Below are 56,724 nucleotides of genomic sequence, written 5' to 3'. Positions count from 1 at the left end.
ACTCATGGATTTGCTTGCCCATGGCTTGAAAACTCACGGGCTTAATAATTCATTGCGTAAATCACTGAGCTGGCTACGCAATTGCATCAGCGTCTCTTTGCTTTGCCCACTGGCGCAGAGGATTTTTTGTGGTATATCAAGGGCGGCATTGCGCAAATCCTTGCCCGCCGGTGTCAGGGTGATCCTGACCTGGCGCTCATCCGTCTCATCACGATGACGCTGCAACATGCCATTGGCTTCCAGGCGTTTCAACAAGGGGGTCAGAGTGCCTGAGTCAAGAAACAGGGCATGGCCTATGTCTTTGACCAGCACGTCATCCTGCTCCCACAAGACCAGCATGACCAGGTATTGCGGATAGGTCAGTCCAAGTGCGTCAAGCATGGGCTTGTAGGCCTTGGTGAGTGCCAGTGAGGATGAATACAGGGCAAAGCAAAACTGATTTTCCAGTGCCAGCATGTTGATGGGTGTTTCTGCGGGTGTTTTCATTTTGGCACTCTGGCAAATTCGTGAATGGATGATATGCAGGCATGATAAACAGTTTTTGCCAGCAATGCGGCACTTCTGCAAAGTCTGGGGTATCGTCTTTTGCGCAGCCGGGCAAGTCGCACAAGGTATAATGTCGGCCATTGCGCGTGCGCCGCCACGCCCCACTGTAAGAGGTAAACCGTGACTTTCATAGAAAAACTTTCCGCCGCCTGGACAGCCAATAATTCCCTGTTGTGTGTAGGCCTTGACCCTGATGTCAGCCGCTTCCCGGCAGAGCTGGCGGGCAAGCCAGATGCCATTTATGCATTCTGCAAAACCGTGATTGATGCGACCGCTGACCTGGCATGTTCCTTCAAGCCACAAATTGCTTACTTTGCTGCCCTGCGTGCTGAAGACCAGCTCGAAGAAATCTGCCGTTATATCAAGTCTGCTTATCCGCATATCCCTGTGATACTCGATGCCAAACGTGGCGACATCGGTGCAACGGCTGAGCAATATGCGCGAGAAGCTTTCGAGCGTTATGACGCTGATGCGGTGACCGTCAATCCCTACATGGGTTTTGATTCAGTCGCACCTTACCTGGAATGGAAAGACCGTGGTGCGATCGTGCTGTGCCGTACGTCCAATGAGGGTGGCTCTGATCTGCAATTCCTTGATGTTGGTGGCAAGCCCCTGTATCAGCATGTGGCGCAACTGGTGGCGGATAAATGGAATACCAATGGCCAATGTTCGCTGGTGGTTGGTGCTACCTTCCCAAAAGAGCTGGCGCAGGTGCGCGCAGTCATCGGTGACATGCCTTTGCTGGTGCCGGGCATAGGTGCCCAGGGCGGCGATATTGCCGCGACTGTACAGGCTGGTAAAACAGCAGTTGGCACAGGCATGATGATTAATTCTTCACGCGCCATTTTGTATGCCAAGCCAACTGCTGGTGAAAGTGCTGCTGGTGCCGTTCGCCGTGTGGCGCTGGAAACACGTGACGCCATCAACGCACACCGCTACTAAATGATGTTCACCGGGGTATCACGATATCCCGGTATTTCTTCAGAATCTGATCGTAGTAGCCATTTTGCTTGAGCAATCTCAAGACCTGATCCAGTTCATCCCTGAGTGCTTCAAGATGTGCTTTCCTGGCAAAACCAAAAAAGGTTTCCTGTTCCTGGACGACGGGGTAGAGCACCTTGAAATCATTCAGCAAGCCCATTTTTTTCATTTCATGAATCGCGCCAAAATGGTTGCTGATCAGTATGTCAAAGCGGTTTGCCAGCGCCATATTGATGGCATTGGTCTGATCGCTGGCCAGTTCGACATTTAACAAACCGCTCTTGCCGAGCTCATCAAACTTGCTGCCATAGCTGATACCCCTCACTGCACCAAACCTGTATTGCGAGAGACGGCTGAGGTCGCCATCAAAGCTGATATTGCTGTCATTTTTTGCCCACAGACTGATGGTTAGCAGTAAAACCGGTTCATTGGTGTAGGTGATGAATTTTTCCCGTTCAGGTGTTTTGAAAGCCGTAAAGATGCCATCGACCTCGCCGGTTTTTACCATTTCCAGACTGCGCCGCATGGGGTAGATGTTGATGACGACCTGATGCCCCATCAGACGGAAAGCTTCTTTAACGATATCGACTGCAATGCCTTTGACTTCACCTTGTTCTACGTACTCGTAGGGCGGGTAATTCAGGCTTGCCAGTTTGAAAGTGGCTGCAGTACTATCAGGAGTGAGCAGCAGGGCCAGCACGATTGCCAGCAGGGAGTGGAAAATGGTGCGCATCTTGTAACCTCTTTCAGATGCCACACTCATCAGGTGGACGTACAAAAAATGCGTTGGAAGCTCGGATGGCAATGAATTTACTCAGAAGAAGTAAATCCATTGCCTGCTGCAAAGTCAATTCATTGTGTCGCTTGATGATGTGCGCTTATTTTGCATTGTTATCTGCATTAAAAACTGTGACGTATGCCCACGTGCAGGGCACTGTCACCGGAACCGGCTTCAATGGCGCTGCCTACTGTGTAGCCAGCACCATTCTTGTTGTCTATCTTTGCGTAGGCCGCATACAAATCCGTTCGCTTGGACAATGAATAGATATAGGCCACAGCCAGTTGGCTGGCGTCCTGGTTTTTCACGGTCTTGTCGTCTTTGCGGATGTAAGAAGCCAATACCTTGCTGCTGCCAAACGGTACCGTCACGCCCAGCAGAAAATCGTTGGAATCTGTGGATGCCGTCGGTGCAATCAGGCTGCCAAAAGGATTAGCCGTATTGCGCAGGGGCGAGCTGTTCAGACCCTTGTTGACGCCATAAGCCAGATGCGCTTTGGCTACACCAAAGTCGTAGGTGGCAGCCAGTAAAGTGGTTTTGCCATCATCGGTATTTTTCAATGTGGCCGTGTCATTGTTACGATTGTGGTAGCCCAGACGTATCGCAAATGGGCCAGAAGTGTAGGCAATCGCAGCGCCGATTTGTCGGCCGGCAGAATTATCACCTGCAGTTTCACCAAAACCATAAGCCACTTCACCAGTCAGGCCATCAAAAGAAGGCGTGACGTATTTCAGTGTATTGTCCATGCGGCTGGAACCAGCACCAGAGTTAGGCATGATATTGGCTGCATCGCCAGCAAAGCCGGTAACGAAAGGGTCGGCAAACGCCAGTGTCAAATATTCTGGTGTGTACTGACGGCCAGCAGTCAGCGTACCAAAGTCACCCTTGACGCCGACATAAGCCTGGCGTCCAAACATCAGGCCACCCTGGCCCAGCGAACCTGCATCCACATTGATGCCGCTTTCCAGCAAAAAGAATGCAGACAGGCCGCCGCCCAGATCTTCTGTGCCTTTGAAACCCAGACGCGAGCCTGAACCTATGCCACTGGTCAGCTTGCTGACTGAACCAGCGCTACCGCCTCTTTCTAATGCGATGCCCGTATCCACGATACCGTAAATGGTGACAGAAGATTGGGCAGAAGCAGAACCGGCAAAAGTGCCAATAGCGCCAAATACAGCTAAAGCAAGGAAAGTCTTTTTCATTTGATTCTCTCAAAAAATAGATAAGGAAACGATGTCGCTGTTAAAAGAATCGCCTTTGCTGCGTACTTCACCGCATAGCTTCACTGCGTGCATGAATGCTGCGTGCACTCATGCTGTCTGGTGAGCGATAAGGGCGATTACCAACTGGATTTCCTGTGATTGCAGCCGGTAATTTATTATCGATGAAAAGTTGGATGTTTACATATAACTTATTTATAAAACGTTGATAAAAAATCGATGATGCGTTGTTAAAAAGTTGAAATTGCGTATGGGGAAATATTTGTGATGTGGATTTTTACCTAAAAATTTTCAGGCATATGTTTAAAAAAATAGCCAGTGACATGCCGTCACTGGCCAATTTCCTTAGCTCATGTTTTTGCCGTAAATGCAGGAATGAGAAAGCATATAAATCATATGAAAATCATGCCTTGCCAAAGCCACCACCACCAGGTGTTTCAATGACGAAGATGTCACCAGCCTGCATATCGGTGCTGGCAACAAAACCCAGCTCTTCGGTCCTGCCATCATTCCTGATGACATAGTTTTTACCGCAGGCACCATCGGCACCACCTGCTGTACCAAACGGTGCGTACACGCGATTATTCGAGAGTATCGAAGCCGTCATGTTTTCCAGGAAGCGTATCTTGCGCACGCCACCATTGCCACCATGCCAGCGGCCTGCACCACCTGAATCTGGCTTGATCTCATAGCTCTCCAGCCTGACGGGGTAGCGCCATTCCAGTATCTCCGGATCAGTCAGGCGTGAATTCGTCATATGTGTTTGTACTACGTCAGTACCATTGAAACCTTCACCCGCACCAGAGCCACCAGAGATGGTTTCGTAATATTGATAATCATCATTACCAAAGGTGAAGTTATTCATGGTGCCGGGTGAAGACGCCACCACACCCAGCGCACCGTACAGCGCATTGGTGATGCAACTCGAGGTTTCCACGTTGCCTGATACCACGGCAGCCGGATAACGCGGGTTCAGCATGGAGCCTTCAGGGATGATGACTTTCAGCGGTTTGAGACAACCTGCATTGAGTGGGATGTCGTCGTCGATCAGGGTCCTGAATACATACAGCACGGCTGCCATGCAAATCGCACTCGGTGCATTGAAATTATTATTCAATTGCGGTGAGGTGCCGGTGAAATCCACTTCTGCAGAACGTGATGCATGATCAACGCGAATGGCAACCTTGATGATGGCACCGTTGTCGAGCTTGTATTCATAGTGGCTGTCCTGCAGGGCAGTGATGACACGTCTTACCGCTTCTTCCGCATTGTCCTGTACATGGCCCATATAGGCCTGTACGACATCCAGGCCATAGTGCTGCACCATCTTCAGCAATTCATCGACGCCTTTTTGATTGGCGGCAATTTGCGCCTGAAAGTCAGCCAGGTTTTGATGGATGTTGCGGCAAGGGTATTTGCCGGAAGAGAGCAGGGCTATGGTTTCTTTTTCCAGGAACTTGCCCGCGCTGACCAGTTTGAAGTTATTGATCAGCACACCTTCTTCTTCGACCACTGTGCTGTCTGCCGGCATGGAGCCAGGTGTGATACCACCTATGTCGGCATGGTGGCCGCGTGAACCTACATAGAACAACACTTCGGTGCCTTCTGCATTGAAGGCAGGTGTGATCACAGTAACGTCAGGCAAATGTGTACCGCCATTGTAGGGGTCATTGAGCATATACACATCACCTGGCTGCATGCTGCCTGCATTGGCGCGGATGATGGTCTTGATACTGTCGCCCATAGAACCCAGATGCACTGGGATATGCGGCGCATTCGCAATCAGATTGCCTTCTGCATCAAACAGGGCGCATGAGAAATCCAGGCGCTCCTTGATATTGACCGAGAAAGCAGTATTTTGCAGGCGCAAGCCCATTTGTTCGGCGATGCTCATGAACAGATTGTTGAACACTTCCAGCATCACTGGGTCAGCCTTGGTGCCTATGGCCTGGCGTTTAGGGCGTGCTTCCAGGCGGGTGAATACCAGGTGGTCCAATGCAGTGACTTCTGCGCCCCAGCCTGGTTCTATGATGTTGGTGGCATTTTTTTCTGCAATGATGGCCGGGCCCTTGATCTGGTCACCGGGGCGCATGTCATCACGGTCATACAAGCCCGTGTCATGCCATTGTCCACCTGAGAACAACTGGACGATTTCCACTGGTTGCAAAGACTGGCCATTTTCTCTTGGCTGCAGGTAGTCCACGCTTTCATTGCCTTCGCCAGAATTACCTATGGCTTCGACAGAAATCGCTTCTATGACGAGTTGCTTGGCAGTCATCAGGAAGGAGTAACGTTTTTTGTAGGCAGATTCAAACTGATAAATCATGCTGGCAATATCCTGCATCGCCACGACGATGACAGAGTCCGTGCCTTCATAGCGCAAGTGCACACGCTGTTTGACACTCAGGTTTTCCGGCGCCACACCCTGGCTCAGCAAATCATTGCTGGCTGCATCGGACAGGCGTGCCAGTTCTTTTTCCAGCGCGGGTATGGACGTGGGGGCGAGTGGCAATTCCATCGCCAGTTCGCGCATGGCAGTCTGGTCTGCCAGGCCCATGCCATAAGCAGACAAGACACCTGAGAATGGGTGGGCAAATACCCTGGTCATGCCCAGTGCATCTGCGACCAGGCAGGCATGCTGGCCGCCTGCACCACCGAAGGTGGTCAGGGTATAGTCAGTCACATCATGGCCGCGTTGTACCGAGATGAATTTGATGGCGTTGGCCATATTGCCGACGGCAATTTCAATAAAGCCTTCAGCCACCTCTTCTGGCGATTTGCGTATGCCTGTGGCTTTTTCTATTTCTGCTGCCATGGCCGTAAATTTCTCGACGACAGCGTCTCTGTCCAGCGACATGTCAGCTTTGGGGCCAAACACTTTAGGGAAATAAGTTGGCTGTATTTTACCCAGCATGACATTGCAATCAGTCACTGCCAACTGCCCGCCGCGCCGGTAACTGGTGGGGCCGGGGTTGGCACCTGCACTGTCCGGGCCTACGCGATAACGGGTACCGTCAAAATGCAGGATGGAACCGCCACCGGCAGCAACGGTATGTATGCTCATCATCGGCGCGCGCATCCTGACACCGGCAACCTGAGTTTCAAACTCACGCTCAAACTCGCCAGCGTAATGTGAAACGTCAGTCGATGTACCGCCCATATCAAAGCCGATGATCTTATCAAAGCCTGCAGTCTGTGCAGTACGTACCATGCCGACGATGCCGCCCGCCGGGCCCGACAGTATGGAGTCCTTGCCCTGGAAGCGGTGCGCATCTGTCAAGCCGCCATTGCTTTGCATGAAGAACAGACGCACACCATCCATCTTGCTGGCAACCTGGTCAACATAACGACGCAGGATAGGAGACAGATAGGCATCCACTACGGTCGTGTCACCACGCGAGATCAGCTTCATCATGGGGCTGACCTGATTGGAAATCGAAATCTGGGTGAAGCCAGCTTCAGCAGCGAGTTTGCCTATGATGTCTTCATGCTGGGTATGTCTGTAGCCATGCATAAGCACGATGGCCAGTGCGCGGTAACCGTCTTTATATAAAGCAGCGAGTTCTTTTTTGACTGCGCCTTCATCCAGGGCTTGCAAGACATTGCCATGCGCGTCAATGCGTTCATCAACTTCCACGACTTTTTCATACAAGAGTTCTGGCAAGATGATATGGCGGTCAAACAGGCGAGGGCGGTTTTGATAAGCGATGCGTAATGCATCACGAAAACCTTTGGTAATAATGAGCGCAGTCGGATCACCCTTGCGTTCCAGCAGGGCATTGGTGGCGACAGTCGTGCCCATCTTGACGGCAGACACCAGTTCAGGCGAGATATTCTGGTCTGCTGTCAAACCCAGCAAACCTTGTATGCCAGCAACGGCAGCATCTTTATATTGTTCAGGGTTTTCTGACAGCAGTTTATGGGTGAGTAATTTCCCATCCGGGCGGCGTGCCACGATATCGGTAAACGTACCACCTCTATCTATCCAGAATTGCCAGCGTTGATCTTCAACGAAGTCATTGTGTGCCTGTTTCTGTTCGTTCATTTTGCAACCACCTTTCATAAAGAGATGTCGCCGTTTTGCCGGCAAAGTCTTATCTCGGTCTGGAGCCATTCCTGCCGGGCCTGCAAACTTTGTGTCAAAAATCAGACAAAAATATTTGTTTGCATTTTATGCCCGGAAATATCAGAAGTAATGGATACCCAATATTAAAAAAGCAAAAAAGTTCACTGTTCTTGTGCATCGCCGCCACAGCGTGGTGCAGTTCTTTTCATCTTGGTTTTCATCTTAATAACGACAAGGAAAAAAACTTTATAAACATCTTGTAGATTTTTCCTTTGATGATATTGTAGTAGTTATTGAGATTAAATGTAAGATATTTTATTGACGTTTTATCGATAAAACGTTTACGATATAAAACATAGAGGAGACAAATGATGTTGGATTCAATTCGCAATAAGCTGAGTTTTTCCTGCATATCTGCTCCTTCTCGCAAGAGATTTGCCGGTATTTATATGTTGGCGGTAGCAGTCATCACTACAAATGCACAGGCTGAGGCAGTGGATATACGTATCGCCACCGCCTATGCTGCAGATAACTTCCAGACGATGAATTTGCAACAGTTCGCCAAAGAAGTAGCAGGTGCCAGTAATGGTCAGGTGAAGATGACGGTGTTTGCTGCAGGCAGTTTATTAAAACCGGCAGAAATATTTCCTGGTGTAGTGAGTGAAAAGGCTGAAGCTGGCGAAGTCATCATGTCCAGCCTGGCAAAAGAGATACCGGTATTTGGTCTTGATTCTTTACCATTCACCGTCAGGGGTTATGAAGATGCTCATAATTTGTGGATGGCTTCCAAAGCGGAAGTGGAAAAAGCACTGGCCAAGCGTGGTTTGAAGTTACTGTATTCAGTACCGTGGCCACCGCAGAATCTGTATTCGAAAAAGCCGCTGAGTTCATTGGCAGATTTCAAGGGTATGCGCATGCGCAGTTATAACCCGGCCAGTGAACGTATTGCCGAGCTGGCAATGGCGACTGCAGTACCAGTACAAGTGATAGACCTGGAAAAGGCGATAGCCAGCGATAAACTGGACTTGATGATTACCTCAAGCTGGACCGGGGTAGAAACCAAGGCCTGGAGCAAGATGGCGTATTACTACCAGGCCAATGCATGGATACCAAAAAATATCGTCTTCATCAGCCAGAAAGTGTTTTCCAGACTGGCTGCTGATACGCAACAGAAAATGATGGAGGCAGCCCAGGCCGCAGAAAAGCGTGGCTGGAACATGAGCCGAGATAGTGATGCCGGCTTCGAAAACCAGTTACGCAACAACAAGATCAAGGTTGACCGGGTAGATGCACTATTAAGAAATAACCTCGACAGGCTAGGTGAACAGTTTGTCAGGGAGTGGTTGAAAACAGCAAGCAGTGAAGAAGTATCGATTTTATTGAAATACACGACCGAAAGGTCGATGAAGTAAATCTTTGGCTGACAAGTACCAAGGAATCTTTGATTAAGCGCCGCGCAGTAACTTAATCAGAAATTCCCTGGCGAGTGCAGGCAAAGGCAGATGTGGCAGCATAGGAAAGGGCTCTCATCAAAGTAATAGCAGAGGGCTTACATTTAATTAAATTGGAGCGTTTAATAATGTTTACAAATACCATCAAAAAAATTGCCCGCGCCGGTCTTCTGGTTAGCCTGGGTCTCAGTTTTTGCTACTCTGCCTATGCGCAGCAAGAAATCAAGATAGGTGTTATCTATCCATTGTCCGGTGCGGCTGCATCCTCAGGCAGTGAAATGAAAAACGCACTGGAACTGGCTGCCGACATCGTCAACAACGGTGCCAAAAGTGTACCCAATCTGCCATTCTCTGCTGGCGGTGGCTTGCCTAACCTGAAGGGTGCAAAAATCAAGCTGGTGTTTGCTGACCACCAGGGCAATCCGCAAATCGGTGCGACAGAAACCGAGAGACTGATCACCCAGGAAAAAGTGGTTGCCGTGGTCGGTGCCTATTTCAGTAATGTGACTGCTACCTCCAGCCAGGTGGCCGAGAAATACAAGATCCCTTATGTGAATCCTGAATCTTCTTCTTCCACTTTGACGCAGCGCGGCTTCAAATGGTTCTTCCGCACAACGGCGCATGATGATTTATTTGTCCATAATTTCTTTGAATTCTTCAAAGAGCTGGAAGCCAAAAAAGGCATCAAGGTCAAGCAGTTGGCCACCTTCAATGAAAACACTTTGTGGGGTAATGAAACCACCAAGCTGGAAACCAAGCTGGCAGCAGAAAAAGGCTACAACCTGGTGAAAACTATCGTCTATCCAGCGAAAAGTACGCAGCTGACTTCTGAAGTGCAGCAATTGAAATCATCCAGCCCGCAAGTCGTCATGCAGTCCTCTTATCTGGGCGACGCCATCATGGCAATGAAAACCTATAAGGAACTGGGTTTTTCACCTGACATGATTTTGGCGAACAATGCTGGTTTTACCGACACAGAGTTCCGCCGCACACTGGGCAAGGATGCTGATTACGTCATCACCCGCGAAGTCTGGTCGCCCGATCTGGCAAAAAATAATCCCCTGATCAAGCAAGTCAATGATTTGTATAACAGCAAATACAAGGCCGACTTTACCGGCAATTCTTCCCGCACTTTTACTGGTCTGATGACACTGGTTGATGCGATTAACCGCGCCGGTTCTACCGAGCCAGAAGCTATCCGCAAAGCCCTGACTGAAACCAATATCCCTGCCAATAAACTGATCATGCCGTGGAAGGGTGTGAAGTTTGATGAACATGGCCAGAACGTTTTGGGTTCCGGCATCCTGGTGCAGATCATTGATGGCAAATACAACACAGTATGGCCATTCGACCTGGCAACAAAAGATGTGGTCTGGCCTATGCCGAAGTGGGATCAACGCAAGTAACAAGCGCAGTAAAAAATGAAGCACGCTCACCCGGCCTTTTGGCTGGGTGAGACATAAAGATACTCAGTAAATTGTCTGACGAATACCTGACGTCGGTTTTACATGGTTTTACATAATAGGAAGTGCGAGGAGAACTTATGTCCCTTGAAATTATCATTCAAACCCTGGCGTCAGGGATCTTGATCGGATTGATCTATGCGCTGGTGGCGATAGGTTTGACGCTGATCTTTGGCGTCATGGATATCGTCAATTTTTCTCATGGTGAATTTCTGATGTTCGGCATGTATTCCAGTTTCTGGATGTACTCGCTGTTTGCATTGGACCCCATGTTTACCCTGCCATTAACGGCCTTGTTTTTATTTGCTCTGGGGGTGATGCTCTACAAACTGATCATCAAAAAGATCACCAATGCGCCGATGCTGTCGCAGATTTTTACTACCTTCGGCCTGATGATGTTGTTCCGTGGCCTGGCACAGTTTTTCTGGAAGCCAGATTTCAGGACGGTTGATCATTCCATCGTCACAGGTGCTGTACAGGTATTTGGCATACAGGTGGGTATGCCGCAGGTCACTGCAGGTGTGGGTGCCATTCTGGTGACCATGGGGATTTACCTGTTTCTGACCAAGACCCGTGCCGGTGCTGCGCTGGAAGCGACCGCAGCAGACAAGGAAGCAGCACAACTGATGGGCATAGATTCGCAAAAAATGTTTGCCATGGCCTGGGGCATAGGTGCAGCTTGCGCTGGTGTGGCGGGTGCCTTGCTGTCTACTTTTTTCCCTATCTTTCCTGAAGTGGGTGCGAACTTCATCCTGATTGCTTTTGTGGTGGTGAACCTGGGTGGTTTTGGTAGCGTGATTGGTGCCTTGTTTGCCGGGATTATTGTCGGCGTCATTGAGGTCATGGGCGGCTTCCTGATCGGGCCGCAATATAAATTGGCCTTGGTGCTTGGCTTGTTCCTGGCGGTGTTGATGTTCCGTCCGCAAGGGCTGATGGGTAAGCAATAGCGTAGAAAATAAGGTACAGATATGAACATACAAGACAAAACCGTGATCTCGGCGCATGAGTTGCTGGCGCCAGATTCACATGGCAATTCCTCGGTGAAATACATACTGCTGGCCCTGTGCGTGGTTGCCGCATTACTGGTGCCCGTGGTGGTCAAAGATCCGTCACATCAAAATCTGGCGATATTGATTTTGATGGCAGCACAACTGGGTGTGGCCTGGAACATCGTAGGTGGTTATGCGGGCCAGGTATCGCTAGGGCATGTTGCCTTTTACGGGCTGGGTGCCTACACCTCAACACTGTTGCTAACGCAATGGGGCTTCAACGCCTGGGTGGCCATGTTGTGTGGTGGCATATTGTCGGCAGCGATCAGCCTCATCATTGGCTGGTCATGCTTTCGCCTCAACGGGCATTACTTTGGCATGGCGACCATTGCGGTTGCTGAAATCATCCAGATCATTTTTACCAACTGGGAATATGCCGGTGCTGCTGTTGGCCTGACCATACCCATGGACCAGCAAGGCTGGGGCAGCATGATATTTACCGACAAGGCACCGTATTACTACATTGCCCTCGGTCTTTTACTTGTGACGCTGGCGGTGAATTACTGGATAGAACACAGCTATCTCGGTTACTACTTCCGCGCCATCAAGGATGAACCCGATGCAGCACGCAGCCTGGGTATCAACCTCAGCCGCTACAAGCAAATTGCTTTTGCCGTCAGCAGTTTTTTTACCGCCATCGGTGGCAGTCTGTATGCGCAGAAGGAATTGTACATAGACCCGGGCTCAGTCTTGCATACTGGTTTGTCGATCAAGATGGCGCTGGTATCCATCCTCGGTGGGGTAGGCACTTTGCTGGGGCCAGTCATCGGTGCCGGTGTGCTGACTTTCATTGAAGAAGGTACACGTGCCTTGTTTGGTGGCTCTGGCCGTGGTACTGACCTGGTGATTTATGCAGCATTGATCGTGGTGATTGCGGTCTACTATCCGACAGGTGTGATGGGCTGGATCAAACATTTTTTTGCACGCAGAAAAGCAGTCAAGGCACAAAAAGCACAGGACGTACAAGACACCAAGGATGCACAAGGCAGCAAGGAGGCAGCATGAGCTTATTACGAGTAGAAAGCGTCAGCAAACGCTTCGGCGGTATTACCGCCAACCAGGATGTCTCATTTGAAGTGGGGGCAGGCAAGATCGTTGGCCTGATAGGCCCGAATGGTGCAGGCAAAACGACGATGTTCAATTGTATCGCCGGTTATGCGCCACCAACTACCGGTGAGATCTGGATGAATGACATCAAGGTATCCGGCATGAGCCCTGAGCAATGCGCGCGTGCTGGCATAGGCCGCACCTTCCAGGTGGCACGCACCTTCACCAGTATGACAGCGCTGGAAAACGTCATGGTTGGCGCCTTCCTGATCAACAAGAATGTATCTGATGCCAGGCAAAGTGCCGCGAAATTGCTGAGCTTTGTCAATCTGGGCCAATTCAAGGATAAGCCCGCAGGCAGCATGACTATCAGTGAACAGCGCCGCCTGGCCGTGGCACGTGCACTGGCAGTCAGACCACGCCTTTTGCTCATGGATGAAGTCATGGCCGGCCTGAATCCGACTGAAGTAAGAGAGACTGTAGATGTGGTCTTGAAAATCCGTGAAGAAGGTATTTCCTGCCTGATCGTTGAGCATGTGCTGGAAGGCATCATGCCAATTGCTGATGCGATAGTCGTACTCGACTACGGCAAGAAGATAGCCGAAGGTAGTCCTGAACAAGTATCTAACGATCCCAAAGTGATCGCTGCTTACCTGGGAGATGAATGATGCTGCAAGTAAGAAATCTGAGAGTCAGTTATGACGGCGTGCTGGCCTTGTCCAAAGTCGATATTGATGTCGAAAAGGGCAAGATCGTTGCCCTGGTCGGTGGTAATGGCAATGGCAAGTCCACTACCTTGCGGGCAATCGCCGGCTTGAATGCGGCTGATGCAGGCCAGATCGTATTCGATGGCAAACCATTGGATAAAATCCCGGCCAGCAAACGGGTGGGGCTGGGCCTGTCGCTGGTGCCTGAAGGCCGGCGTATATTCGCCCGCCTGACAGTGGAAAGGAATCTGCAACTGGGCGCCTATACCCGCCGCGATAACGACGAAGTGGCCGAATCCATAGACACCATGTACACGCTATTCCCCATCCTCAAGGAAAGGCGCTATCAGCTCGCCGGTACCATGAGTGGTGGTGAACAGCAAATGCTGGCGATAGGGCGTGGCCTGATGGCAAAACCTAAAATGTTGTTGCTGGACGAACCGTCCTGGGGTATCGCACCCAAGTTCGTCACCAAGGTGCTCGATACCATACAACTAATCAACCAACAGGGCATGTCAATACTGTTGGTAGAACAAAACCTGCACAAGGCGCTGGCAATTGCGCACAACGGTTATGTGATACAGACAGGCCGTATCGTCATGCAGGGTACGGGGCAGGAATTGCTCAACAACGAAGATGTCAAGAAAGCGTATTTAGGCGTCTGATTGGGCATCTGATCGACATCAAGCGGTGTTAGATGGACAGCCAGCAAGTGCAGCACTTGCTGCTGGCCTGTTGCGTCCTTGATTTTGCCAGGAACAAGGTTTTACTCTTTAGGGGCTAGCCATGCTGAACAAGTACATCAGGAACTGGAAGATAGGGCACAAACTGGGTCTGGGTTTTGCGTTTGTTATCTTGCTCATGCTGGCACTGACGGTCACGGGTTACACGCAACTGGGGCGGGTGAATCAGGGGGTGAATCTGGTGGTCAAGGAAGTCTATCCAAAGACGGCAACAGTCAACCGTATTAAATCTGATCTCGATCATATTGCCCGCAGCATGCGCAATCTCTTGTTGCTGTCTACGCTGGATGAGCGAAAACTGGAGCGGGCTGCGATAGACAAATCAGCCAGACAGATAGAGCTGGATCTTGCACAGTTTGGCAAATTGGCCAGCTCTGCTGAAGAGAAAAAACTTTTGCAGGCTGTTCTGGCAGCAAAGCAGCGTTACCAGCCTGTACTCGACAAGTTTCTCAAGCTGGTGGCAGACAATGAGGTTGAGCAGGCCAAGGATCTGGTCTTGCCCGAGATCGCTCCTTTGCAGGATCAGTACTTTGCGGCACTCGATCAACTGGTGGGATTGCAAGCCAGCCAGATGGAACGCAGTGGTAGTGACGCGGCTTATGTCTCTGGTGCAGCGCAAGTGTTGATGATAATCTTGCTGGCTTTTGCCGGTGTGGTGGCGATCCTGATCGCCATCTTTACGACCAGGGCGATTACCTCTTCGCTGAAGGCCGCCATCCTGCTTGCCGAATCGGTTGCCAGCGGTGATTTGCGTGCTGATATAGAAGTCAGGAGTAATGATGAAACAGGTAAATTGCTGGCATCACTGAATCAGATGAGTCAGAGCCTGATCAGTACCGTAGGCCAGGTCAGGCAAAGCTCGGAAAAAATTGGCATAGCCTCGCGCGAAATCGCCGATGGCAATATGGATTTGTCTAACCGTACTGAGCAGCAGGCATCAGGCCTGGAAGAAACAGCCGCATCAATGGAGCAACTGACCGCCACGGTAGGCCAAAATGCAGAGAACGCTGCCCAGGCGCATGAGTTGGCGGGCAAGGCTTACCAGCATGCGGGCAAGGGCGGGAAGGTGATCGATCAGGTAGAGCTCACCATGGGCGCGATCAAAGCCAGTTCCAACAAGATAGTCGATATCATCGGTGTCATTGATGGCATCGCTTTTCAAACCAATATCCTGGCCTTGAATGCAGCAGTGGAGGCCGCACGTGCCGGTGAAAACGGGCGTGGCTTTGCAGTGGTGGCGGCAGAAGTACGCAATCTGTCGCAAAGATCAGCCAGTGCAGCGAAAGAGATCAAGACTTTGATTGCTGATTCGGTGGGACAGGTGGATGCCGGTGGCAAGCTCGTCAATGAAGCCAGCCTGACCATGCGCGATATTGTCAGCTCAGTCCAGCATGTGGCAGAAATCATCAGCGAAATCAGTGCGGCCAGCCGTGAACAAAATACCGGCATAGTGCAAGTCAACCAGGCCATCAGCATGATGGATCAGATGACGCAACAGAATGCTGCACTGGTAGAGCAGGCGGCTGCCGCGGCCAGGAGCATGCAGGATGAAGCAGAATTACTGGTGGATACGGTGGCAGTCTTCAAGCTGGAAAAAACCATACAAGCTGCGCCAGCGCAGGCCAGGGCGGTGCCGGTATTGGCGATTTCCAGGAGTAACAAGGCCGTAAATGGCTGAAGCGAGCTGGATGCCAGGCTGCGTACGCTGTGGATAAAAACATAAAATATCGATTTTTTATTGATAAATCAATGCGAAAAGACTGACTTTTTTTTCAAAGAAGATAAAATCAGGCTATGAGTTATGCCAGTCTTTTATTCAATTTATCTTTAAAGAGTCACTATGTCCACAACCAAGCCTGTCAAGAATGTCACGAAAGCCGGTCTTAGCCCGGCCGCTTCCACCGCTACACCCAGGGTGCCTATCGTCTCCTCTTCCCATTTGGCTGAGGGCAGGAGTGCAGAATTGAGTGAATTTGAGTTTGGAATGATTATTGCCAGCAATGCCTTCAACCGCTGGGCGGTCAGGTGCATGGCTGCGGTGGGCATGAAAGACATGACCATTACCGATGTTCTGGTGCTGCACCATATCAACCACCGGGCGCGTGAGAAAAAGCTGGCCGATATCGCCTTTATCCTGAATATTGAAGACACCCATATCGTCAATTATTCTCTCAAGAAACTACAAGCCCTGAAGCTGGTACAGACAGAAAAACGCGGCAAGGAAATCCTGTATTCAACCAATGAGGCAGGCCGTGATATCTGCCGCCGCTATTCTGAAGTCCGTGAGCAGGTACTGGTATCTGCCCTGACTGGTGACGGTACCGAGAGTTTTGAGTTAAGCGAGTTGGCGCGCTTCCTGCGGGTATTGTCTGGCTTGTATGAACAGGCGGCCAGGGCGGCGACGTCCTTGTAGCAACTCTCCTATCCCCACGGCAGTGTTTGTCTGCGTGGGGGATAGGCCGTTATTTTACTGGTCCTGGTGCAATTGCCTGACTTGCTTCTGGTTCTTTTTGAGATTGATGGCCAGCAAGACAACAATGAGCTTGAAGATCATGAAGGCAATGAAGATACTCAAAGCCAGCGGCAAGATCATCAGGACAACAGCGATTGCCACGCAGATTACCAGCAAATGTGGCAGTGGCAAGGCCATCATGGCCAGGAACGCCTTACGGCAAAAATAATAAAATTCATGGGCTGCCTGGCGCATCAGCACGAATAATTGTTCGGTTTGAGCAGATTTCATTTGATTTCCCTTGTTTTCTGGTTTTGTGAAGTTGCTGCGATGGTTCAGAATACGCCCAGGCTAACTGGCATGCAGCAGCTTTGCGACGAAATGCCTGAATACGGGATCAAGAGGTGGCTAAAGCTTGTCAAAGGGTTTGCCAGTACCCTCTTTGGCACAGGCTAATTGATACAATTGATAATTCATGTAAGTAGTCATTGCCAAACCTGCGTAAATTAGTTTGCCAAGGTACAATAAAAAATCGTCAGCATTCTTATTGCTATCATGACAGACCAAAAAAATACCGAATTCGCTTTCCTTGAAGCTTTCACTGCGGAACTGTCTGCCAAAAAGCTGGTATTCCCCACTTCTTTGGGGGCAACCATGAAAATCAGGAAGGCTCTGAGCCAGGCCGATATTTCTATCGACATGGTGACGCGCATCATAGGTACCGAGCCGGTTTTGTCCGCCAAAGTGCTGCACCTGAGTAATTCTGCCAGCTTTAATCCCCAGGGTAAAAAAATTACAGACTTGCGGGCCGCGACCAATTTGCTGGGGTTTTCTGCAGTACGCAATCTGGCCATTTCCATAGGCATGAAGCAACTGGCGGAGAATAAATACAATGGCAGTCTGTCTGCCCAGATGGATGGCTTGTGGCGGCGCAGCCTGCGTGTGGCAGCACTGGCCATGGTGATTGCCAGAAGCTATACCCGCCTGAGTGCCGACAAGGCCATGCTGGCTGGTTTGTTGCACGATATAGGCAAATTCTATATTTTGAACCGCGCCAATCATTATCAGGAATTGTTCAGTTCAGAACAGGTGCTATGGGATTTGATCGATCACTGGCATGCCAGCATAGGCAGCGCGATACTGGAAGACTGGGAAATTTCTGAGGATATCCGCGTCGCTGTGCTTGATCACCGTGATCACCAACCTGGCCCCACTCACAAAGCCGGGCTGATAGACGTAGTGACTGTAGCAGACTTTCTGGATGCGCATTTCGTCAATGAAAGCATAGCCGAAATGGACTGGAATACCGTACCAGCCAGTTTCAAAGTGCTGAATATCGATAAAGATAATATCGATGCCCTGATGCAGGAAACCAGGACTGAATTGGCTTTGGTGTTGAAGGCGATCAATTAAGCTACTGATTCAGCAAGGCCCTAATTTAGCAAGGCTCGTATACGTTCGTTGCCAGCCCGGCTGACTGGTACTTGCGCACCACTCTTCAGGACCGCAACCTGGCTGTCTTTGCTGGTTTTCTCCATCGCTTGCAATGCACTGATCTGTAACAGGAAAGAGCGGTGCACACGCACGAACTTACTAGCGTCCAATTGTGCTTCCAGATCAGACAGGCTCTGGGTTTTCATATACGACTTGCCTGCAGCATGGATAAGGATGTAGTCATCCTGCGCTTCAACATAGTCTATGTTTTCCAGTGGCACCACATGCACCTGGCCACGGTCACGTATCAGCAGGCGTTGCAGTTTTTCACTTTGCTGTGTCACCAGCGTTTGTATGGCTTGCGCTGACGACGGGGTTTGCTCTGTGAGCAGCTTGCGTGCCTTGTTCAGTGCTTCATCAAAGCGCTGTTGCGAAAAAGGTTTCAATAAATAATCGACCGCATGCAGATCAAACGCTTTTAATGCGTATTGATCATAGGCTGTAGTGAAGATCACGCCACTGCGCCTGCCGGTTAATTCCAGCACCTCCAGCCCGGACAATTGCGGCATCTGTATATCCAGCAAGACCAGGTCAGGATTGAGTTTGCTGATGGCATCCACAGCTTCCAAGCCTGTTTCGCATTCACCTATGACTTCGATATCAGGGTGAGAACGCAGATATTCCAGCGATAATTTTCGGGCCAGTTCTTCGTCATCGACGATCAAGACTTGTAGGCGCTTATTCATATTTATTTATACCTGCTCATGATTATTCTGCTCAAAAGGCAAAGCCATTTCCAGTGTAAATTTTTCGTCTGACCGCTGCCAGCTGACGCGTGCCTGTTCGCCATACAAGGCAAAAAAACGCTGGCGCAGATTGACGAGGCCCAGGCCATTGCCCGTGCTGTTGCCTGGGTCGGTGCTGACAGGGTTTTCTACTGCGATATGCAGCCAGCGGTCGCGTTCAAATATCGTGACCTTGATGATGCCGCCCTTGGGTAAATTGCGTATGCCATGCTTGATGGCATTTTCCAGCAAGGGTTGCAATATCATGGGCGGGATCAATGCATTTTCTGCTTCTGCTGTGACTTCAAATTCCATGCCCAGTTTTTTGCCAAAGCGGATTTTTTCCACTGCCAAAAAATTTTCGCATAAAAGTAACTCTTCCTTCAGGCTGATTTTTTCTTTCTCGGCTATCGCCAGGGTTTGCCGGAAAAAATCAGCAAGCGCTATCGTCATGGTGCGTGCGGCGACTGCATCAATGGCAGTCAGGGCACTGATAGAGTTGAGACTATTGAATAAGAAGTGAGGGTCAATTTGTGAGCGCAAGACTTGCAGTTCTGCATCCCTGGCCAGCAGGCGCGATGCAGCTTCGCGCCTTTCAGCCTCACGTATATTGTCGAAGGCGATATACACATCAAAAGCCAGTAATGCCAGCAGGTAAACAGCAAAACCGGTGATGAAGAACAGTACCGATAAATGGCTGCTCAGATGCAGCACTTCTACTTCATCTGATGCCAGTACCAAGACCTTGTTCCAGCCATAGCAAAGTCCCAGCCAGCTTATCCCGGAAATCATGGATGCACTGGCAAAGACCAGGGCGGCTATGCTGAAACTGCGGCGATTAAAGGGTAGTGAACGACAAACAAAATAAGCAGAAGAAGTCAGGAAACTGCCAAACAGAGCCAGCGGCAGCGAGAAGACCAAGGCAAACGACCAGTTGACCAGATCAGCCGCCACCAGCAATCTGGCGATCAGCACGCCTGTCATCATCCAGGCAGTGATATAGACCAGAAAGCGGCGACGATCCGACAAAATAGGGTGCATTGATTGCTATCGTCAGTTGATGATTTCAACACCGCCCATGACGGCATAGCCCTTGATGTAAAGCTTTTTCGTATTCAGCATGGGCGGGACAGTTTTATCATCGAAACCACCAAGTATGGGCGAGCCGTGTGAAACCACAGTCCAGTCATTTGGCACTTTCAAGACGATACCACCCCACATGGCAAATACATTCAAAGTCGCTTCTGATTGCATGGACGCAGTACGTAAATCCAATTCCACGCCACCCATGATGCAATTGATTTCGCCACCGCGAAATTCCTGGGAACTGTTTTGCAGCTTGTTACCACTCATGACGGCGACAATATTGCAGACAGAATCCTGGTTCGTACCATTGTTGATCAGTTTTTCCTCGTCGCCGATCTTGCCCTTGAATATCACCATCAGACCAGCAAAGATCAGGAAAACCGGCCACCAGTCACGCATGCGGAAATAGATGATGCCCATGTGATGCAGGATCAGCAAAGAGCCAAGGCCGACAAAGCCGCAGCCTATGATATAGCCAGCAGTAGTATCGCTTTTTGATATCTTCAATGCACCAACGAAAATGAAGACCATGGGCCAGAAGTGAAAGATTTCACGGGCGTTAAACAGATTCAAGTTGTCTAGCAGTGCCAGTGCACCAAAAATCAGGAGCATGGCTCCGATCAGGATACGGCCCTGGGGATTATCGTTTTTCATGATAGTGATCCAAAAATTGTGAGCGTTAATTTTTATTTCTGTGCTTCTCTGGCTGCCAGCAAACCACCTACCAGATGCTGAACGCCAAAGGCAATCAGCAGCAAAGGCCAACTGGTGCGGAAGTTCCAGCCCCACAGCTGTTCTATGGATACATACAGCCATAGTGCAAATACCAGGCTGAAGCAGCCTTTAGCGATATGCTCAGGCTTGCCGGGGCTGACAATATCAACCACGCCGCCGATGGCGATCATGGCTGGCAGTAGAAACCAATAGTCAAACGCATGAATCATGTCCATGCGATCCATCAAAAAGGCGCTACCCGCGACGATCAGGGTCAGGCCAAAAAACAAATTACCCTTGCTGTGACGCTGAGCTTCAGAATTGCCAGACATATCTTATCCTTTCATTCGCCAAAAACTTCTGTGTTTTTGTTCCGTGATTAAAGATACTGAAAACGCAGATGCTTGTCGTGCCAATTTCGGCGAATGACGGTGCTTCGTCGGTGACTGACGAAAGCCGGTGAGGACAGGGCAAAAACAGGTGGAATGGCAGCTTGAGCAAAGAGCTGTGTCAATATGGTTCTAGCTCAATAACTGTATGAAATGCTCGGCAGTACGCACTATGCGCTTGGATTCAGTGCCAAAGACATCGTGCGTCTCTTGCACGATATATTCATTGGAGCCCTTGGTGCAGTACAGCAAACCACGGAAATTCGTACCCAGGTAGGTGAACGGTGCCAGCTTGGTCTTGACGGGTACATCACTGCCTATCAGGGCACGCAGTTTGCGCTCGACATCGTAAAGGCTTTTTTCATCCAGGGTAACTGTCGTTCCCTTGGGTGTAGGGAAAGTCGATTGAAACATCGGGTTTTGCCCCATGGGGTTCCTGAACGTGATTTTAATGCCCAGTTTCAGGAACTTGGATACTGCAGTGAAGTCGTTTTCATCGTACATGGCAATGTCCCGGATTTTATGCCACCACGCGCGATGGCAGCGCTATATGATGTGGAAAGATTGCCAGAAATCAGCCATTTATACAACTTTTCTTATAGGGGCAGGTGTTAAAACAAAGCGGCCTTATATCAACCTTATATGGTATGTCCCTTGGCCATGAGCACCGCACCGGCCAAAATGAAAACGACACCGGCCAATTCCAGCTTCAAAAGCGTTTGTATGGTTTTGGCTTGCCTTTGGGGAAGTTCAGGCAACTGGTTTTGTTTGACTGCCTTGCCCCAGCGCAGGAATACCATGGTCGGGTAGACAGATAGCAAGCCCACGATGATGAAAGCCGTCATCTTAAGCATGAAGGCATGGTTGTGCAGGTAATAATCCTGACCTTTTTCAAAATACAGGACGCGCAGAACACCCAGCACAATGATGAGTATGGCGCTCATGCCATAAATACTGTCGATGAAGCGCAGGCTCCGGGCTGATGACACAGTAAGTGGCTGGCGTATCAGCACGAGCTCTGCCAGTAAAGTGCCAACCAGGGTAAAGGCTGCGATATGGTGCAGCAAGGCGACGAGTATATTCACGGTGACAGCTCCTGTAATCGTTTTAAGCAGGGAAGTGCGGAAAGTCTAAGCCATTTGCACTCTGCTTGCTTAAAAAATAAGACCAGGGCCGTGAATTTTGTCGTCAACCAGCCAAAATCCGGCGTGAACAGCAGCTTATTGCTGTAATGCCTCGCAGAAGGGCAGGCTCAGGGCTTGCAGGATATTGCCCTGCTTATCCTGGGCAAACGCCAGTACTGACAGGTTTTTACGTTTGGCATTGGCTGGTAAATTCAGTTGGGCGGCAAAGTTGGCTGCCTTGCCAGCCGTGAGTTGATAAGCGTCACCCCATTCCCTGGCGACAAAATCATGCTGCAAAGTGGCACCGCGGTTTTCACCTGCCTGCACTTTGCTGACCAGGCCTTGCTCGACCAGGGCAAAATGCAGTTTGGCGTCTTGCATGCTATTGCCTTGCAGATTGAAAAACAATTTGTTATCCGCCAGTTTTTCTATGCCCAGGCGCAAGGATGCCGTGGCAGGTTTTTGATTGATACGGCGAATGTCATCTGTCATACCATTGCGCCAGCTACGCAGTTCTTTGCCAGCGATGAAGATTTCCGGCGTATAGACAGTGCGGTTATTCGCCAGATCAGCCAAAGTCCTTTGCCTGTCGGTGTAAGTCTTTTTGGCAAATACATCTTTCCAGCCCAGATAATCCCAGTAATCGACATGCAAAGAAACGAGAATGACCTGCTCACTGTTCAGTCCGGTGCTTTGATAGAGGCGGCTGATGGTTTTATCGGCAGGCGGGCAACTGTCGCAACCCTCGGAGGTGTACAGCTCCAGCAGGGCGACGGTATGTGCGGGGCTGGATTTGCTACAGATTTCGGCGGCTTGTGCGTTGCTGGTGGCATAAGCAAACAAGCTAAGCAAGATCAGGGCTTTCATGGCTATCCTCATCGTATGGATGTCCATTAGTCGTACTTAAACTGTTTTGCTTACATCTTGATGCTTGTTTATTCACCTATCTGCTTTTTCCAGTCCGCATAGTTTTGCGGGACATTGGCATCAGGCACCATGATAGTCGCCAGACTTTGTTTGAGTGCAGTCAGTTCTTCTTCTGGATCAGTGTAATTGACAGAGAGGGGCAGGCTTAACAATCGGCCTTGTAGTTCATGGAATTGCAATGCTGGATGCTGGTCTGACAAAATCTTTATCGCATGCTCATCGGCCTGACTCAATAGCCCCTTGATGGCATACACGATGAGGTTATAGCTATCAGGCGAACGCGTCCAGCTGAGCTGGCGCGCAAACTGTAGGCGCAGGCGGCTCAACATGCCAGCCAGGGCACTGGGTTTGCCCCAGACATTGGCGACCATGACGCCGTTTTTCACCAGATTGGCATGGCAGATCGCATAAAACTCGGCTGTATTCAAGTCAGCTACCAGGCCATTTTCATCGTAGGCATCCAGCAGCAAGACATCGGCATCATAAGTGTTTGTCTGCAAATGTGTGACTGCATCGCAATGGATGACTTTCAAACGTTCATCATCTGGTGGCAACATGAACAACTCACGCATCGCGATCACGTCGGCATTGATCTCCAGCACGGTGATGCGGCAGTCTGGCAAATGGCGATAGCAGTATTTGACCAGTGAGCCACCCCCCAGACCTATCAGCAAGATATGGCGAGGCTGCGGGCGGAACATGAGCAAGCCCATGACTGTGCGTGAGTAGGCGCACACCAGTTCATCCGGCGCATCCAGCTTCATTGCACTTTGCATGCATTTGGGGTTCAGGTACATGATGCGCAGATTGCCGTCATCGAAATGAAAAGGGCGGCCCTCGTGCGTTTTTTGTATTTCTTCCAGATGGCGGATATGTTCGCGCTCAGCTGCTGGCACCTGCTTCAGGAACAGGCTGGACAGGCTTTGCCGGGGTTTCTTCATATTCGCCACCTTTAAGTTTCTGTTTAACCTGCCAGTTGGGCCTTCAGCGCCGCAATCTGGCTCAGCAATTCACTGTTCTCAGTCTGCAGATGCAAGACTTGCTGGCGCAGACTGCTGAGTTCATCGACACCGCTGCTGCTGGCGCTGTCTTGTCTACCTTCCATCAATGCAGGCGCAGCGGTTTCGGCTGCAACCGCCTTGGCCGGGGTTTTTTGTTCACGTACTTTTTCCCTGACCTGGCGGGCGGCTTGTTGCAATTCCTTGCGGCCACCGGCTACAGCGGCGACTTGATCTTCATTGGGCAGGGAGGCAATCGCTGCTGCTGCACTGATGGAGATAGTGCCATCGCGCACCGCCTGTACCAGTTCAGGTGCTGCTGCTTTCTGGATTTTTTCTATCTGTACCACGGCGTTGCTGCTGATGCCTGCCAGACGGGCGATCTCCTGGCGGCTTTGCGTGGGTTTGACGACAGGGACGGCGACTTCGCTTTCCGCATTGTCTGATGGTGCCTGTTCTTCCTGTGCCTTCATGCGGGCGAGGACGATTTCCTTTTTGCGCAAGGCCAGCATGCCGCGCTGGAAGTCGGTCACGCTGCGGCGACCCAGATGATTGTCTATCATCCACAGTTGCACGTCTTCGATATTGCTGAAGTTGTCGTTTTGAACAATATTGTAGGGCAGATTATGGCGCTGACAAATCGCATAGCGGTTATGCCCGTCTATCAGGATTTCACCCCAGCAAACCAGGGCATCACGGCAGCCTTCGGTCAGGATACTACGCTCCAGAGCAGTAAATTCGTGCTCGGTCAGGGGGTCTATATAGGCGCGCAAGGCCTCATGGATGATGATACTCATACAATAATATCCAGGCTGGAATTTTTCGGGGAAGGCGGCATTGTAGCCGAGAACAGGCGCAACACCGTTGTCAGCGGGTAGCACGTGTACAATACTGGTCTTTCGGCGTAATCTTTCAGGCGCAACCTGCCCCGTAGAGTACGCCCACTAAGTACGCTTATTTTATAGACCATATTCGTTACAAAGATTGCCATGGATGCAATGCATCTACAGCCGCAGTTTTCAAACGCACTTCATGACAGACAGGAAAAACCAGCATGATGACCTATGAAGAATATCTGGATGAAGTCACGACTTTAATGACAGAGAGATTTGACCTCAGCGATGATGAAGCCATCAAGCACGTGATGCGCGCCCAGGCCGCTGATTTCTTTACCCTGCACGATGACATTCCCGAAATGCGCACGCAAGAGCGGGCAGAGCAGGATGCCAAGACGATTTACGACATGCGTAACAAGTCGCGTGGCCATGCGCCAGTCAAGCTGGTAAAAACTGGCGGCAAGCCACGTAAAGCCTGAGCACGCTGACCGGATGAAAACACCAAAACGACTGCAGCCCCTGCAGGAAGAAGGTTTGATCGACGAAGTCATGCGCCAGCTCATGAGTGGCAAGGAAGCCACTGTGTATGTCGTGCGCTGCGGCGAAGAAATTCGTTGTGCCAAAGTCTATAAAGAAGCCAGTCAACGCAGTTTTAAAAATGCGGCGTCTTACCAGGAAGGCCGTAAAGTCAAGAACAGCCGCCAGGCCCGCGCCATGGAAAAAGGCACACGCTATGGCCGCAAGATGCAGGAAGAAGTCTGGCAAAATGCCGAGGTCGATGCCTTGTATCGCCTGGCAGCGGCTGGTGTCAAAGTCCCCAGGCCTTATATCTGCCATGAAGGTGTATTGCTGATGGATCTGGTGACAGATGCTGATGGCAATGCCGCACCCCGTCTCAACGATGTGGAATTGACGCCTGAGCTGGCGCGGAAATATCACGCCCAGTTATTGCATCAGGTTGTCCTGATGTTGTGCGCCGGGGTCATCCATGGCGATCTGTCTGAATTCAATATCCTCGTCGATGAAGAGGGACCTGTCATCATCGATTTGCCGCAGGCGATAGATGCCGCCAGCAATACCGAAGCGGGTGTCTTGCTGGAAAGAGACGTGAACAATCTGGCGACCTACTTCGGCCAGTTTGCACCAGAGCTCAACGGTACAAAGTTTGGTAAGGAAATCTGGAAGTTGTTCACAGCAGGCTTGCTGTCGCCGGAAACCGTATTGACTGGCATCGTTGCACAAGATACCCGCCCGGTTGATCTGGGGGCTGTCATGGAAGAAATCGAGTCTGCCATCTTTGAAGAAAAAGAAAGGCAAAGGCGTTTGCTGGAAACCTAGGCGTTCTTGTACATTTCTTGTGACTCCGGGGAACTCTTGCCAACAGTCTTTGTCCATCCTGAACACTGGTGTATCAGTCACACAATTGTTTAGTACAGGAGAATCTGCATGATCAAAGGAAGTTGTTTTCACCTGCGCCACGTCAGAAAAGAAGATGTACTGCCCATGCTGGAGTTAATGAATCACCCTGATGCCAAGGGTGATTTTTTATCCCAGGAATTAATGTTGCCAGGTGTGGCAGAGAAAAAATTCGAAGATGAATCACGCTCCAAAGAGCAGTTCGAGACTTTTTTGATCATCGACGAAAATGAAAAAATGATAGGGCGTGTGTTTCATTTCAAGACCGTGCCGTATTTCAATTCCCGCGAAATCGGCTATGGCATGTTTGTCAAAAACCTGCACGGCAAAGGCATCATGACCGAAGCTGTGAAATTGCTCAGGAATTACCTGTTCAATACCATGCTGATCAATCGCCTGGAAATTCACATGAACACAGATAATATCGCTTCAGAAAAAGTGGCGATCAATTGTGGCTTCCAGAAAGAAGGGGTTGCACGAGGTGCCACATTCTCGCGCGGCAAACACCGCGATATCGCCATGTATGCCCTGCTCAGGGATGAGTGGGAAAAGCTGACCTAGCCAGCCTGGTTTATTAGCACTCATTTCTTCAACGGATAAATCTTGAGCAAAGCCGTATTGATCTTGCGCATTTGCTCGGCACTGACATCCTTGCTGCAAACGATATAACGGTTCAAGCCTGCAGGCATGCCTTGCAAATCCATTTGCGTGGTCTGGCTCAGGCTTTCTTCCTTGTCCTTCAGATATTCCCAGTCTTCCCTGTCTATCAGCATATAGGACGCACGGTTGGCGGCAACCATGCGGGCCATGATCATGGGCAGGGTAGTGCTGCGCTCGACCTTGTTTTTAGTGGTCGTGAACATGGCATCCAGTTCCGGGCCATATGAAACTGCATCGACCACACCCAGCGTCAGGTTGGGATCAGACATCAAGGACTTCAGGGTACGATGTGCGGCAATCTGTTTTGTGGCAGCCGGGCTGACCAATAAGGTATGTGGCGGGTCAGTATGAAATATCTCGGAAAACTGTACCAGCGCTTCTCGCTCGGCGATTCTGTACCAGCCAAATGAACAATAATTTCTGGCACCGCCAGAAAAATTACTCCAGATACGTTTTGCCGGCTCTTCTACGAAGCGGTGAGGGATTTGGGCATTGCTAAAAACCTGCTTGGCACGTTCCAGCAATACGCCTTTCTCCACACCATTCTCGAGGTATTGATGAGGTGGCTTGATACGCCAGGCTACAGTGATGGCTTCTTGTGCATATGCACTTTGACTCAGCGCACCTTGACTTACTATTAATATGCCCGCTGTGCACACAGTGCCTGCTAACTGGTAAAGATTCATTTTATTATCGCTGAATGTTTAATTCATTCTAAGCGATCAAATGGCCTTACAAGGGAATTTCAGGCCTAAAAGACGGGGAATAAGTGTAATTTTTGCTTCAGAGATACATTTTTCATGGGGCCTGCGATACTTGCAGACCCCAGCGCTACTCATTGACGTCAGTGAGTGACTTGCTCAATGATGCGGGGACCTGTATTTCAACTCTTCTTTCAGCTCACAACAAAGATCAAAATCGACGGAATACAAGGCTGGCGTTGACGCCGCCAAAACCGAAGCCATTGGAGATGGCATAGTCCGTTGCTATTTTGCGGGCCATTCCGGTGACTATGTCTATGCCCTCCGCTGCCGGGTCGGGTTGGGCCAGGTTCAGTGTCGGAGGTGCCATCTGATCGCGCAGGGCAAGCACGGTGAAAATCGCTTCCACACCGCCAGCAGCCCCTAGCAAATGGCCTGTCGAGGATTTGGTAGCAGATACGGCAGGTCCGCGACCTGTTCCGAATATCGCCTTGATGGCAGCCAGCTCGCTGATATCGCCGACCGGTGTCGATGTCGCATGGGCGTTCAAATGCCCGATCTGTCCGGGCACTAGCCCTGCTTGCCGTATCGCCAATTCCATGGCGCGTCGCCCGCCGTCGCCGTCGGCGGGTGGGGACGTCATGTGGTACGCGTCGGCGCTGGTGCCATAGCCTAGTAGTTCAGCGATTGGCGTGGCACCGCGGCGCAAGGCATGTTCCAGCTCTTCGATGACCAACATGCCTGCTCCTTCTCCCATGACAAAGCCATCACGCTCAATATCGAAGGGGCGCGATGCCTGCGTGGGATGCTCATTGAAGCTGGTGGACATGGTTCTTGCGGCAGCGAATGCGCCAAAGCTGACACGATCAATGCAGGCCTCGGCCCCACCACACAAGGCAATATCCGCTTCGCCAGCGCGTATCAGGCGTGCTGCGTCGCCAATGGCCTGTGCACTGGCGGCGCATGCGGTGACAGGTGCACCTAGCGGGCCACGAAAGCCATGGCGAATGGAAATGTGTCCAGCTGCCATATTGGCCAGAAAACTGGGGACGGTAAATGGGGACAGTCGTTTGGGGCCGCGGCCATCAGTGGTTCTCACAGCATCGACAATAGCGCCGAACCCGCCCACGCCTGAGCCCACGATGGTTGCCGTTCTTTCGCGTTCGCCGTTGGTGCCGGGCTGCCAGCGGGCCTGGTTCAAGGCCTCCTGCGCTGCGGCCAGGGCAAACAGGCTGAACCTGTCCATTTTCTTGTGGTCCTTGGGTTCCACAGTGAGGGCAGGGTCGAATCCCCATGGGCGATCTGGCGACAAGTCGGGCACAACGCCAGCAACTTTGGCTGCTATCCCTTCAGTGACTTCTTCAGGCAGTAAAGCCAAGCCTGAATGGCCATTCAAGAGACGCTGCCATACAGCCTCGACCCCACAACCCAGGGGGGACACTATACCCATGCCAGTCACGACAATTCGTCTTGTATTCAAATCATGCTCCTCTTTTGATCAATGAAAGTGTGCAGGTAGCGATAAGCAAAATACGCCATGCAGCGGCCAAACGTACGTCACAGTCGTCGTAGAAATTATGAATAAGTATAGGGCGGCGATGAAGGAAAAATCGGCACATCACGCCAATGGATATGCAAAATGCGCCATAATGAAAGAACTATGACCTTATCCTGGCAAAGCACTCTTACTGTTTCGGCCCACTTCCTGCACGGCATGTTGCACTTCGTGCGCACCCATCATGGAGAAAAAGTGGCCGCGCAGGTACTGGCGAGTGCAGCTATCCCCCAGTCCCTGCTCCACCAGCCTGATGCACGGTTGACGCGTCAGCAATACGTCGCGCTGTACAGGACAGTTGCGGCGACACTGGATGACGAGATGCTGGGCTTGTGGTCCCGGCCTATTCGCACTGGGACCCTGAAGTACCTCATGCTCAGCCTGCTGGATGCACCAACCGTGCTGGTCGCTTTGAATCGTTTTGTCCGTTTCTGGAATCTGCTGCTGGATGATTACCGGCTGCAGATTTCAACCAAAAATAATCTGGTAAGGCTGGCTCTGGTGGAAAGAGCGCCCGGTGCACAGGTCACTCCACTCGGACATGAGTTGATGATGAAGCTGATACACGGCATTACATCCTGGTTGCTTGGCAGGGAGATCAACCTGCACCGGATCGAGTTCTGCTTTGCCAGGCCCAGGCATGTGGAGGATTATGCCTTCCTGTATCCCGGCGAGCTGTGCTTCGATGCTGGCATGACGAGTATTTATTTTTCATACCAGGATTGTGCTGAGCTGTTCAAGCGCGAGAAGCACGAGCTATGGGCATTCCTGAAACGTGCGCCGGAAGACTGGACCTTCAGTGCATTTCATCGCGCTTCGGTTGTGGCCAAAACGCGTGAGTATCTTGAGCTGCACATTGCACAACCAGTGACGATACAGGATCTCGCAAGGGCATTGCACACTTCTGTACGTACATTGAATCGTCGATTTGCAGAAGAGGGAACGCATTTCCAGGCCGTGAAAGACGGGCTGCGACGGGATATTGCCGTTCACAGGCTGACAAACTCGAACACGGCAGTAGCATCGCTGGCCTTCGATCTTGGCTTTTTCGATGCCACGGGTTTTTGCCGTGCCTTTAAACATTGGACTGGCAGCAGCCCTTCTGACTATCGAAAGGGCAGTCGTCTGGATGAGTGAAGATGGGAGAAAGGCTGCAGATGTTACAAAGCCGCAGTGCAGATCAAAGCTGATCTGCACTGCGGCTTAGGTTTTACTACCTATTGTAATTACTGACGAACAGGCTTCTTGGCACCTGTGGCGGCGCTAGATTTGGCCTTGTAGGCTGGTTTGCCGTTATTTGCAGGAAACCCAGGTGCTTTCTTCAAATTTGGTGTGGCTGGAAATGGGAATTTCACTGCAGATTTTTTCTCTGTGCTGGCAGCAGGTTTGCTGTCTGCTGCAGTTACTTCTGCACTGTCTGGAGTGACAGTTTTTGCAGCTGGCTTTTTAGCCGGAGTGGTTTTCTTTTCCAAAGTTTTTTCTATTGTAGTTATTGTTGCTGCTGGCAATGGCGCAACTGGTGTAATCACCGGCACAGGTTTAGCGGGTGCAGCAGGTGCAACTTCAACTGCCGGTGCACTGGTTTTCAAAGGTTTTTTTGCTGTTTCCGTTTTTGCGGGGGCTGGTTTGATTTCAGTCTTTGCAAGCGGGGCTTTGGCCGCAGGCTTGGCTGCGACTTTGGCTACTGGTTTTTCTGCAACTTTAGCGACTGTCTTGGTTTTTGCTGGTGCTTTTGCCGCTTTGGCTTCTGGCTCAGCCAGCAGGGTCAATTGTTTGGTCGCTGCGATTGGTTTGGCTGCGAGTTTTTTTGCAGCAGGTTTTGCGGCAGAAGCGGGAATAGCTTTAGGTGCTGGTGTTGCGACAGTAGTTGCAGCCGCTGTTACTGTTGTGGCGACAGTACCTTGTTTGCTGACGATTTGCCACAATTCTGCCCTGGTATCGCTGCTGATGTTGGCCAGTTCGCGACCATAGGACAGGATTTTTTCCAATTGGGGCTGAGCTTGCGAGCGGCTTAAGTCCAGCAATTCTTGCGCTTGTTTGACGGCAAACAATTCATGGGTCACGCTATTCGCATTTTCCAGTGATTGTTTGGCAGTATTGAAATTCAGGGCGATCAGTTTTTCCAGGCCGCCAAAGGCAAGTTGTGACCAGGCTTGAAAAACGGCAATTTGTTTTGCCAATTGATTCTGGGCAGCAGATGATAATTGTTCAGTAAGCAAAGACATGAAACTCTCCAGAGTGGGGTGAAGCATCAAGAAGATAGATAGCATTGAAGCAGCATATCGCAGTAAAAATGGCGCAATGCAGCATTATTTGTTAACAACGTATTCTATCGCTAGCCTGCCTAATTTGTAAGCATTATTTTTGCATTGCAATATTTGTTTGGAAGATATTGCTTTATTGACGAAAAATTAAGGAGGGATTGTCTATTCTAGTCTGCTTTACACACCTGTCAAATTGAAAGGCGATCAGAATAAATAACTGGCGCTGAATACCAGGTTGTTGCGGGAGTTGTTCTGGTACTTTCCTGTGTTGTAACTGTGCTGTGGCCTGGTGATTCCGTAAGCCAGTTGCAGCTTCCAGGAAGAAAAATTGCCACCCACACCTACGCGCAGGTCCACGCGATTACGGTTGATTTGACCGACTTTACCATCAGGATAAACCAGCCAGCCTATATGGGAAAACACGTCTAAGCGCTCTTGCAACTGGTAGTCTGCATTGGCTTCCAGATACAGGGTCTTGCTATTGAGCCCTATGTAATTGGGGGAATAATAAATTCTGGCGCTGAGATTGTCGAACATCAGGCCGGTAAACACTTCGCCGTAATTAAGGTCGGTAGATTTTGGGAAAATAGCAGCAGTAGCACCAGCCTCCCAGATCATGCCTGAGCGCAGCCGTTGAGAAAACCCCGAATACAGCAAGATTTGTTCACCCTCACTACTATTGCTATTGAGTTTTACTTTTGAACCGAAGGCGCCAGCATACCAGCCCTCCGGGGCGTCATATACCAGGTTTAATTGCACCACGGGCTGCTCGTTGCTCAGCGAGATGCCGCGATAGCTATAGTCTGATGCAAGCGTGATACTGCCACTGACTTGTGCATATGCCTTGCCAGTAACAGCAAAGATAGAAAAGATCAGAATCACGCAAAATTTAAGCAATACCATTCCTTAATGAGTTCGCATACACGATATGCATTTTATGTTGTTATTACTGATTTGCCGTTGCCGCCGCTTTTGCTGACGGTGCGCTCAACTGGCAAGAACAGGCGCATTTATTGGTCAGTCTGTTGAGGGTGGCGCACAGGTTGACTTGCCCGCTGGTATTGGCATCACTAAGGTTCACTGGATTAACCACCAGATCAGCCCGGATTTGCGCGAGACTGGCTGACGGCTTCAGCTCACTGAGCAAGGCCATCATGCCCGAGATATGCGCGGCTGAGTAAGACGAGCCAGAGACAAAGCTCCAGCGTGCGCCCGGCGCTGTCGTTGGTATGTCACGACCTGGTGCTACCAGTATCTCATTCGCCAGCAGCTTCGTTTTGCTGTCCGCCACTGCGAACACGCCAGGATGTGAAGCCGGGAAGCCGCCATCTGCACGGTTGGGGTCCATGGCACCAACTATCTTGATGTTGCGGGATATGGCAGCGTCCAGCAATTGCTTCAGCAAGCGGTCTGGCGGGCCAGACAAACTCATATTAATCACCTGCACACCCTGTGTCAGGGCGAAATTAAGCGCTTTGCCCAAAGTGAAGCTATTACACCGGGTTTTGTTTTCAGGCTCTTGCCAGCAGGCTCTCAGGGCCATGACATGGGTATTGGGGGCGATGCCCTCTATACCCACGCCATTGCCAGCGCGCGCAGCGATCACGCCCGCCACGCCTGTTCCATGGTTCTCACCCACATAGGGATTGCCATCGATGAAATTTTGATTAAGCGAGATTTGCCCCGCCAGATCAGGGTGCTTGATTTCTACACCACTGTCGATGACGGCGACTACCACATTGCGGCCAGTTGCAATCTTGCGTATCTCATCAAGTTGCCAGTATTTGTTCGCAGGCTGGACCGGGAATAAGGGATCACTTTTTGCCTGTGCATCAAAGGTATTGATGGTCTGCACCCACGCCACGCGGGCATCCTTGCTCAGGCTGGCGATGGTCTGCTCTTCAGAAATGGTGTCGCTTTCTTCCATGACAAAGCAATCCACATTCAGCACTGGCATGGGCCAGTCTTCCAGCAGTTTCAGTCCATGGGCGCGTGCCAGCTCTTCTGCGATGCGGCGACGGGCAGTGCGGCTGACATCATTGCTGTAACCGCCGCTATAGCTGACATCCGGGCGAAAATGCGGTGCTGGCAAATGTAGCATGACCAGTATCCGGCGTTTGGCTTCAGGTTCTTTTGCTGTGTTCTGTTCCTGATCAACGACAGTGTCAGTGTTGGCCAACGTAGAGCCTGACGCTGCCGTCAATGCGAGGAAAAGACAAAGGCTGAATTTATTGAGGCTATTGGTCCAACTTATATTCCAGCGTGGTCTCATTTTGCATCTCCCGAACCCAGAGATTCAACCAGCTCTATCCCTGCCTCAGCGCGCAACTCTTTGATGCTTTGTGTCAGCCTGGTATCGGCAACATTGAGCAGGTAGGCATTGGTGACCGTGGGGCCATCAATGATGCGGGCGTCGTTCATAGACATGATGCGCTGTATATCTTTGACTGTGGTTTCTGGTTTGAATACGACCACAATATTACCGGAAGAACGTTCACCGCTGCCGAGTACGCGATAACTGCTGTCGTCCTGTCCGGGTAGGGCCATATGCGCAAGCAGCCCAACGATGATGGCGGTTTGTGCTGCCATTACTGCCATTCCCCAGCGCATGGGAGCCTTGCCATCTGACTTGAACATGGACTGCAAGCGTGTCAGCAAATTATTATCTTTAGTCCTGATAGCTTGTATCTGCGTATCCAGCCTGGGTAACAGGCGGGCGAGGGCGCGATCCACATCTGGGACTGTGCTTGCTGCCGGTTCACTGCTCTTCAGCTTCAGCTGCCATTGCAGATCATCCTGACATGCAGTGCAGGTTTGCAAATGCGCTTGCACCAGTTGCTTTTCATCTGGCTGCAGGGTATTGACGACATACCAGGGCAGCAAGTCCTGCACTTGGCTATGGGTAGATTCATCTGATGGATGAACCTGCGTGGTTTTCGTGTTCATAATATTTCCTCCATGCTGTCGGAAAGCATGAATCTCAAACGCTGTCTGGCGTGGAACATCCTGGTCTTGACGGTATTGACCGGGCATTCCATGGTTTCAGCGATTTCCTTGTATCCCATCTCATGATAATAAGTCAGACTGACGACAACGCGTTGTTCCATGGGCAGGGCACGCAAGGCCCGGTTCAGATCAGCGTCAAGTTGCTGGGCTGACATCTGCTGCTCTGGTTCATACTGGGTTTCCGCTGCATGATGTTCAAAATTGGATTCGACTGCTTCGTCAAAATGATGTATGGCCTTTAAAGCCTGGCGATAGGCTATCGCAAATATCCAGGTGGATACGCGGGAAGTATGGTTAAAGCTGGATGCCTTTTGCCAGACTACCAACATCGTATCGTTAACTATTTCTTCTATCAAATGCGTATCACGTGTCATCTTGTCCAGAAATCTGGCCAGCCTGCCAAAGTACACGCGATACAAAGCCTCAAACGCCTGGCGATCGGCGTTTGCAATCAACGTGATCAATTCAACTTCCTGCGCTTCCGGGGTATTTGGACGTTTCTTGTCTGTTTTACCTCGCCATCCCCAATTCTCAAACATGCCTGCACTCTCCTCGATTAGCTGTTAATACCTGTTCAGGTGGAAAAGGTTCATGTGGGCGTAAAAAATATTTGGCATCAGCTTGATGAGAATTTGTTGTGTAGATTGCATTATTTATAGGTTGGCGTGACGTCTGCCAGATTTTGCCAAGTACAAGTGTTCGTAAATGATTGTAGCGCATCGCCATGATGAAATTTTTTATCTTCTCTCATCATATTTCCTCTTCAAATTTCCATTACAAAAATCCCCTGCAAGTTCACAAGCTGCCGATGCTTTTTCTCACGTCAAAAAAAATATTTAATTTTTCTTTGAACCAATTTGGATGATTGGCGCATTAACCGCTTGAAACAAACGGAGAGGTCTATTTTTTTATGTGAAGAAAAACCTCTTTTAATTCACCAGCATTGCTTATCGATGAACCTTATCTCTCCTCTTTTTGTTCAGCAAGCGATGTGTGGAAATCAGTTGTGGACAGTAGATGCGATGACTCTGCTACGGCTCTTGTTGCTGGCACCGGTTCTTGAAGAATTGGTCGTGCGTGCCGGTTTGCAGCAATACGTGATAGGCCGGTTTTATCACTCGGGTATCAGTGCGAAGTTAATGCCGGTGCTGATATCTGCAACGGCGTTCAGCGTTTTGCATATGGCATCAGGACGGAGTGTAGTACTGGCAGTTTTTTTGCCTGGGCTGCTGTTGGCGATGATGTACCAAGCTACGCGTGACTGGCGACTATGTGCGTTGACCCATGCTGTATTCAATGGAATGGCTCTTGGTGTTTGCATGCAGTAAAAAATTTTAATCATTGAAGGGAAACTATGATGAACTTGCATTTTCGTTTTACGCGCTTGCTGCAGCAGGCTGGTGTGCTGGGCGGTACATTGGTACTACTGGCTACCGGCATGTCGACAGCTCATGCCGCTGACGCCCTGAATGGCAAAAGCCTGTACCTGAATGGCCCGACTGCTGGCGGCACCAGCTGTACTGCCTGCCATGGTGCCAGCCCGGCCAATAACGTCAACGGCATTTTGCGCGGAGCGAATAATCCCACGGAAATCAGCAATGCTTTTGCACAAAACAAAGGCGGTATGGGAAACCTGTACCGGAATAAATTCACTGCAGATGAAATCGCTGACCTTGCAGCATTTATCGGCAACCCCAGTGTCGTGGCCGGGCCTATCGCCACAGTGTCGCCAGCCAGCTTGGTATTCACCGGAACGACCATAGGCCAGACCAGCACTGCCCTGAGTACAACACTCAGCAATACTGGATCGGCAGCCTTGAATATCACCTCAATTGCGTTGACAGGTGGCTCAGCCAGCGACTTTAATTTGGCTGGCGGCAGCTGTGCGGGTGGCAGCTCACTGGCACCAAGTGCCAGTTGTACCGTGCTGTCCACGTTCAAACCGACAGCACAGGGTAACCGTACTGCCAACATCAGCATCAACCACAATGCGACAGGCGGCGTTAGCCTGGTTACGCTGAGTGGCACTGGTAATGCCGCTGCCCAGGCTGGCCTGACAGTGTCAGCCAGCAGTCTGAACTTTGGTACGCTGCTGGTGAACGCTGCTTCTGCTTCGCAGACAGTTACGATCAGCAATAGCGGTCAGGCAGCATTGAATTTTAGTTCCATCGCTTTGAGTGGTGCAAATGCAGGCATCTTTGTCGTTGGCGGTACCTGTAGTACACAGACTGCAGTTGCCGCAGGTGGTCAGTGCACCATCACCTTGCAGGCAACACCGGCCACTGCTGGTGCTTTTGCGGCAGCATTGAATATCGTCAGCAATGCCTCGAACGGCAATGCCGTCATCAGCCTGGCAGGTAATGCAGCAGCAGCAACGCCAGCCATTACCGCAACACCCAGCGTGCTTGCCTTTGGTGCTCAGACAGTAGCTGGTTCACCATTGACACAACAGATCAGTTTGTCCAATACCGGCAACGTTGCCTTGACATTCACAGCGATCAAGATCAGCGGCGCATCAGCAATTACGCTGGGTGCAGGTAACACTTGCGGCAGCAACCTCGCAGTTGGCGCGAGCTGCAATGTGCCTGTGGTATTCACACCAACGGTCGAGGGTGATGTCAGTGCCAGCCTGGCCGTGACATCAAATGCCGCGCCATTGCAAGTAGCTATTACTGGCACTGCGACTAAACAGGCGGTTGCCAAACCAGTCTTGTCAGATACCAGCACTGTACAGTTCAGCGATACACAGGTTGGCACCACTTCTGCCAAGCATACGACCACGCTGAGTAATACCGGTACTGCGGCACTGAAGATCATCAGCCTGGTCTTGAATGGCAGCCAGCTCAATGACTTTATATTGGCTGGTACATGCAGCGTGAACGGCACACTGAGCCCGGCAGCCAGTTGCACCATTGATACCAGCTTCAAGCCTGGCAGCGCTGGTAGCAAGGCAGCAAATGTTCTGCTGGTGACCGATGGTGGCGCGCAACTCAGTCTGGGTCTGGCAGGCACTGGTGTAGCGATCCCTGTCAAGACTGTTACGTTGAATATCAATCCGCAATCCTTTGATTTTGGTTCGACCACGATAGGTAGTGCGAATCTGGTGAAACGCTTCACGCTGACCAACTCAGGCAATACCGCGATAGCGCTGACAAATGCTGCTTTTAGTGGTGCGTATGCAGCGGTGGTGGATAGCTCATCCTGCCCACGCTTCCCGTTCAGCCTGCAGGCAAATACCTCTTGCGAACTGGTGGTTAGTTACGCACCAACAACTGCAGGTACCAATAATGGCAGCGTCGTCATCAGTTCTTCTGACACCAGCACGACCTGGAGCATAGCCTTCTCAGGTACTGCCGTGAATGCCGTCGCCCCGTCTGTGACAGTCAATGCACCAAGAAATGAAGGTGGCGGTGGCTGTTCGGTTGCCCGTAATGGCAATGATCCCATGCTGCCTGTTCTCGTGATACTGGCTGCTGCAGTCATCATCTGGCGCAGAAAACAGGCCCGTCAGGTCAGAGCGCAGGATTAATCAGTAAAGCCGGACTGCGGTCCGGTTTTCAGGTTTCAGGATATTAAGTTACAGGATATGGGATGTGAATATGAAATTCTCTATGAATATATACAAAAAACACTTTGCGTTGGGTATTGCTGCACTAGTCATGGCATCGTCGGCAATGGCGCTGGATAAAGGCAGCAATGCTCCGGCATTTGATCTCAAGGGTGTGGAAGGTAATATCAATTTGGCCAAGTATCAGGGCAAGTTGGTGTATCTCGATTTTTGGGCTTCATGGTGTGGTCCTTGTCGCCAGTCTTTCCCGTGGATGAATGAGCTGCAATCCAGATATGGTGCCCAGGGTTTGCAAATCATTGGTGTCAACCTGGATCAGAAAAATGAAGATGCCCGCCAGTTTCTGGCGACCACGCCAGCCCGTTTTTTGGTGGCGTTTGATCCGGCTGGTGCCACTCCCCGCAGCTATGGTGTGAAAGGCATGCCCAGCAGCGTGCTGATAGGCCCGGATGGAAAAATCATCTTTGAGCATGCAGGCTTCAAGGAGGCCGACAGGGCTGCGCTGGAAGAAAAAATAAAATCTTCATTGGGAGCAATCAAATGAAGATCATAGTAAAGAAAACCACGTCCCTGTTACTGATAGCCGGTGCTGCATTTACGCTGTCTGGCTGCAGCACGATCAAATCTGTACAGCCCTGGGAAAAAGGCAATCTGGCGAAATCTGCCATGACCTTTGAAAACGACAGGCTCGAATCCCGTTACGGTGAACATATTTACACCAGCCGCGAATCAGCGTCTGGTGGTGCTGGCGTGGGTGGTGGCGGTTGTGGTTGCAATTAATCAGAGAATTTCGACATGACTAAAATTATTGAAAAAACTTCGGTCCCCCTTATTGCGTCGACCGTATCTGAAACCTTGTCTGCTTCACCTGACATGCAAACCATAGGCGCAGCACTGCTGACTGCCGCCTTGTTACTACCTGGTGTCGTCAAGGCCGAAACGCCACCCGAGCATGCCAGCCTCAGCCTCAAGTATCTGAACTATGAAGAAAAACAGGCGGGTCTGAAACGCATTACAGCAAACTCGCCTTCGCTGTCGCTGATTACGCCCCTGGGGGCAGACTGGTCACTCGATGCTACCCTGACTTCGGATGATGTATCGGGTGCTTCGCCACGCTACCATACAGCGATCTCTGGTGCATCGCGCATGAATGACCAGCGTACTGCCGGTGACGTGGCGTTCACTCGCTATTTCCCACGCGCCAGTCTGACAGTCGGTACTGCATATTCAACTGAGCATGATTACGAGTCACGTGCCTTGTCTTTAACCGGGAATTTTTCTTCAGAAGATAAAAATACTACCTGGACTGTCGGTCTGGGTGGCAGCCATGACCGCATCAATCCCACCAATCTGATCGTCAAGAACGAAACCAAGAAGACCACGAGCATCATGGCAGGCGTCACGCAGATTCTCACTGCGGAAGACATCGTCCAATTGACGCTTAGTCATAGCAGAGGTGAGGGATATTTCTCTGACCCATACAAGGCGCTGGATCGCAGACCAAGGGAGCGGAATCAGACCACGCTGTTAGCCCGCTGGAATCACCACTTTCTTGGCACGGGTGGCACGGGCCGTTTCAGCTATCGCTATTACAGCGACACTTACGATGTCAAGGCGCATACCCTGACGGCAGAATATGTACAACCGCTGGCACAAGGCTGGACAGTGACGCCATCGTTGCGCGTGTATACCCAAAGTGCAGCCAGTTTTTATTTTGACCCCGTCTATGATGCGCAACTCGGCGCGCCATTCCCGCCAGGCTACCAGTTTGCTTCTACACAGCCTAGTTCTGCCGATCAGCGTTTGTCCGGCTTTGGCGCACTGAGCTTTGGCTTCAAGGTCAGCAAACAACTGACGAGTGACTGGACAGTAGACATCAAGCTGGAAAACTATGAGCAGCGCGGTAGCTGGCGACTATTCCACAAAGGTAGTCCAGGCCTGGCAGCATTGACGGCGCAGAGTATACAACTGGGTATCAGCAAACAGTGGTAGCAGCTTTGCTGCTAAAAACAGGAGTTCATATGAAGCAGTATTTTTATAAATGGTTTTCTGCATTGCGGCTGTTGTCGCTATTGCCGATATTGTTGGTAGCGAGCTTATTGCATCCGCTTGCCCATGCCGATGATTTTCTGGAGCCAGAACGCGCATTCCAGCTGCAGGCACAGTTGAATGATGTCAATGGAGCAAAAACTCTGGTGCTCTCGTGGGCTATCGCCAAGGACTACCATCTCTACAAAGAGCGCCTGAGTTTCAATGCAGTAGAGCAAGGTATCGCTCTTGCTGAGCCTCGCTTGCCGGATGGCATACGCAAATTCGACACCACCTTCAATAAGGAAGTTGAAACCTACCAGGATAAACTGGTGGTGGAATTGCCCGTCACCAAAGCGGACAAGGTCTTCACTTTGAAGGTGGGCTATCAGGGCTGTGCTGATGCAGGCTTGTGTTATCCGCCTGCAGAACAACACTACAAGGTGGATACTTCTGTACCGGGTAAGTTGAGTGTGGTGCCCGCAGAGCAGCTTACGCAAGTCGCAGCAGCCAGCATATCTGCTTCGCCTGCGCCTGCCAAGGATACCGCACATACTGAAGATGACAGTTCTCTGGCGCAGCGCACCTTGCAAAGCGGCAGCCTGTGGCGCATAGGCCTGGCCTTCCTGGTATTTGGTTTGCTGCTGTCTTTTACTCCCTGCGTATTACCTATGGTGCCTATCCTGTCATCCATCATCGTGGGTGAGGGCAATGTATCGCGTGGCCGCGGTTTCATGCTGGCGTTGTCATACTGCCTGGGCATGGCCATGGTTTATACCCTGCTGGGCGTGGCTGCAGGCCTGGCTGGTGAAGGCTTGGCCGGAGCCTTGCAAAAACCCTGGGTCTTACTGACATTTGGTGCTTTGTTGGTTGGCCTGGCTTTGTCGATGTTCGATGTCTATCAATTGCAATTGCCTGGTGGCTTGCAAAGCCGTCTGAGTCAAACCAGTGGCAGTTTCAGTGGTGGCAAATTCCTGGGTGTGTTTGTCATGGGGGCTTTGTCTGCATTGATCGTCGGCCCCTGTGTGGCCGGGCCACTGGCGGGTGCCTTGCTGTATATCAGCCAGACCCGTAATGTCATGATCGGTGCCTGGGCGCTGTTTTCCATGGCAGCAGGCATGAGTGTACCTTTGCTGTTGACGGGCATTTCTGCCGGTAGCCTGCTGCCACGAGCCGGGGCCTGGATGAACCATGTCAAGAAACTGTTTGGTTTGCTGCTGATTGCAGTCGCTATCTGGATGGTGTCGCCAGTATTCCCTGTGACGGTGATGATGGCTGCCTGGGGTGCTTTCGCCATCCTGTGCGCGGTCTTCCTGCATGTGTTTGACCCTATACCAGCAGGTGCCAAATTGCGTCTTTATGTTGCGCGGGCTCTGGGTGTCACTTTCATGCTGGTGGGGATGTTTGAGTTGATCGGTGCTGCCAGCAATGGCAAGGATGCCTTGCAGCCTTTGGCACATTTGCGCGCTACAGAAAATAGTGGGACACAACTGGCTACTGGCGATGCAAAGAACCATGCAGAGAATAAATTCACACGCATACAAAGTGTAGCTGAACTTGAGGCCACTCTTGCCAAGGCAGACGCTCCAGTATTGCTGGATTTTTATGCCGACTGGTGCGTGTCCTGCAAGGAGATGGAGAGGTTTACCTTCTCTGAACCCAAAGTCAGCGCCCAGCTCAAGCAATTGCGCTTGTTGCAAATTGATGTGACCGCCAATAGCGATATGCAAAAAGCACTGATGAAGCGCTTCTCCCTGTTCGGGCCACCGGGCATCATCCTGTTTGATCGCAACGGCAAGGAAGTGCCAAACAGCCGCATTATCGGCTACCTGGAGCCTGAGCGCTTTGTCCAGCATCTGTCGCGTCATTTTGCGCTCTAATACAGTATCGCCACAATATCTATTCACTACTATGTCCACACCCAAACATGCCCGCGTATTAATTCTTGGCTCTGGCCCCGCAGGTTATTCCGCAGCTGTGTACGCTGCCCGTGCCAATCTGAAACCTGTACTGATCACCGGTGTAGAACAAGGCGGCCAGTTGATGACCACAACAGATGTAGAAAACTGGCCAGCTGACCCTATGGGCGTACAAGGCCCGGAACTGATGCAACGCTTTTTGCAGCATGCAGAATGCTTTAATACAGAAATCATTTTTGATTACATCCACACTGCCAAGCTTGACGAAAAACCGATACGCCTGATCGGCGACCAGGCGCAATACACTTGTGATTCCCTGATTATCGCTACTGGTGCATCTGCACAATACCTGGGCCTGCCGTCTGAGCAAGCCTTCATGGGCAAAGGGGTCTCTGCTTGTGCCACTTGCGATGGATTCTTTTACCGTGGCAAGGAAGTGGCTGTGGTTGGTGGTGGCAACACCGCTGTGGAAGAAGCCCTGTACCTGTCAAATATCGCCAGCAAGGTCACGGTCATCCACCGTCGTGACAAGTTCCGCGCAGAGGCAATCTTGATAGACCGCCTGATGGCCAAGGTTGCTGAAGGCAAGATCGAAGTCAAATGGAACCATACGCTCGACGAAGTCATCGGTGATGAATCTGGTGTAACCGGCATCAATGTCAAAGCGGCTGACGGAACAATTACCCCTATTACACTGCATGGCGTATTCATTGCGATTGGTCACAAACCGAATACCAGCATTTTTGATGGTCAACTGGACATGAAAAACGGTTATATCAAAACCCGTACCGGTACTGAAGGCATGGCAACAGCCACCAATGTACCGGGCGTGTTTGCTGCTGGTGACGTACAGGATCATATCTATCGCCAGGCCATCACCAGCGCAGGTACAGGTTGTATGGCAGCACTGGATGCACAACGCTTCCTGGAAAACTGATCAGGAATAAACTTGAAGCGATAAAGTGAAAACAATCATCAACTTGCGAACCTGGAGGCAGGGAAATTTGCGAGACTAGACTATTTTATAAATAGTCCGACTCTTGGCTCAGTGAAAAATCACATCTCCCGCCGCTGTGTTCTGCAAACTATCGCAACAGCTTTTGCTACCAGCGCGCTGAGCCCGATTTCGCAAGCCGCAGATGCCAGAAGCAATGCTGGTGCTACGCATCATTTTGCAATTGGCGAGACAGATTTTTTACTGGATGGAAAACGCCTTCAGATACGCTGTGGCGAGATTCATTTTGCGCGCGTGCCAAGGGAATATTGGCTGCACAGGCTCAAAGCCATCAAGGCTATGGGCTTGAATGTGGTGTGTGCCTATCTGTTCTGGAATTATCACGAATGGCATGAAGGGCAATATGACTGGCAAGGCCAGCGTGATGCTGCAGAATTTTGTCGCCTGGCACAGCAAGAAGGTTTATGGGTTATTTTACGACCAGGGCCTTATGCCTGTGCGGAATGGGAAATGGGTGGCTTGCCCTGGTGGTTGCTCAAGAATGAGGGTAACTTTTTGCGTAGCAGTGATGCGCGTTTTATTGAACCAGCCGCCCGTTGGCTGCGTGAAGTAGGGCGCATCCTGGGCCCTCTGCAGATTACCCGGGGCGGCCCCATCCTGATGGTGCAGGTGGAAAACGAATATGGCTTCTTTGGCAGTGATTTAGCCTATATGCGTTTGATGCGCAAAATCATGCTGAATGCCGGTTTTGATGTGCCGCTGTTTGCCTGCAATCCTACTAATGCCGTCGTCCGCTCACACATACCCGAGCTGTTTTCCGTTGCCAATTTTGGGGCTAATCCTGAGCAGGGCTTTAAGGTGCTGGCTGAGGTGCAAAAAGGCCCATTGATGTGTGGTGAATTTTACCCCGGCTGGTTTGATACCTGGGGTACGCCACATAAGCGTGGTGACATGGGCAAGGTCATTCGCGATCTGGACTATATGCTTAAAGCCAATGGCTCGTTCAGTTTGTATATGGCACATGGCGGAACTTCCTTTGGTCTGTGGGCTGGATGTGACCGTCCCATGCGGCCCGATACCAGCAGCTATGACTATGACGCACCGATCAGCGAAGCGGGATGGATGGGCGATAAATTCGCGCAATTCCGTGCGACGATTGCACCGTATTTGTTACCCGGTGAAAGCATGACAGTAGCACCTGCAGCAAACCCTGTGATTGCCATCCCCACATTCAAGCTGACAGAAACTGCCGCAGTCATGGCAAATCTGCCAGGTGCAGTCATCCACGCTGTATCGCCACAGGCGATTGAACACTACGATATCAGTCGCGGCCTGATTGCTTATGCCACCACTTTATCTGCTGGCCCTGAAGGCGTGCTTGATGCTGCTCTGGTACGCGACCTGGCCTGGGTATTTATTGATGGTAAAGCTGCAGGCGTGATGGACGCGCGCAGCCGTCGCTTCCGCGTCAATTTGCCAGCGCGCACCAGGCAAGTTAAGCTGGAGATTTTGCTGTACACCATTGCGCGGGTGAATTTTGGTATAGAGGTGCATGACCGCAAGGGCCTGCACGGCCCCGTCTATTTCATTCCCAGGACTGACAGCAGTTCAAACCCTGAAAAACAACTCATCAATAATTGGGAAATACGTGCGTTGGACTTTGGTGCCGATGCACAACTGCCTGTGTTGGATTGGCAGCCTCTTGTGTCTGACAAGTTTGCTTCTACAGATGTGATGAAACCTGCATTCTGGCGTGGCAGTTTTTCCCTCACTACTGTTGGCGATACATTCCTGGATGTCTCCAACTGGGGCATGGGTGCAGTCTGGATGAATGGTATTTGCCTCGGGCGTTTCTGGAATATAGGGCCTACCCAGACCATGTATTTGCCCGGCCCATGGTTGAAGCCTGGCCGCAATGAAATTATTGTGCTGGACTTGTCTGGACCAGACAGAAACGAGATCACAGGGCTCAAATTGCCTGTACTTGATCAACTACGGCCAGAGAAGGACTTCTTCCCACGTAATAATCGGGGGCAGCTTATGCTGGCTGGTTTGCTGCCGGTTCATGGAGGCAGTTTTTCAGCTGGACCTGCACAGCAGGAAATCCGTTTCGCCAAAACAGTCTTTGGCACACAGTTCTGTCTCGAATCCCTGGATGATTTTGATGGCAAAGGCTTTGCCGCAATCGCGGAAATTGAATTATTAGACCTCGATGGAAAAATCATGAGCCAGGCGACCTGGACCATTGCCTATGCCGATAGTGAAGAAAGCGTGCGCGAAGATGGTTCTGCCCTGAATGCGATTAACGGCCAGGCATCTGATCATTGGCACACGGCCTTGAATGGCAAAATTGCATTGCCACATCCGCACAGGCTGGTCGTTGATCTGGGTAGCAAGCCTGGAATTAGCGGTTTCCGCTATACCCCACGCCAGGGCAGTGATGAGGTTACCGGGCGTATCAAAAATTATCGCATTTTTATCGGTGAAAAGCTGGTGTCTGCGGGTAATTGAAATAACGACAGTACTTGATGCAGGTGGGGCTTGAGTGAAACTGAGGGGCTGTCTGGTCTGGCCATGTACAATACCGTCCGCGCTGATGACAGACTCAGTCATCTTTTTCTGCAGCTTACTTCATTCAACCATGTCACAGACAACTATAGCACCTGAAGTTCAATACACAGATATCCGCGATCGTTTGCGCCAGTTTGTTGCTGAGCGCGATTGGGCGCAGTTTCATACACCCAAAAACCTGGCCAGTGCGCTGACTGTTGAGGCGGCAGAGTTACTCGAGATTTTTCAATGGCTGCCAACCGGCAGGGCAGAAGAGCTCGATGAACAGGCCAAGAAAGCCATCCGTCATGAGATGGCCGATGTGCTGAATTACCTGGTCATGCTGGCTGATGCACTGGAAGTGGATTTGTTCGCTGCCAGTATGGAAAAAATCGTCCTGAACGCGATCAAATATCCGGTAGGGCAAGTGAAAGGCGATGCCAGGAAATACACCGCCTACGACACCGACAAGAAAACAGACATGTCCTAATGCTGCGCACTACGCAAGGCGGCAAAATAAAATGTCAGTGACGTCAGAGCAAACAGTAACAAGCAAGCCAGGATAGGATAGGGCGATGTCGTGTGATGAATCAGGCTGGCGATTAGCAGCGGCCCAGCCGCTTTTGAAAACAAGGCAGGGCCAGACATGGCACCAGATATGGCACCATAGTTTTCTGTGCCAAACAGGGTTTGCGGTATCGTACCGCGTACGATGGTCAGTATGCCATTGCTGAGGCCATACAGTATGCAAAACAGCGCAACTGCCCAGGCTTGTGTACCGATGAAGATGAGTACCAGCAAGGCTGCGGGCAAGGCTGCAAAAGTGAATTTACCCACGGTTTGTGGCAAGGCATTTCTGGCTATCGTCATTTCTCCTATGCGACCCACCACCTGCATGGGGCCGATCAGGGCCGCCATCAACACCGCCAGTGTGGCGGGATGATTCATTTCCTTTAGCAAGGGGATCAGATGTACTGACAAGGCAGAAAAAACAAAACTGTTGGCAGCGAAAGCGAGGGCCAGTTTCCAGAAGGTAGGGTGGCGTACCGCTTCTTGCAGGCTGAAGTGTTTTTTTTGTTTTATGACAGGTGTGACGCTGTCTTGCGCTTTGCTTTTTTTCTGTAGTAGCAAATGCAAGGGCAGGCACAGCAGGATTTGCGCCAGGCCATAGGCCAGATAAGTATGCCGCCAGCCCAGTAAAGTATTCAATTGCTGGGTCAGTGGCCAGAATACCGTGCTGGCAAAACCGCCAAACAGGGTCAGGGTAGAAATCGCCTGACGGCTGTGTTCTTTGAATTGCTGGGTCAGGGTGGCAAAAGCGGCTTCATATAAAGTCATTGCCATGGCCATGCCCAGTATGCTCCAGGCAAAATAATACATGGCCAGGTTTTGTGCCTGACTGAGTATGATCAAGCCTGTGCCACAAGTCAGTGAACCCATGCCCATGACGAACTTGCCGCCGTGACGGTCGAGCAAAATACCGATGTAGGTGGCAATCATGCCAGCCACCAGCAGGCTCCATGAAAATGCCGCGAACACCAGTTCCGCACGCCAGGCCATCTCGCGCTGGATTTCTGGTGCCAGGATGGCGATCGCGTAATACAAGGAACCCCAGGACAGGATTTGCGTGACAGCGAGTATGGCGATGGTCTGGTAGGCGTGCGGCGTATGCTTCATTGTCTGGGCAGCTTTTGATTAGTTTGTTATTTTGATTTTCAACAGCATGGCTATTGCTGATGCAGGGCAGGCACCTTGTAGCTGTCGCGAAGCTTGTAAAGATGTGGGCAATTTGCCAGCGTCGATTTTTTCAAACCCCAGTTTGTGAAAGTAAGCATCTGCATCTGTCGTCAATAAATACAAATGTTTCACACCAGCTGCGCCTGCTGTGTTGATCATGTGTTGTAACAGTCGTGTACCGCATTGCTGGCCTTGCGCCTCAGGTTTGATGGCGAGTGAGCGCAAGAGGGCGGATTTGCCATATATCTCCAGACCGGCGCAGCCCAGGAAATTGTCACCAGCGTATATCAACTGAAAGTTGTTGATATGTTCCTGTGCGCCATCCAGCGGCAAGCCCAGATCTTGCAGCAGGCTGGCAATAGCGGGCCATTCTGTTTGGCTGGCTGGAGCAATCTGCAACTCACTGGCAGGTAAATGCAATCTCTTGCGGTTGTTGGCAGGTCTGGTTTTGACAGGTGTACAAGTGCTTGCTGTGCGGTTTTGTACTGCAGGCAGCAATAGCTGCATGGCGGCCCGCACCAGGGCTATTTGTTCTGCACTCGCGGCAGACAGTAACTGGTCGGCGTGCCTGTTCAATTGTGCATCCAGCTGGCTGGCGCGCTGCTGGCCAGCCGGGGTCAGGCTCAGGTTGACGCTCCTGCGATTATCAGGATTGGTGGTTTTTTTGATGGTGCCATCGGCAACCAGGGCATCTGTGGCACGGCTGATCCAGCTTTTATCCAGGCCCAGGCGTTTCACCAGGGCCTGCTGAGTCAGCCCGTCCTCGCGCAATAATTCAGTCATCAAATGACATTGCACTGTTGATGCGGCATCCCCGCAAGCATGGTTGCGCTGGTCTCGTACATAGAGTCGGGCAAATTCCCTGATCAGGGTGCCAGTGCTGGAATTGTCGTTCATTTTAAATATTGGTTGCTTTACGCAACAATCATAGGCGTAAAATGCCATTGTTGTCAAACGCAACTAAATTTAAAAACAAAGGATTAAACTTGATGGGATGGCAGACGCAGTTGATGAATGCTGGCGTAGTTCAAAATTCTAAGTTGCCTTGGCTGAACCTTCATCCGGCCCCTTGCCACTGCCTTCCAGCTTGTAAAACAACAGGCACATGGCTGGTGCAAAGATCAGCCACAAGAATACCGTCCACATTTGCGACTGCTGTTCACCAGAAGTCGGCAGGGCAAGGTAGGCTTTGGTCGGGTCAGTTAAGGATACATAGACCTTGAGCTGGGCACCGGGAACCAGCTCAGCTGGTTTTAATCCTGTCATCCTCAAGACATGCTTGGCTTCGCAACGGGTGCAGATAGGGGATATGGTGTCGGTGGTTCTTTCCACACCGTTCAGGTTATAGCTGTAGGTCAGTTGCAGTAATTGCTTGTTGAAACTGCCATTCACAACATAGCCGGGGTTATTGTCTACGTCATGCACCAGGAGGACAAGACTGCCGTCAACCTGCTCAAACTCGCTCACCGGAATACGCATGGCATTGAGTTTTTGCAGATTGTCTATGCCAAAATAAATCGAGATGATGGCACAAATGACGACTAAGGTTCTGACTATCATGTGTGGCGATCTTGGGTTACCGTTTTGTGTAAGTGGGGATGGAGTGTTTTTGCCATGCTTGGCGAAATTTTACTCGTTGCATACTGCGGCAAGACTGCTGAAGTGATAACAAGTGTCAAATGTCTTGCAGATTTTAAGTCTAGTGAGCTTCAGACTTATTTGGTGGGCAGGGCTTGCGGCCTTTTATCTGTAGCGATGACTTTGACCGGCATCCATCCCGGATTGGACGCTTCCAGTTTTTTCCAGATTGCGGCATTTTTGCCCAGTTCACCAAAAGACTGAGCCTTGCTCAATTTCTTGCGAGTGATGGCTGCCCAGGTGGCCATATCATCGCACTTGTTTGTGGTATCCATAAGGTTCAAGGCAAAGTTCTGGCTTTTTTCCTTGCCAGGCATGATCAGGCGACAGTAGGTGTTGTCCTTGCCAATTTCCAGGATATAAGCTTGTTGCTGCTCATCGTAATAGGCTACATTCTTTTGTGTGCTCAGGTCATCCCATTCGTTCGCGACCATGCTAACGGTTTGCAGTAACTTGCCGTGAAAATCCGTGCGCTTGACTGTCAATTTGTTGAGCTTGCTGATTTCCACGCAATCGATAAAATCGCTATTGGCAGGCGCATTGATCAAATCTGGCGATGGGCAAAGCACGTCTTCACGTTCACCGTAGTTGCTCATCAGCCTGACTTGCGTGTCTGCTGCCTTGCCATCTTTGGCCGCCTGGGTTTTGGCGTACTTGCTGCTTCTGGCAACCAGGATGTTTTTGTCATCGATCACATTCACCAGATCGTAGCTCAGGTCTGGCCAATCATCATAGGCAATGAACCAGAATCTTTGCGGTTTGCGTAGGGCATATTGCAGAGATTGATCACCGGAGCCGGGTTGTTGTGCATCTGTCGCGATCTTGCTTACCCTTAGCCAGTCTGTCAGTTGCAAGACTTTGCCTTCTCCCTGCTTGTCACAGCCCAGCATGCATCCAGCCGCGAGCAAGAGCAGCATTGACGCTGCCAACTTGCACACTGCTTGATGATGGATCGGGGGTTGTATGTGTCCTGGCAAGCTTGCTCTCTATGTCTGCGGAAATATCAGGCGACATTGTAACGCCTGACTTGTTCCAGGTCATAGACAGTATCAGCTTAAGCACAGGTTGAGTTGTAAATTTGCTTCTGCATATAATTCTGTACAGTCTTGGTCAGTATCAAACAAGTCTCTTGCAACGCCCATGGCAGCAGCAATTACCCGCATATCATGTTCGCTGATGGCAAACAGGCCGAAGCGGAATTGATAGCCCCAGTTCTTTATGCCAGCAGAAAATTCCAGCATTTGCAGCAGGGGCAGGATGCTGGCTTGCTGCGATGCTGTCCACACTACGTCACGGCGGTAAGGATGAAAACCACCGCCCATGTCAGTCTGATAGGCGTCCCGCGGCTTGACCCGGCCTATGGCAGTGAATGTCTGCAATCTGATCTTGCTGCCAAAGACCTGGCTGGGCGAGTAATACACAACCCTGTCACCAGCTTGCAAGCGGCGCAAAGGCGCTGCCTTGCCATGGCAGACTTGCATGAAGCCATCTGCCTGACCACGCTGCACGTGGTCGGCAGAGGCAACAGCGATCCAGTTACGGTACTGTTGCGTAGTCATGATCAGGCTGGTGCGAAAACGCGCAGACGGTGGCCATCAGGGTCTTGTGCTACGAAGGTATAGCCAAAATCCATGCTGCAAGGTGTTTGGGCTATCGTCATGCCACGTGTAGCCCAGCTGTCATAGGTGCTGTCTACCGTCGCATTGTCGCTTACTGCAAAAGCCAGCTCACTACCGCCAGAGGAGGTGGCCGCTGGTTCTACCGTGTGTTTTGACCACAAACCCAGTTTGTGGCCAGAGTCCAGTATGAACAAATAAAAAGTAGGCGATGCTTCTACGGGTGTCAGGCCCAGGATGTTGCTGTAAAACGCTGCGCTGGCTTCCGGGCTGTCAACATACAAAAGTACATAGCTTGGGGTCATCATGGTGTTTGCTCCTAAAAGAGATGGTGTTGTTTGCGTTGATGTATTGTTCAAGGCAAAGACATCTTAGGATGCAGTAGTGTCAGTTTCTGTCAGCAGTGATGGGGGAGCGAGGCAAGTACTGGCATTTTTAAAATACCTGCACTTGCCTGGCTGGCTTGCAGCAAAGTACCGACTTAGCTGGTGCCAGGGATTCTTTGACCAGCATTGTAATAAAGTGCCGGGATTTTTTTCTTGCTGAGCATCATCATGCCCAGGCTGGCAACTGCCAGCATGAACCAGTTTAATCCTGGCATCTTCATATCCTGTGCCAGGTCAAACAAGACACCACCAGCCAGGCTGCCCACCATGGTGCCCATGCTCTGATAAAACATTTGCTGCGACATCAATCTGCCGGTATCAGCAGCTGATTTGTTGGCAAAACGGGCTATCAGCACGTCCAGCGAAGGGCCATAAAATACCTGCCCAAAAGACAGCAGGATGGCAGAAATGATGACGGCTGCTGCACTATGGGTAAACACCACCATGATGGCGAAACTGACGAACAGGCAGGCATAACCTATTTTCAGGAAGCGGAAATGATCCAGCGTGCGCACCGCGCGCTTGGAAATTGGTATCTGGAAAAAGATAATCACCAGAGCCGCCAACCAGAAAGGTGTGGACACCGGTATCTCAGGGGTGAATTTGGGGATATGCAGGCTGAAACCTATCATCGGTTGCACGGCAAAACACCAGAATACTGAATTCGACAAATAAAACATCAGTGGTAATTCGACAGGCTTGTCTGATTCCGCAGCCACTACTGCAGTTGTACTGGATGTGTCAACTGCCAGTGCCTTTTGTTCCAGTGCCAGGCCTTCTTGCTCATGCTCGCTGATGGCACGCATGGCAATCAGCATGAATAGCCCGTACACGATGAAGGTGATCAGCACGATCAGAAATACCAGCTTTAGCTGGTTATGCGGCACAAAACTGGCTGTGAGGTAACCACCAACCAGACCCATGCGTATTGCGAAAGCCAGCTTGCTGAAGATGGAAGTCTGGTCCAGCCCCTTGAGCTTCAATAAATAATTTTTTAAACCGGGGAATGACAGACCGCTACCCAAGCCTGCCAGCAAGGCAAACAAGGCTAGTGCCCAGGCCTGATTCAGGTAAGCCATGAAATACAGGGCTATGCCTTCCAGCAGGATGTTGCCAGAAATTGCCAGCGGGTGGTTTGCCATCTGTGAAAACCTGCTGCCCATATAAGAGCCCAGTACCCGGCCCAGATTCAAGCCAAATAAAATCGATGCTGCCCAGAATCCCGAGAAAGCCTTGCCGGTTTCAGAAACAATGATGGGCGTGTATAAGGCGACGCCACCAGACGCAATTGCGACACCAATATAAATCAGATAGGAATTGAATACAGGATTGAATTTCTTGGTTTGCATAGGTCAGGGCGTAAGCGCCTGGGCGGCGCTATGGATACTTAAAGCAGGAATGGCATGAAATGCTGATCGGCATGTGACATGCATGAACTTATGTTGTGATGCTGCTCAACATAAAAAGTTCATTGATATGCGCAAATCAAATATGCTTTAAATTGTACGCCTAATTTTGAAACTCTGTTGCCGGGTCGCAATATGCTGCAAACCCGGTTTGTACATCATTGCCAAGCGTTTAGATTTTTCCCAGATACAACCAGGTCCAGCCTGCCATCAGGCAGACGCTGAGCAGGAGCAAGCCAGTTGCCCCATTTGGCCGCAAGATGCCCAGGTAACCAATCGCCACCGTAGTCACTCCTTTCTTGACCCGCTTCATGCTGCGCCAGCGTTGTATGAATTTCAGCATGGAGAGGACAAAGGTAAACGTCGCGCAAGACAGTAAAGTCACCCTGAACACATTCAAGAGATTTAATTCGCCCAGGGATATTTTTTTATAGGCCAGACCGACGAGCGCCATCAGCACTGCCGCACCGATAGAAATGGCGACGTTGGCGTACATGGTCTTGCGGCTGTTAACGGCGGCGTCTTCCAGCTCACACTTGAGCAAGTCGACTTTTTCATTAATCAGTGTGGAGGTTTCATGCTTGATGGCGAGTATGCGCTGGTCTATTGCTGCACCTATCTGCGCCGTGGAATAATCTATCAGTTCCCTGATGTCATCCTTGGTCATGCTGCGCTGGCTGTGGATTTCGTCGGATAGCAGGGCGATATTCCTGTCCACCTGCTCGCCAGCCTGGCGTATCACTTCCGATAATTCATTGCTGACCTGGTGGATGGATCTGTCCACCAATGGTGCTACCCGTTCATCAATGACACGGTTCAGACTCTGTTCAAAAGCAGACGATGCCTGTTTCAGATTCAGTGGGTCAAACGCCATCTTTTCTCCGGTGACTAAGCTTGGTAAAAACTCATTTCATCAATAGGGATGAGATGCGTTTGCCTCATAACCTGGGGTGGTCAATGGTCAAACTATGGACGAGGCAGTCAATAGCTTTGCCTATTGACAACGAGTCGAGTTGTCGACACCTGCAGTCCAGTACGCGTTATGAGGCAAACCCTTAGTGAACTGACAATTTGGGCGCATTGCAGCGCGTAGTGTGCCACCTCGCGCTTGCAAAGGCACCAGCCTTAGCTGCACAGGGTACACACCTTAGGCCTTGCACTACATCCCAAATCGTCTTGTTCGCACTCACCCCTATTTATGAAATGAGTTCCATGTATTTGATGTCATCCGGGGAAATTTCAAGGCCAGTAGCCCTATTGAGCCTTATTGGGGCAAAAACATCTTGTTCAATATTCATTATCAGAGTCTAGTCAGATGATACCAATAAGACACTGAAACAGTACTTGGGCATTTTTGATTTAATTTTTGCAAGCTTTTGTGTACCCTTAGATTGCTTCCTGGGCAACGAAACAGCTGAATGCCTGTTTGGCGATGTGTTTTGATGCTTCAGGCCAGGTATTTGGGCTTACTCAGATACGTAAACAAGTGAACAAAGGATACTTATGCTGATCAAAAAACTTACCATCATCGCGTGCGCGGCGGTAGGTATGCTCGCCAGCTCTTTCGCTACTGCACAGACCTATCTTGGTGCTTCTGTGGGTCAGAGCGATAACAGCAACTACTGCAACTACGCCACAACTTGCGATTCCAAGGCCACCAGCTACAAGCTGTTTGGTGGCTATAACTTCAACAAGAATTTTGCAGTGGAAAGCAGTTATTTTTCCGGCGGCAAAACCTCAATCAATTCAGGCGTGGCGCTTGGTCATAGCGAACAAAAGAAAACCGGCTTCAGTCTGGCCGGAGTGTATAACTATGAATTCAACGAGGCTTTTGCCGGTTTTGCCAAACTCGGGATTGCGCGCGTGAAAGCAGAAACGACTTACGACACTTCAGGCCTGCCTTCTTATTCCGCTTCGAATACGGGCAACCAGGCCCTGCTTGGCGTGGGTGTATCGTACAAAATCAATCCTAACCTTGCTGTCCGCGCAGAATTCGAGAAATACAATGCCCGCACTTTCTCCAATAGCGGCACTTCCGGAAGCAATCTGTCGGCTGGTTTGCAATACAATTTTTAATTGATTGTCGCTGGTGGCGTTGATGGATGGATTCCATCAACGCTCACGACTCTGACGATGAGATGATGAGCCTTGACTGGGGTTTGGTTTTGTCTCAGGCAAGGCTTTTCTTACCGACTTTGCTGATTTTTTTGACTGGCACAGGCAAAGCATCCGCTGTGGCACGCGCCAGTGTAGTCAAACCATCCCGGTCTTCCAGTAAGTCGCTGTCGATGAGGTACCAGGGTTTGGCTTGAGGGTAGGGCTGTGCTTGGGGGATCGTGGCTGATAATTGCGTTAACAGTTGCTGACCCACCGCGGTCGGCTTGATGAAGAGTTGATCATCACAGATCAACGCAAACATCTTGCCCGACATATAAAGTGCATATTCACCAAACATTTTTTTCGCGACCACGTCTTCACATCTACTTAACTGATCGAGAATAAATTCTACAAAGCTTGCTTGTGATCCCATGATTTTATTCTGAAAAATTTAATTTCAGTCAGGACGGCGAAAATCGTCAGCTATCCAGGCCCTGGCATTTTGCTGATTTAACTTATAGTTAGGTGCAACCCTGACCCTGGCTAACTCAGTATTACCTGCATCCTGGGCGCTGAGCCAGGCATAGGGATCATCTTCATCAGGCACGATGTCTAGCATGATCTTGAAGTCAGCTTCATCAGTCGCAACCATCAGACTCTTGTGCAGCGTTGCATGCAATTGCTGTTCATGACGGCGTATCACTTCAGATGCGGTTTTCACCAGCGTGCCAAACGCATTGGCATCCAATGGCTTGGGATTCTTTTTATCGCGCCCCATGGTCCATGGGCCAACCAGAGCTGGTTCAGGCTCACCATCCTTGATCATGGCAACTGCCCAACCCTCATCATCGTCGTTCTTGATGACCTGGGCTGTCCAGCCCTTGTCGCGCCACAGGCGTGGCTCATGGATTTTGTTGTCCTCTTCCTGAGGAATGTTATCTTCTGATGTGTATTCGTTATCGTTCGTCAAAGCTGTTCCCGGTTTATTTCTTCAGGCTGCACATCCTACACTCAAGCGGCCAGTTTGTCTGAATCCTTCTTGCTTAGAACCGACCTTAGAACAGGCAGAGCAGCCAAACCGTGTTTGGCGCGGGCATTCAGGCATTTGTCATCGCCAGGCTGCACCTCACGGCAGGGGGATGGCCTCTGCTCGTATATGCTGCATTTGACGACTTTGCCAACTTCACCCACCAAAGCCTGACAGTGCGGCCTGGATTGATTGGTGCCGCTCAAACAAGAATACACTGGTGTCAATGCTTCGACCATGGAATCAGCAATGCCATTTGCATCTGCCTCGGCCCAGTAAAACGAAACCCGGTAGCTGGCACAGCAGGCTCCGCAATCAAGGCAGGGTTCATTTTTGTTAGCAATCTGTTGGTCAGTAATTTGTCTTTCCATAAAATGTGTATGAGTACCGGTTAGTGGTGCTATGCCATGCTGGAATTTTAAATTCAGTTTTTTCACTTGCCAACAGGCTTGAGTGACAAAAACAATCCTCCTGATATTAACACTGCGCCAAGTAACAGGGATAAAGTCAAGGTTTCACCCAGTACGATGATGGCCAGTGATACACCGACGATAGGCATCAAGGCTGTGAACATCGATGCTTTTGCGCCCAACTGCTTTACGGCCAGATTAAACAACAAGACCGATACCACACTCACCAGCAAGCCCTGATAAACCGCCTGCACAGCGATAGCACCGGCATCTAGCTGGAACAAGGCTGTACCAGCAAAGAAGAAATACACTGGTACATATAGCAGACCACCTACCTGTATCACGCTGACCACCGATAGCGGATTGGTATTCCAGCGCCGCATCAGCACCGTATAAAACGACCACATCAGGGCAGCGAGCATGAACAGCAAATCACCACGCCAGGCCTGGGCATGAGCGGCCGATTGTGGCTGCAAAATACTGCCCGCCTTGACGATGACGACACCAACCAGCAGCAGGCCTAGTCCCAGCATAGGGATACCGTCGCGCTTGTCCAGCATCATCTTTGCCAGCAAGGATGTGAACAAGGGCGTAAAAGCAGGATAGATAAGTGAACTATGCGAAGCAGGTGCCCAATGCAGACCGCCTACCAGTACCATGTTGTACAAGGGGCCAGCCAGTAACAACAGGATCAAGGCTTTTGGCCAGCCTATGCCAGCGGCGTTCTTGACGCCAGCCTTGAGAAAGAAGGGCAGCATCACCACGCCGCTGACGGCAAAACGTAATACGGTCAGGTCAAAAATATCCAGCGATGCGCGGTAACCAAAACTGGCAACCACCGGCTGTGCACCCCAGATCAATGCTACCAGCAAGCCATAAACTAAACCCATTAACCCCATTGCGCACATCCTCTACAGAGTGTAATTTTTTCAAAGCACCGAATAATCGCTATTGCGCAAATCCGTCAATAGCATGTGACCAGGCGCGTG

The 56,724-nt window shown here is 50.7% G+C and carries 58 protein-coding genes (1 of these 58 cut by a window edge); 24 read left to right on the top strand and 34 right to left on the bottom strand.

From position 1 onward, the window contains the following. Positions 1-33: 33 nt before the first annotated feature. Complete coding sequence (locus AC07OI_RS07420; RefSeq protein ID WP_495256745.1) at positions 34-486, bottom strand: MarR family winged helix-turn-helix transcriptional regulator; 453 nt, start codon at positions 484-486, stop codon at positions 34-36. Positions 487-666: 180 nt separating this feature from the next. On the opposite strand from AC07OI_RS07420, the gene pyrF reads away from it, so the two are divergent. Next, positions 667-1,488: an orotidine-5'-phosphate decarboxylase gene (gene pyrF / locus AC07OI_RS07415; protein WP_492707158.1), complete on the top strand. Its 822-nt coding sequence runs from the start codon at positions 667-669 to the stop codon at positions 1,486-1,488. A 7-nt stretch (positions 1,489-1,495) separates the two neighbouring features. Here the strand turns inward: pyrF and AC07OI_RS07410 are convergent, their stop codons facing one another. From AC07OI_RS07410 to AC07OI_RS07400, 3 genes are all read right to left on the bottom strand, one after another. Beyond that, positions 1,496-2,260 (bottom strand): substrate-binding periplasmic protein, encoded by a 765-nt coding sequence (locus tag AC07OI_RS07410; protein WP_495256744.1) that lies wholly within the window; start codon positions 2,258-2,260, stop codon positions 1,496-1,498. 167 nt (positions 2,261-2,427) lie between these two features. Then, positions 2,428-3,507 carry a porin gene (locus AC07OI_RS07405; RefSeq protein WP_495256743.1) on the bottom strand — a complete coding sequence of 360 codons (1,080 nt, stop codon included), beginning with the start codon at positions 3,505-3,507 and terminating at the stop codon, positions 2,428-2,430. Positions 3,508-3,928: 421 nt separating this feature from the next. Beyond that, entirely contained in the window at positions 3,929-7,570 is a 3,642-nt protein-coding gene (locus AC07OI_RS07400; protein WP_495256742.1) for a hydantoinase B/oxoprolinase family protein, read from the bottom strand. Positions 7,571-7,959: 389 nt separating this feature from the next. On the opposite strand from AC07OI_RS07400, the gene AC07OI_RS07395 reads away from it, so the two are divergent. The 8 genes from AC07OI_RS07395 (at position 7,960) to AC07OI_RS07360 (ending at position 16,464) form a co-directional block, all read left to right on the top strand. Further along, a complete protein-coding gene (locus tag AC07OI_RS07395) occupies positions 7,960-9,003 on the top strand; it encodes a TRAP transporter substrate-binding protein (protein WP_492707165.1) in 1,044 nt (347 codons plus the stop codon). Positions 9,004-9,170: 167 nt separating this feature from the next. Then, positions 9,171-10,448 (top strand): ABC transporter substrate-binding protein, encoded by a 1,278-nt coding sequence (locus AC07OI_RS07390; protein ID WP_492707166.1) that lies wholly within the window; start codon positions 9,171-9,173, stop codon positions 10,446-10,448. Positions 10,449-10,585: 137 nt separating this feature from the next. Next, a complete protein-coding gene (locus AC07OI_RS07385) occupies positions 10,586-11,452 on the top strand; it encodes a branched-chain amino acid ABC transporter permease (protein ID WP_492707168.1) in 867 nt (288 codons plus the stop codon). Positions 11,453-11,473: 21 nt separating this feature from the next. After that, positions 11,474-12,559, top strand: coding sequence for a branched-chain amino acid ABC transporter permease (locus AC07OI_RS07380; protein ID WP_495256741.1), 1,086 nt, complete (start codon positions 11,474-11,476; stop codon positions 12,557-12,559). After that, entirely contained in the window at positions 12,556-13,269 is a 714-nt protein-coding gene (locus AC07OI_RS07375) for an ABC transporter ATP-binding protein (protein ID WP_492707172.1), read from the top strand. The genes AC07OI_RS07380 and AC07OI_RS07375 overlap by 4 nt, the downstream gene beginning before the upstream one ends. Then, a complete protein-coding gene (locus AC07OI_RS07370) occupies positions 13,269-13,973 on the top strand; it encodes an ABC transporter ATP-binding protein (protein ID WP_492707354.1) in 705 nt (234 codons plus the stop codon). Before AC07OI_RS07375 ends, AC07OI_RS07370 begins: the two co-directional genes overlap by 1 nt. Positions 13,974-14,094: 121 nt before the next feature. Further along, entirely contained in the window at positions 14,095-15,729 is a 1,635-nt protein-coding gene (locus tag AC07OI_RS07365; protein WP_492707174.1) for a methyl-accepting chemotaxis protein, read from the top strand. A gap of 162 nt (positions 15,730-15,891) precedes the next feature. Then, positions 15,892-16,464: a winged helix DNA-binding protein gene (locus tag AC07OI_RS07360; protein ID WP_492707176.1), complete on the top strand. Its 573-nt coding sequence runs from the start codon at positions 15,892-15,894 to the stop codon at positions 16,462-16,464. 54 nt (positions 16,465-16,518) lie between these two features. Here AC07OI_RS07360 and AC07OI_RS07355 read toward each other — a convergent pair whose 3' ends face one another. Next, positions 16,519-16,794: a hypothetical protein gene (locus AC07OI_RS07355; protein ID WP_492707178.1), complete on the bottom strand. Its 276-nt coding sequence runs from the start codon at positions 16,792-16,794 to the stop codon at positions 16,519-16,521. A 264-nt stretch (positions 16,795-17,058) separates the two neighbouring features. On the opposite strand from AC07OI_RS07355, the gene AC07OI_RS07350 reads away from it, so the two are divergent. Further along, complete coding sequence (locus AC07OI_RS07350; protein ID WP_492707179.1) at positions 17,059-17,916, top strand: HDOD domain-containing protein; 858 nt, start codon at positions 17,059-17,061, stop codon at positions 17,914-17,916. A gap of 20 nt (positions 17,917-17,936) precedes the next feature. Here AC07OI_RS07350 and AC07OI_RS07345 read toward each other — a convergent pair whose 3' ends face one another. From AC07OI_RS07345 to AC07OI_RS07305, 9 genes are all read right to left on the bottom strand, one after another. Continuing rightward, the gene (locus tag AC07OI_RS07345) at positions 17,937-18,683 is read right to left on the bottom strand and encodes a LytR/AlgR family response regulator transcription factor (protein WP_495256740.1); all 747 of its coding nucleotides are present in this window, start codon (positions 18,681-18,683) and stop codon (positions 17,937-17,939) included. Between the two features lie 6 nt (positions 18,684-18,689). After that, complete coding sequence (locus tag AC07OI_RS07340; RefSeq protein WP_495256739.1) at positions 18,690-19,763, bottom strand: sensor histidine kinase; 1,074 nt, start codon at positions 19,761-19,763, stop codon at positions 18,690-18,692. Between the two features lie 12 nt (positions 19,764-19,775). Continuing rightward, positions 19,776-20,462 carry a LiaI-LiaF-like domain-containing protein gene (locus tag AC07OI_RS07335; protein WP_492707185.1) on the bottom strand — a complete coding sequence of 229 codons (687 nt, stop codon included), beginning with the start codon at positions 20,460-20,462 and terminating at the stop codon, positions 19,776-19,778. Positions 20,463-20,494: 32 nt separating this feature from the next. Then, on the bottom strand, positions 20,495-20,854 hold the full coding sequence (locus AC07OI_RS07330; protein ID WP_495256738.1) for a LiaI-LiaF-like domain-containing protein: 360 nt from the start codon (positions 20,852-20,854) through the stop codon (positions 20,495-20,497). A 189-nt stretch (positions 20,855-21,043) separates the two neighbouring features. Further along, positions 21,044-21,415 (bottom strand): hypothetical protein, encoded by a 372-nt coding sequence (locus AC07OI_RS07325; protein WP_492707189.1) that lies wholly within the window; start codon positions 21,413-21,415, stop codon positions 21,044-21,046. 134 nt (positions 21,416-21,549) lie between these two features. Further along, complete coding sequence (locus tag AC07OI_RS07320; RefSeq protein ID WP_495256737.1) at positions 21,550-21,996, bottom strand: DUF2214 family protein; 447 nt, start codon at positions 21,994-21,996, stop codon at positions 21,550-21,552. Between the two features lie 135 nt (positions 21,997-22,131). Continuing rightward, positions 22,132-22,902 (bottom strand): DUF1223 domain-containing protein, encoded by a 771-nt coding sequence (locus AC07OI_RS07315; RefSeq protein ID WP_495256736.1) that lies wholly within the window; start codon positions 22,900-22,902, stop codon positions 22,132-22,134. 68 nt (positions 22,903-22,970) lie between these two features. Then, complete coding sequence (locus AC07OI_RS07310) at positions 22,971-23,903, bottom strand: fused MFS/spermidine synthase (protein ID WP_495256735.1); 933 nt, start codon at positions 23,901-23,903, stop codon at positions 22,971-22,973. Between the two features lie 23 nt (positions 23,904-23,926). Continuing rightward, a complete protein-coding gene (locus AC07OI_RS07305) occupies positions 23,927-24,757 on the bottom strand; it encodes a ParB N-terminal domain-containing protein (RefSeq protein ID WP_495256734.1) in 831 nt (276 codons plus the stop codon). A 260-nt stretch (positions 24,758-25,017) separates the two neighbouring features. Here AC07OI_RS07305 and AC07OI_RS07300 point away from each other — a divergent pair, with 260 nt between their 5' ends. The 3 genes from AC07OI_RS07300 to AC07OI_RS07290 all read left to right on the top strand — a co-directional run bounded on the left by AC07OI_RS07300 (position 25,018) and on the right by AC07OI_RS07290 (position 26,773). Next, complete coding sequence (locus AC07OI_RS07300; RefSeq protein ID WP_492707356.1) at positions 25,018-25,275, top strand: hypothetical protein; 258 nt, start codon at positions 25,018-25,020, stop codon at positions 25,273-25,275. Between the two features lie 13 nt (positions 25,276-25,288). Next, positions 25,289-26,134 (top strand): PA4780 family RIO1-like protein kinase, encoded by an 846-nt coding sequence (locus AC07OI_RS07295; RefSeq protein WP_495256733.1) that lies wholly within the window; start codon positions 25,289-25,291, stop codon positions 26,132-26,134. A 108-nt stretch (positions 26,135-26,242) separates the two neighbouring features. Beyond that, positions 26,243-26,773: a GNAT family N-acetyltransferase gene (locus tag AC07OI_RS07290; RefSeq protein ID WP_492707201.1), complete on the top strand. Its 531-nt coding sequence runs from the start codon at positions 26,243-26,245 to the stop codon at positions 26,771-26,773. 20 nt (positions 26,774-26,793) lie between these two features. Here the strand turns inward: AC07OI_RS07290 and AC07OI_RS07285 are convergent, their stop codons facing one another. Then, entirely contained in the window at positions 26,794-27,558 is a 765-nt protein-coding gene (locus tag AC07OI_RS07285) for a hypothetical protein (protein WP_495256732.1), read from the bottom strand. A gap of 226 nt (positions 27,559-27,784) precedes the next feature. Continuing rightward, positions 27,785-29,053, bottom strand: a complete 1,269-nt coding sequence (gene fabF / locus AC07OI_RS07280) for a beta-ketoacyl-ACP synthase II (RefSeq protein WP_495256731.1) — start codon at positions 29,051-29,053, stop codon at positions 27,785-27,787. Between the two features lie 180 nt (positions 29,054-29,233). Here fabF and AC07OI_RS07275 point away from each other — a divergent pair, with 180 nt between their 5' ends. Then, the gene (locus tag AC07OI_RS07275; protein WP_495256730.1) at positions 29,234-30,265 is read left to right on the top strand and encodes an AraC family transcriptional regulator ligand-binding domain-containing protein; all 1,032 of its coding nucleotides are present in this window, start codon (positions 29,234-29,236) and stop codon (positions 30,263-30,265) included. Positions 30,266-30,354: 89 nt separating this feature from the next. Here the strand turns inward: AC07OI_RS07275 and AC07OI_RS07270 are convergent, their stop codons facing one another. The 5 genes from AC07OI_RS07270 to AC07OI_RS07250 form a co-directional block, all read right to left on the bottom strand. Next, positions 30,355-31,353, bottom strand: coding sequence for a phasin family protein (locus tag AC07OI_RS07270; RefSeq protein WP_495256729.1), 999 nt, complete (start codon positions 31,351-31,353; stop codon positions 30,355-30,357). A gap of 243 nt (positions 31,354-31,596) precedes the next feature. After that, entirely contained in the window at positions 31,597-32,289 is a 693-nt protein-coding gene (locus AC07OI_RS07265; protein ID WP_495256728.1) for a TorF family putative porin, read from the bottom strand. Between the two features lie 49 nt (positions 32,290-32,338). Beyond that, on the bottom strand, positions 32,339-33,664 hold the full coding sequence (locus tag AC07OI_RS07260; RefSeq protein WP_495256727.1) for a S8 family peptidase: 1,326 nt from the start codon (positions 33,662-33,664) through the stop codon (positions 32,339-32,341). Beyond that, a complete protein-coding gene (locus AC07OI_RS07255) occupies positions 33,661-34,338 on the bottom strand; it encodes a zf-HC2 domain-containing protein (RefSeq protein ID WP_495256726.1) in 678 nt (225 codons plus the stop codon). Before AC07OI_RS07255 ends, AC07OI_RS07260 begins: the two co-directional genes overlap by 4 nt. Continuing rightward, positions 34,335-34,937 (bottom strand): RNA polymerase sigma factor, encoded by a 603-nt coding sequence (locus AC07OI_RS07250; protein ID WP_492707215.1) that lies wholly within the window; start codon positions 34,935-34,937, stop codon positions 34,335-34,337. Before AC07OI_RS07250 ends, AC07OI_RS07255 begins: the two co-directional genes overlap by 4 nt. Positions 34,938-35,255: 318 nt before the next feature. On the opposite strand from AC07OI_RS07250, the gene mrtJ reads away from it, so the two are divergent. The 9 genes from mrtJ (at position 35,256) to AC07OI_RS07205 (ending at position 45,908) form a co-directional block, all read left to right on the top strand. Further along, positions 35,256-35,726: a JDVT-CTERM system glutamic-type intramembrane protease MrtJ gene (gene mrtJ, locus AC07OI_RS07245; RefSeq protein ID WP_495256725.1), complete on the top strand. Its 471-nt coding sequence runs from the start codon at positions 35,256-35,258 to the stop codon at positions 35,724-35,726. Between the two features lie 26 nt (positions 35,727-35,752). After that, complete coding sequence (locus AC07OI_RS07240; RefSeq protein WP_495256724.1) at positions 35,753-37,927, top strand: choice-of-anchor D domain-containing protein; 2,175 nt, start codon at positions 35,753-35,755, stop codon at positions 37,925-37,927. A gap of 82 nt (positions 37,928-38,009) precedes the next feature. Then, positions 38,010-38,510: a TlpA family protein disulfide reductase gene (locus AC07OI_RS07235; protein ID WP_492707219.1), complete on the top strand. Its 501-nt coding sequence runs from the start codon at positions 38,010-38,012 to the stop codon at positions 38,508-38,510. After that, positions 38,507-38,746, top strand: a complete 240-nt coding sequence (locus AC07OI_RS07230; RefSeq protein ID WP_492707221.1) for a DUF4266 domain-containing protein — start codon at positions 38,507-38,509, stop codon at positions 38,744-38,746. Before AC07OI_RS07235 ends, AC07OI_RS07230 begins: the two co-directional genes overlap by 4 nt. A 15-nt stretch (positions 38,747-38,761) precedes the next feature. Next, on the top strand, positions 38,762-39,958 hold the full coding sequence (locus tag AC07OI_RS07225; RefSeq protein ID WP_495256723.1) for a DUF3570 domain-containing protein: 1,197 nt from the start codon (positions 38,762-38,764) through the stop codon (positions 39,956-39,958). A 29-nt stretch (positions 39,959-39,987) separates the two neighbouring features. Beyond that, positions 39,988-41,874 (top strand): protein-disulfide reductase DsbD, encoded by a 1,887-nt coding sequence (gene dsbD, locus AC07OI_RS07220; RefSeq protein ID WP_495256722.1) that lies wholly within the window; start codon positions 39,988-39,990, stop codon positions 41,872-41,874. 31 nt (positions 41,875-41,905) lie between these two features. Continuing rightward, a complete protein-coding gene (gene trxB, locus AC07OI_RS07215; RefSeq protein ID WP_495256721.1) occupies positions 41,906-42,850 on the top strand; it encodes a thioredoxin-disulfide reductase in 945 nt (314 codons plus the stop codon). 111 nt (positions 42,851-42,961) lie between these two features. Beyond that, positions 42,962-45,379, top strand: a complete 2,418-nt coding sequence (locus tag AC07OI_RS07210; RefSeq protein WP_495256720.1) for a beta-galactosidase — start codon at positions 42,962-42,964, stop codon at positions 45,377-45,379. A gap of 130 nt (positions 45,380-45,509) precedes the next feature. Next, entirely contained in the window at positions 45,510-45,908 is a 399-nt protein-coding gene (locus AC07OI_RS07205; RefSeq protein WP_492707229.1) for a nucleotide pyrophosphohydrolase, read from the top strand. Here the strand turns inward: AC07OI_RS07205 and AC07OI_RS07200 are convergent. The 8 genes from AC07OI_RS07200 to AC07OI_RS07165 form a co-directional block, all read right to left on the bottom strand. Beyond that, positions 45,905-47,095 carry an MFS transporter gene (locus AC07OI_RS07200; protein ID WP_492707231.1) on the bottom strand — a complete coding sequence of 397 codons (1,191 nt, stop codon included), beginning with the start codon at positions 47,093-47,095 and terminating at the stop codon, positions 45,905-45,907. The two genes, AC07OI_RS07205 and AC07OI_RS07200, sit on opposite strands and share 4 nt — an antisense overlap. 18 nt (positions 47,096-47,113) lie before the next feature. Next, positions 47,114-48,052, bottom strand: a complete 939-nt coding sequence (gene arsN2, locus AC07OI_RS07195) for an arsenic resistance N-acetyltransferase ArsN2 (protein ID WP_495256719.1) — start codon at positions 48,050-48,052, stop codon at positions 47,114-47,116. Positions 48,053-48,190: 138 nt separating this feature from the next. Beyond that, complete coding sequence (locus AC07OI_RS07190; protein WP_492707235.1) at positions 48,191-48,715, bottom strand: hypothetical protein; 525 nt, start codon at positions 48,713-48,715, stop codon at positions 48,191-48,193. Positions 48,716-48,870: 155 nt separating this feature from the next. Next, on the bottom strand, positions 48,871-49,710 hold the full coding sequence (locus AC07OI_RS07185) for a hypothetical protein (protein WP_492707236.1): 840 nt from the start codon (positions 49,708-49,710) through the stop codon (positions 48,871-48,873). A gap of 132 nt (positions 49,711-49,842) precedes the next feature. Continuing rightward, positions 49,843-50,352 carry an EVE domain-containing protein gene (locus tag AC07OI_RS07180; RefSeq protein ID WP_495256718.1) on the bottom strand — a complete coding sequence of 170 codons (510 nt, stop codon included), beginning with the start codon at positions 50,350-50,352 and terminating at the stop codon, positions 49,843-49,845. A 2-nt stretch (positions 50,353-50,354) separates the two neighbouring features. Then, complete coding sequence (locus tag AC07OI_RS07175) at positions 50,355-50,717, bottom strand: VOC family protein (RefSeq protein WP_495256717.1); 363 nt, start codon at positions 50,715-50,717, stop codon at positions 50,355-50,357. 173 nt (positions 50,718-50,890) lie between these two features. After that, positions 50,891-52,144, bottom strand: a complete 1,254-nt coding sequence (locus AC07OI_RS07170) for an MFS transporter (RefSeq protein WP_495256716.1) — start codon at positions 52,142-52,144, stop codon at positions 50,891-50,893. Positions 52,145-52,373: 229 nt separating this feature from the next. Beyond that, the gene (locus AC07OI_RS07165; protein ID WP_492707243.1) at positions 52,374-53,075 is read right to left on the bottom strand and encodes a hypothetical protein; all 702 of its coding nucleotides are present in this window, start codon (positions 53,073-53,075) and stop codon (positions 52,374-52,376) included. Positions 53,076-53,704: 629 nt separating this feature from the next. On the opposite strand from AC07OI_RS07165, the gene AC07OI_RS07160 reads away from it, so the two are divergent. After that, complete coding sequence (locus tag AC07OI_RS07160) at positions 53,705-54,277, top strand: outer membrane beta-barrel protein (RefSeq protein WP_492707245.1); 573 nt, start codon at positions 53,705-53,707, stop codon at positions 54,275-54,277. 94 nt (positions 54,278-54,371) lie between these two features. Here AC07OI_RS07160 and AC07OI_RS07155 read toward each other — a convergent pair whose 3' ends face one another. From AC07OI_RS07155 to AC07OI_RS07135, 5 genes are all read right to left on the bottom strand, one after another. Further along, positions 54,372-54,731, bottom strand: coding sequence for a TfoX/Sxy family protein (locus tag AC07OI_RS07155; protein ID WP_495256715.1), 360 nt, complete (start codon positions 54,729-54,731; stop codon positions 54,372-54,374). Positions 54,732-54,755: 24 nt separating this feature from the next. Continuing rightward, positions 54,756-55,268, bottom strand: a complete 513-nt coding sequence (locus AC07OI_RS07150; RefSeq protein ID WP_492707249.1) for a hypothetical protein — start codon at positions 55,266-55,268, stop codon at positions 54,756-54,758. A 41-nt stretch (positions 55,269-55,309) separates the two neighbouring features. Further along, positions 55,310-55,696 carry a YkgJ family cysteine cluster protein gene (locus tag AC07OI_RS07145; RefSeq protein WP_495256714.1) on the bottom strand — a complete coding sequence of 129 codons (387 nt, stop codon included), beginning with the start codon at positions 55,694-55,696 and terminating at the stop codon, positions 55,310-55,312. A gap of 62 nt (positions 55,697-55,758) precedes the next feature. Continuing rightward, entirely contained in the window at positions 55,759-56,625 is an 867-nt protein-coding gene (locus tag AC07OI_RS07140) for a DMT family transporter (protein WP_495256713.1), read from the bottom strand. 39 nt (positions 56,626-56,664) lie between these two features. Further along, positions 56,665-56,724: the final stretch of a putative hydro-lyase gene (locus AC07OI_RS07135; protein WP_495256712.1), read on the bottom strand. 738 nt of this gene lie beyond the right edge of the window; the window shows 60 of its 798 coding nt (coding positions 739-798); the start codon falls outside the window, past its right edge; the stop codon is at positions 56,665-56,667.

Source organism: Undibacterium sp. GW821-FHT07F11 (assembly GCF_059418665.1).
The sequence above is the reverse complement of the archived record's forward strand: the minus strand, read 5'-3'. Positions and strand labels throughout refer to the sequence as shown.

Coding starts and splice junctions, on each gene's coding strand:
- AC07OI_RS07420 (WP_495256745.1), bottom strand. CDS start 486: ATGAAAACACCCGCAGAAACACCCATCAACATGCTGGCACTGGAAAAT.
- AC07OI_RS07410 (WP_495256744.1), bottom strand. CDS start 2,260: ATGCGCACCATTTTCCACTCCCTGCTGGCAATCGTGCTGGCCCTGCTG.
- AC07OI_RS07405 (WP_495256743.1), bottom strand. CDS start 3,507: ATGAAAAAGACTTTCCTTGCTTTAGCTGTATTTGGCGCTATTGGCACT.
- AC07OI_RS07400 (WP_495256742.1), bottom strand. CDS start 7,570: ATGAACGAACAGAAACAGGCACACAATGACTTCGTTGAAGATCAACGC.
- AC07OI_RS07395 (WP_492707165.1), top strand. CDS start 7,960: ATGATGTTGGATTCAATTCGCAATAAGCTGAGTTTTTCCTGCATATCT.
- AC07OI_RS07390 (WP_492707166.1), top strand. CDS start 9,171: ATGTTTACAAATACCATCAAAAAAATTGCCCGCGCCGGTCTTCTGGTT.
- AC07OI_RS07385 (WP_492707168.1), top strand. CDS start 10,586: ATGTCCCTTGAAATTATCATTCAAACCCTGGCGTCAGGGATCTTGATC.
- AC07OI_RS07380 (WP_495256741.1), top strand. CDS start 11,474: ATGAACATACAAGACAAAACCGTGATCTCGGCGCATGAGTTGCTGGCG.
- AC07OI_RS07375 (WP_492707172.1), top strand. CDS start 12,556: ATGAGCTTATTACGAGTAGAAAGCGTCAGCAAACGCTTCGGCGGTATT.
- AC07OI_RS07370 (WP_492707354.1), top strand. CDS start 13,269: ATGCTGCAAGTAAGAAATCTGAGAGTCAGTTATGACGGCGTGCTGGCC.
- AC07OI_RS07365 (WP_492707174.1), top strand. CDS start 14,095: ATGCTGAACAAGTACATCAGGAACTGGAAGATAGGGCACAAACTGGGT.
- AC07OI_RS07360 (WP_492707176.1), top strand. CDS start 15,892: ATGTCCACAACCAAGCCTGTCAAGAATGTCACGAAAGCCGGTCTTAGC.
- AC07OI_RS07355 (WP_492707178.1), bottom strand. CDS start 16,794: ATGAAATCTGCTCAAACCGAACAATTATTCGTGCTGATGCGCCAGGCA.
- AC07OI_RS07350 (WP_492707179.1), top strand. CDS start 17,059: ATGACAGACCAAAAAAATACCGAATTCGCTTTCCTTGAAGCTTTCACT.
- AC07OI_RS07345 (WP_495256740.1), bottom strand. CDS start 18,683: ATGAATAAGCGCCTACAAGTCTTGATCGTCGATGACGAAGAACTGGCC.
- AC07OI_RS07340 (WP_495256739.1), bottom strand. CDS start 19,763: ATGCACCCTATTTTGTCGGATCGTCGCCGCTTTCTGGTCTATATCACT.
- AC07OI_RS07335 (WP_492707185.1), bottom strand. CDS start 20,462: ATGAAAAACGATAATCCCCAGGGCCGTATCCTGATCGGAGCCATGCTC.
- AC07OI_RS07330 (WP_495256738.1), bottom strand. CDS start 20,854: ATGTCTGGCAATTCTGAAGCTCAGCGTCACAGCAAGGGTAATTTGTTT.
- AC07OI_RS07325 (WP_492707189.1), bottom strand. CDS start 21,415: ATGTACGATGAAAACGACTTCACTGCAGTATCCAAGTTCCTGAAACTG.
- AC07OI_RS07315 (WP_495256736.1), bottom strand. CDS start 22,902: ATGAAAGCCCTGATCTTGCTTAGCTTGTTTGCTTATGCCACCAGCAAC.
- AC07OI_RS07310 (WP_495256735.1), bottom strand. CDS start 23,903: ATGAAGAAACCCCGGCAAAGCCTGTCCAGCCTGTTCCTGAAGCAGGTG.
- AC07OI_RS07305 (WP_495256734.1), bottom strand. CDS start 24,757: ATGAGTATCATCATCCATGAGGCCTTGCGCGCCTATATAGACCCCCTG.
- AC07OI_RS07300 (WP_492707356.1), top strand. CDS start 25,018: ATGACCTATGAAGAATATCTGGATGAAGTCACGACTTTAATGACAGAG.
- AC07OI_RS07295 (WP_495256733.1), top strand. CDS start 25,289: ATGAAAACACCAAAACGACTGCAGCCCCTGCAGGAAGAAGGTTTGATC.
- AC07OI_RS07290 (WP_492707201.1), top strand. CDS start 26,243: ATGATCAAAGGAAGTTGTTTTCACCTGCGCCACGTCAGAAAAGAAGAT.
- AC07OI_RS07285 (WP_495256732.1), bottom strand. CDS start 27,558: ATGAATCTTTACCAGTTAGCAGGCACTGTGTGCACAGCGGGCATATTA.
- AC07OI_RS07275 (WP_495256730.1), top strand. CDS start 29,234: ATGACCTTATCCTGGCAAAGCACTCTTACTGTTTCGGCCCACTTCCTG.
- AC07OI_RS07270 (WP_495256729.1), bottom strand. CDS start 31,353: ATGTCTTTGCTTACTGAACAATTATCATCTGCTGCCCAGAATCAATTG.
- AC07OI_RS07260 (WP_495256727.1), bottom strand. CDS start 33,664: ATGAGACCACGCTGGAATATAAGTTGGACCAATAGCCTCAATAAATTC.
- AC07OI_RS07255 (WP_495256726.1), bottom strand. CDS start 34,338: ATGAACACGAAAACCACGCAGGTTCATCCATCAGATGAATCTACCCAT.
- AC07OI_RS07250 (WP_492707215.1), bottom strand. CDS start 34,937: ATGTTTGAGAATTGGGGATGGCGAGGTAAAACAGACAAGAAACGTCCA.
- AC07OI_RS07240 (WP_495256724.1), top strand. CDS start 35,753: ATGATGAACTTGCATTTTCGTTTTACGCGCTTGCTGCAGCAGGCTGGT.
- AC07OI_RS07235 (WP_492707219.1), top strand. CDS start 38,010: ATGAATATATACAAAAAACACTTTGCGTTGGGTATTGCTGCACTAGTC.
- AC07OI_RS07230 (WP_492707221.1), top strand. CDS start 38,507: ATGAAGATCATAGTAAAGAAAACCACGTCCCTGTTACTGATAGCCGGT.
- AC07OI_RS07225 (WP_495256723.1), top strand. CDS start 38,762: ATGACTAAAATTATTGAAAAAACTTCGGTCCCCCTTATTGCGTCGACC.
- dsbD (WP_495256722.1), top strand. CDS start 39,988: ATGAAGCAGTATTTTTATAAATGGTTTTCTGCATTGCGGCTGTTGTCG.
- trxB (WP_495256721.1), top strand. CDS start 41,906: ATGTCCACACCCAAACATGCCCGCGTATTAATTCTTGGCTCTGGCCCC.
- AC07OI_RS07205 (WP_492707229.1), top strand. CDS start 45,510: ATGTCACAGACAACTATAGCACCTGAAGTTCAATACACAGATATCCGC.
- AC07OI_RS07200 (WP_492707231.1), bottom strand. CDS start 47,095: ATGAAGCATACGCCGCACGCCTACCAGACCATCGCCATACTCGCTGTC.
- arsN2 (WP_495256719.1), bottom strand. CDS start 48,052: ATGAACGACAATTCCAGCACTGGCACCCTGATCAGGGAATTTGCCCGA.
- AC07OI_RS07190 (WP_492707235.1), bottom strand. CDS start 48,715: ATGATAGTCAGAACCTTAGTCGTCATTTGTGCCATCATCTCGATTTAT.
- AC07OI_RS07185 (WP_492707236.1), bottom strand. CDS start 49,710: ATGCTGCTCTTGCTCGCGGCTGGATGCATGCTGGGCTGTGACAAGCAG.
- AC07OI_RS07180 (WP_495256718.1), bottom strand. CDS start 50,352: ATGACTACGCAACAGTACCGTAACTGGATCGCTGTTGCCTCTGCCGAC.
- AC07OI_RS07175 (WP_495256717.1), bottom strand. CDS start 50,717: ATGATGACCCCAAGCTATGTACTTTTGTATGTTGACAGCCCGGAAGCC.
- AC07OI_RS07170 (WP_495256716.1), bottom strand. CDS start 52,144: ATGCAAACCAAGAAATTCAATCCTGTATTCAATTCCTATCTGATTTAT.
- AC07OI_RS07165 (WP_492707243.1), bottom strand. CDS start 53,075: ATGGCGTTTGACCCACTGAATCTGAAACAGGCATCGTCTGCTTTTGAA.
- AC07OI_RS07160 (WP_492707245.1), top strand. CDS start 53,705: ATGCTGATCAAAAAACTTACCATCATCGCGTGCGCGGCGGTAGGTATG.
- AC07OI_RS07155 (WP_495256715.1), bottom strand. CDS start 54,731: ATGGGATCACAAGCAAGCTTTGTAGAATTTATTCTCGATCAGTTAAGT.
- AC07OI_RS07145 (WP_495256714.1), bottom strand. CDS start 55,696: ATGGAAAGACAAATTACTGACCAACAGATTGCTAACAAAAATGAACCC.
- AC07OI_RS07140 (WP_495256713.1), bottom strand. CDS start 56,625: ATGGGTTTAGTTTATGGCTTGCTGGTAGCATTGATCTGGGGTGCACAG.